At 71.2% G+C, this 57671-nt stretch carries 48 protein-coding genes and 2 pseudogenes (2 of these 50 only partly in view); 18 read left to right on the top strand and 32 right to left on the bottom strand.

All coding sequences use genetic code 11. From position 1 onward, the window contains the following. Positions 1-22: the 5' end (the start) of an NAD-dependent epimerase/dehydratase family protein gene (locus AC068D_RS15720; protein ID WP_478823568.1), read on the bottom strand. 977 nt of this gene lie to the left of the window's left edge; 22 of the gene's 999 nt are visible here — the first part of the coding sequence; the start codon lies at positions 20-22; the stop codon falls past the left edge of the window. Between the two features lie 205 nt (positions 23-227). On the opposite strand from AC068D_RS15720, the gene AC068D_RS15715 reads away from it, so the two are divergent. Beyond that, positions 228-791 (top strand): hypothetical protein, encoded by a 564-nt coding sequence (locus tag AC068D_RS15715; protein ID WP_478823567.1) that lies wholly within the window; start codon positions 228-230, stop codon positions 789-791. A 50-nt stretch (positions 792-841) separates the two neighbouring features. Beyond that, positions 842-2275, top strand: coding sequence for a PepSY-associated TM helix domain-containing protein (locus AC068D_RS15710; protein ID WP_478823566.1), 1434 nt, complete (start codon positions 842-844; stop codon positions 2273-2275). A gap of 185 nt (positions 2276-2460) precedes the next feature. On the opposite strand, the gene AC068D_RS15705 is transcribed toward AC068D_RS15710, so the two are convergent. The 4 genes from AC068D_RS15705 to AC068D_RS15690 form a co-directional block, all read right to left on the bottom strand. Then, on the bottom strand, positions 2461-3078 hold the full coding sequence (locus AC068D_RS15705) for a winged helix-turn-helix domain-containing protein (RefSeq protein WP_478823565.1): 618 nt from the start codon (positions 3076-3078) through the stop codon (positions 2461-2463). A gap of 501 nt (positions 3079-3579) precedes the next feature. Then, positions 3580-4617 carry a glutamine synthetase gene (gene glnII, locus AC068D_RS15700; protein WP_478823564.1) on the bottom strand — a complete coding sequence of 346 codons (1038 nt, stop codon included), beginning with the start codon at positions 4615-4617 and terminating at the stop codon, positions 3580-3582. 94 nt (positions 4618-4711) lie between these two features. Beyond that, positions 4712-5851: an ARPP-2 domain-containing protein gene (locus tag AC068D_RS15695; protein WP_478823563.1), complete on the bottom strand. Its 1140-nt coding sequence runs from the start codon at positions 5849-5851 to the stop codon at positions 4712-4714. Beyond that, entirely contained in the window at positions 5848-7344 is a 1497-nt protein-coding gene (locus tag AC068D_RS15690; RefSeq protein WP_478823562.1) for a hypothetical protein, read from the bottom strand. The genes AC068D_RS15695 and AC068D_RS15690 overlap by 4 nt, the downstream gene beginning before the upstream one ends. A gap of 187 nt (positions 7345-7531) precedes the next feature. On the opposite strand from AC068D_RS15690, the gene AC068D_RS15685 reads away from it, so the two are divergent. After that, positions 7532-8431, top strand: coding sequence for a Gfo/Idh/MocA family protein (locus AC068D_RS15685; protein ID WP_478823561.1), 900 nt, complete (start codon positions 7532-7534; stop codon positions 8429-8431). A 101-nt stretch (positions 8432-8532) separates the two neighbouring features. On the opposite strand, the pseudogene AC068D_RS15680 reads toward AC068D_RS15685, so the two are convergent. The 3 genes and pseudogenes from AC068D_RS15680 to AC068D_RS15670 form a co-directional block, all read right to left on the bottom strand. Further along, positions 8533-8874, bottom strand: a pseudogene (locus AC068D_RS15680) (hypothetical protein); the annotation flags it as partial. Between the two features lie 3 nt (positions 8875-8877). Then, positions 8878-9498: pseudogene (locus AC068D_RS15675) on the bottom strand (hypothetical protein); the annotation flags it as partial. Between the two features lie 388 nt (positions 9499-9886). Further along, entirely contained in the window at positions 9887-10246 is a 360-nt protein-coding gene (locus AC068D_RS15670) for an arsenate reductase family protein (protein ID WP_478823560.1), read from the bottom strand. A gap of 119 nt (positions 10247-10365) precedes the next feature. Between AC068D_RS15670 and AC068D_RS15665 the strand changes: the two genes are divergently transcribed. Further along, entirely contained in the window at positions 10366-10689 is a 324-nt protein-coding gene (locus AC068D_RS15665) for a hypothetical protein (RefSeq protein WP_478823559.1), read from the top strand. A 119-nt stretch (positions 10690-10808) separates the two neighbouring features. Here AC068D_RS15665 and AC068D_RS15660 read toward each other — a convergent pair whose 3' ends face one another. Continuing rightward, on the bottom strand, positions 10809-12164 hold the full coding sequence (locus AC068D_RS15660; RefSeq protein ID WP_478823558.1) for a DUF1254 domain-containing protein: 1356 nt from the start codon (positions 12162-12164) through the stop codon (positions 10809-10811). 487 nt (positions 12165-12651) lie between these two features. On the opposite strand from AC068D_RS15660, the gene AC068D_RS15655 reads away from it, so the two are divergent. The 3 genes from AC068D_RS15655 (at position 12652) to AC068D_RS15645 (ending at position 16276) form a co-directional block, all read left to right on the top strand. Next, a complete protein-coding gene (locus tag AC068D_RS15655; protein ID WP_478823557.1) occupies positions 12652-13521 on the top strand; it encodes a HalD/BesD family halogenase in 870 nt (289 codons plus the stop codon). A gap of 65 nt (positions 13522-13586) precedes the next feature. After that, complete coding sequence (locus tag AC068D_RS15650; RefSeq protein WP_478823556.1) at positions 13587-14450, top strand: class I SAM-dependent methyltransferase; 864 nt, start codon at positions 13587-13589, stop codon at positions 14448-14450. Further along, positions 14447-16276 carry a choline/carnitine O-acyltransferase gene (locus AC068D_RS15645; RefSeq protein WP_478823555.1) on the top strand — a complete coding sequence of 610 codons (1830 nt, stop codon included), beginning with the start codon at positions 14447-14449 and terminating at the stop codon, positions 16274-16276. Before AC068D_RS15650 ends, AC068D_RS15645 begins: the two co-directional genes overlap by 4 nt. A 644-nt stretch (positions 16277-16920) precedes the next feature. Here the strand turns inward: AC068D_RS15645 and glnA are convergent. Then, the gene (gene glnA, locus AC068D_RS15640) at positions 16921-18330 is read right to left on the bottom strand and encodes a type I glutamate--ammonia ligase (RefSeq protein ID WP_478823554.1); all 1410 of its coding nucleotides are present in this window, start codon (positions 18328-18330) and stop codon (positions 16921-16923) included. A 221-nt stretch (positions 18331-18551) separates the two neighbouring features. Between glnA and AC068D_RS15635 the strand changes: the two genes are divergently transcribed. Then, the gene (locus AC068D_RS15635; RefSeq protein WP_478823553.1) at positions 18552-19019 is read left to right on the top strand and encodes an RDD family protein; all 468 of its coding nucleotides are present in this window, start codon (positions 18552-18554) and stop codon (positions 19017-19019) included. A gap of 179 nt (positions 19020-19198) precedes the next feature. Here AC068D_RS15635 and AC068D_RS15630 read toward each other — a convergent pair whose 3' ends face one another. The 4 genes from AC068D_RS15630 to lipB form a co-directional block, all read right to left on the bottom strand. Further along, on the bottom strand, positions 19199-19903 hold the full coding sequence (locus AC068D_RS15630; protein WP_478823552.1) for a DUF4191 domain-containing protein: 705 nt from the start codon (positions 19901-19903) through the stop codon (positions 19199-19201). 19 nt (positions 19904-19922) lie between these two features. Beyond that, positions 19923-20126 carry an SCO2195 family GlnR-regulated protein gene (locus AC068D_RS15625; RefSeq protein ID WP_478823551.1) on the bottom strand — a complete coding sequence of 68 codons (204 nt, stop codon included), beginning with the start codon at positions 20124-20126 and terminating at the stop codon, positions 19923-19925. 230 nt (positions 20127-20356) lie between these two features. Next, positions 20357-21337, bottom strand: coding sequence for a lipoyl synthase (gene lipA, locus AC068D_RS15620; protein ID WP_478823550.1), 981 nt, complete (start codon positions 21335-21337; stop codon positions 20357-20359). 115 nt (positions 21338-21452) lie between these two features. Then, positions 21453-22271: a lipoyl(octanoyl) transferase LipB gene (gene lipB, locus AC068D_RS15615; RefSeq protein WP_478823549.1), complete on the bottom strand. Its 819-nt coding sequence runs from the start codon at positions 22269-22271 to the stop codon at positions 21453-21455. Between the two features lie 208 nt (positions 22272-22479). Here lipB and AC068D_RS15610 point away from each other — a divergent pair, with 208 nt between their 5' ends. Next, a complete protein-coding gene (locus AC068D_RS15610) occupies positions 22480-23931 on the top strand; it encodes a regulator (protein WP_478823548.1) in 1452 nt (483 codons plus the stop codon). Positions 23932-24098: 167 nt separating this feature from the next. Here the strand turns inward: AC068D_RS15610 and AC068D_RS15605 are convergent, their stop codons facing one another. Continuing rightward, positions 24099-25481, bottom strand: a complete 1383-nt coding sequence (locus AC068D_RS15605) for an NAD(P)/FAD-dependent oxidoreductase (protein ID WP_478823547.1) — start codon at positions 25479-25481, stop codon at positions 24099-24101. 157 nt (positions 25482-25638) lie between these two features. Next, positions 25639-26538 carry a TIGR01777 family oxidoreductase gene (locus AC068D_RS15600; RefSeq protein WP_478823546.1) on the bottom strand — a complete coding sequence of 300 codons (900 nt, stop codon included), beginning with the start codon at positions 26536-26538 and terminating at the stop codon, positions 25639-25641. A gap of 25 nt (positions 26539-26563) precedes the next feature. Between AC068D_RS15600 and AC068D_RS15595 the strand changes: the two genes are divergently transcribed. Continuing rightward, complete coding sequence (locus AC068D_RS15595; RefSeq protein ID WP_478823545.1) at positions 26564-27088, top strand: GNAT family N-acetyltransferase; 525 nt, start codon at positions 26564-26566, stop codon at positions 27086-27088. Between the two features lie 56 nt (positions 27089-27144). Here AC068D_RS15595 and AC068D_RS15590 read toward each other — a convergent pair whose 3' ends face one another. Further along, positions 27145-27663 carry a DUF4240 domain-containing protein gene (locus AC068D_RS15590; RefSeq protein WP_478823598.1) on the bottom strand — a complete coding sequence of 173 codons (519 nt, stop codon included), beginning with the start codon at positions 27661-27663 and terminating at the stop codon, positions 27145-27147. 110 nt (positions 27664-27773) lie between these two features. Between AC068D_RS15590 and AC068D_RS15585 the strand changes: the two genes are divergently transcribed. Further along, complete coding sequence (locus AC068D_RS15585; RefSeq protein WP_478823544.1) at positions 27774-28694, top strand: SDR family oxidoreductase; 921 nt, start codon at positions 27774-27776, stop codon at positions 28692-28694. Here the strand turns inward: AC068D_RS15585 and AC068D_RS15580 are convergent. The 6 genes from AC068D_RS15580 to AC068D_RS15555 form a co-directional block, all read right to left on the bottom strand. After that, positions 28685-29665 (bottom strand): helix-turn-helix transcriptional regulator, encoded by a 981-nt coding sequence (locus tag AC068D_RS15580; RefSeq protein ID WP_478823543.1) that lies wholly within the window; start codon positions 29663-29665, stop codon positions 28685-28687. The genes AC068D_RS15585 and AC068D_RS15580 overlap by 10 nt on opposite strands. Positions 29666-30000: 335 nt before the next feature. Further along, positions 30001-32685, bottom strand: coding sequence for a pyruvate dehydrogenase (acetyl-transferring), homodimeric type (gene aceE, locus AC068D_RS15575; protein ID WP_478823542.1), 2685 nt, complete (start codon positions 32683-32685; stop codon positions 30001-30003). 976 nt (positions 32686-33661) lie between these two features. Further along, the gene (locus AC068D_RS15570; RefSeq protein WP_478823541.1) at positions 33662-34285 is read right to left on the bottom strand and encodes a GntR family transcriptional regulator; all 624 of its coding nucleotides are present in this window, start codon (positions 34283-34285) and stop codon (positions 33662-33664) included. A gap of 108 nt (positions 34286-34393) precedes the next feature. Further along, complete coding sequence (sucB, locus tag AC068D_RS15565; protein WP_478823540.1) at positions 34394-36145, bottom strand: 2-oxoglutarate dehydrogenase, E2 component, dihydrolipoamide succinyltransferase; 1752 nt, start codon at positions 36143-36145, stop codon at positions 34394-34396. A 96-nt stretch (positions 36146-36241) separates the two neighbouring features. Next, entirely contained in the window at positions 36242-37630 is a 1389-nt protein-coding gene (gene lpdA, locus AC068D_RS15560) for a dihydrolipoyl dehydrogenase (RefSeq protein WP_478823539.1), read from the bottom strand. Between the two features lie 444 nt (positions 37631-38074). After that, entirely contained in the window at positions 38075-39619 is a 1545-nt protein-coding gene (locus AC068D_RS15555; protein ID WP_478823538.1) for a leucyl aminopeptidase, read from the bottom strand. A gap of 302 nt (positions 39620-39921) precedes the next feature. On the opposite strand from AC068D_RS15555, the gene AC068D_RS15550 reads away from it, so the two are divergent. Continuing rightward, positions 39922-42090 carry a hypothetical protein gene (locus AC068D_RS15550; RefSeq protein WP_478823537.1) on the top strand — a complete coding sequence of 723 codons (2169 nt, stop codon included), beginning with the start codon at positions 39922-39924 and terminating at the stop codon, positions 42088-42090. 153 nt (positions 42091-42243) lie between these two features. On the opposite strand, the gene cobS is transcribed toward AC068D_RS15550, so the two are convergent. Next, positions 42244-43020: an adenosylcobinamide-GDP ribazoletransferase gene (gene cobS, locus AC068D_RS15545; protein ID WP_478823536.1), complete on the bottom strand. Its 777-nt coding sequence runs from the start codon at positions 43018-43020 to the stop codon at positions 42244-42246. Positions 43021-43115: 95 nt separating this feature from the next. Between cobS and AC068D_RS15540 the strand changes: the two genes are divergently transcribed. Continuing rightward, complete coding sequence (locus tag AC068D_RS15540; RefSeq protein ID WP_478823535.1) at positions 43116-43886, top strand: hypothetical protein; 771 nt, start codon at positions 43116-43118, stop codon at positions 43884-43886. Here AC068D_RS15540 and AC068D_RS15535 read toward each other — a convergent pair. The 4 genes from AC068D_RS15535 to AC068D_RS15520 form a co-directional block, all read right to left on the bottom strand. Then, a complete protein-coding gene (locus AC068D_RS15535) occupies positions 43823-44524 on the bottom strand; it encodes a hypothetical protein (protein ID WP_478823534.1) in 702 nt (233 codons plus the stop codon). The two genes, AC068D_RS15540 and AC068D_RS15535, sit on opposite strands and share 64 nt — an antisense overlap. Then, complete coding sequence (locus AC068D_RS15530) at positions 44521-46257, bottom strand: phosphatidylglycerol lysyltransferase domain-containing protein (protein ID WP_478823533.1); 1737 nt, start codon at positions 46255-46257, stop codon at positions 44521-44523. Before AC068D_RS15530 ends, AC068D_RS15535 begins: the two co-directional genes overlap by 4 nt. A 79-nt stretch (positions 46258-46336) precedes the next feature. Continuing rightward, positions 46337-47428 carry a nicotinate-nucleotide--dimethylbenzimidazole phosphoribosyltransferase gene (gene cobT, locus AC068D_RS15525; protein WP_478823532.1) on the bottom strand — a complete coding sequence of 364 codons (1092 nt, stop codon included), beginning with the start codon at positions 47426-47428 and terminating at the stop codon, positions 46337-46339. Between the two features lie 227 nt (positions 47429-47655). After that, positions 47656-48858, bottom strand: coding sequence for a bifunctional adenosylcobinamide kinase/adenosylcobinamide-phosphate guanylyltransferase (locus AC068D_RS15520; RefSeq protein ID WP_478823531.1), 1203 nt, complete (start codon positions 48856-48858; stop codon positions 47656-47658). A 97-nt stretch (positions 48859-48955) separates the two neighbouring features. Here AC068D_RS15520 and AC068D_RS15515 point away from each other — a divergent pair, with 97 nt between their 5' ends. Further along, positions 48956-49165 (top strand): hypothetical protein, encoded by a 210-nt coding sequence (locus AC068D_RS15515; protein WP_478823530.1) that lies wholly within the window; start codon positions 48956-48958, stop codon positions 49163-49165. A gap of 467 nt (positions 49166-49632) precedes the next feature. Here the strand turns inward: AC068D_RS15515 and AC068D_RS15510 are convergent, their stop codons facing one another. The 4 genes from AC068D_RS15510 to AC068D_RS15495 all read right to left on the bottom strand — a co-directional run bounded on the left by AC068D_RS15510 (position 49633) and on the right by AC068D_RS15495 (position 54282). Then, positions 49633-50694 (bottom strand): S1C family serine protease, encoded by a 1062-nt coding sequence (locus tag AC068D_RS15510; protein ID WP_478823529.1) that lies wholly within the window; start codon positions 50692-50694, stop codon positions 49633-49635. Positions 50695-50856: 162 nt separating this feature from the next. Beyond that, entirely contained in the window at positions 50857-52704 is a 1848-nt protein-coding gene (locus AC068D_RS15505) for an ABC transporter ATP-binding protein (protein WP_478823528.1), read from the bottom strand. A 187-nt stretch (positions 52705-52891) separates the two neighbouring features. Continuing rightward, positions 52892-53635 carry a class I SAM-dependent methyltransferase gene (locus AC068D_RS15500; RefSeq protein WP_478823597.1) on the bottom strand — a complete coding sequence of 248 codons (744 nt, stop codon included), beginning with the start codon at positions 53633-53635 and terminating at the stop codon, positions 52892-52894. 50 nt (positions 53636-53685) lie between these two features. Continuing rightward, on the bottom strand, positions 53686-54282 hold the full coding sequence (locus AC068D_RS15495) for a DUF3043 domain-containing protein (RefSeq protein WP_478823527.1): 597 nt from the start codon (positions 54280-54282) through the stop codon (positions 53686-53688). 312 nt (positions 54283-54594) lie between these two features. Here AC068D_RS15495 and AC068D_RS15490 point away from each other — a divergent pair, with 312 nt between their 5' ends. The 4 genes from AC068D_RS15490 to AC068D_RS15475 all read left to right on the top strand — a co-directional run. Then, positions 54595-55377: a PspA/IM30 family protein gene (locus tag AC068D_RS15490; RefSeq protein ID WP_478823526.1), complete on the top strand. Its 783-nt coding sequence runs from the start codon at positions 54595-54597 to the stop codon at positions 55375-55377. A 12-nt stretch (positions 55378-55389) separates the two neighbouring features. Further along, positions 55390-55668 carry a PspA-associated protein PspAA gene (pspAA, locus tag AC068D_RS15485; protein ID WP_478823525.1) on the top strand — a complete coding sequence of 93 codons (279 nt, stop codon included), beginning with the start codon at positions 55390-55392 and terminating at the stop codon, positions 55666-55668. Between the two features lie 270 nt (positions 55669-55938). Then, a complete protein-coding gene (locus AC068D_RS15480) occupies positions 55939-57189 on the top strand; it encodes a sensor histidine kinase (RefSeq protein WP_478823524.1) in 1251 nt (416 codons plus the stop codon). Continuing rightward, positions 57186-57671: the 5' portion of a response regulator gene (locus AC068D_RS15475; RefSeq protein WP_478823523.1), read on the top strand. The gene runs 201 nt beyond the window's last position; 486 of the gene's 687 nt are visible here — the first part of the coding sequence; it begins with the start codon at positions 57186-57188; the stop codon falls past the right edge of the window. Before AC068D_RS15480 ends, AC068D_RS15475 begins: the two co-directional genes overlap by 4 nt.

Raw genomic sequence — 57671 nt, 5'->3', positions numbered from 1 at the left:
CGCCCAATACCAGAAGTTTCATGATCAGGACTCTGCCGTTCCGACGGTCCTGACGACAGCTTTTCCGCTCCCGGAAGAATCCGGCGGGTGCACCCGTCTGCCGTTCCGGGCGGACGGGATGGCACGATGTCCCGGACATGACGGATACCCGGTCGCCGATACGCGCCCTGCGAGCCGCACTATTCGCGGCGGTATGCACGGCGTTGGCTGCCATGGGGCATTCGTCCATGTCCGGGCATGACCTCCCGGCCCTGGTTCTCGTCGGCGCGTTCGGCGTGAGCGGGATCGCCGCCTGGCTCGCAGGGACGAGGCGCAGGGGCGCAGCCTGTATCGGCACGGCACTTGTGGCCGTGCAGGGTGGGCTGCATCTGCTGTTCTCGGGCTCCGATGAACGCACCACTCAGTCACACGGCCTCGAGGCTCACAACATGGGCGCCGGCACCATCGACGGGGACCCCATGGCGGCCGAAGCCATGGCGAGTGTCACCACTGGTCCTGCCCCTTCCACCAGCATGCTCGCTGTGCATGTCATCGGCGCTGCCGTGTGCGCGCTCTGGCTGGCGCACGGCGAGGCAGCCTTCTTCCGGCTCGCCCGCACGGTGGGCACCCTCGCTTTCGCACCACTGCGCCTTCTGCTCACGGCCGTACGAGTGCCGGAACTCCCGCACCCGGTACGCCCGCGTCCGCGCACCCGGCGCCTCCACGCCGTCGTCCCCGCCCATGCGCTCTCGCGGCGAGGGCCTCCCGCGCTTTCCGTCCCCCATGCCACGGCCCCCGGAGCGAACGTCTGACCCGGGGACCGCCCTCCCCATGTCAACGTGCACAGACTCCTAGGACAGCCATGGCCATTGACGACTCCGTCAAGCCGGAAGAGCCGACGACCGGTTCGAGAACCGACACCACTGCCACCCCCACCTCCCTGTGGAGCGCGCTGCGCCCGCTCGTGCTGCGCATCCACTTCTACGCGGGCGTTCTCGTCGCCCCGCTCCTTCTCCTCGCCGCCGCCAGCGGACTGCTGTACGCGCTCTCCCTGCCGGCCGAGAAGATCCTTTACAGTCATGAACTGACCACCGACGTCGGCGAGCGCACCATCCCGCTCGACACCCAGGTCGCCGCCGCCCGCGAGGCCCATCCGCAGGGCACGGTGACCGCCGTGTGGCCCTCGTACGAGGACGGCGCGACCACCCGGGTCCTGATGCAGAGCCCCCGGGTCGCCGAGGAGAAGAACCTCACGGTCTTCGTCGACCCCTACACAGGCAAGGTGCGCGGCGAACTGGAGACCTCGGGCGACGCGCTGCCGATACGCACCTGGCTGTCGGGACTCCACTCGAACCTCCAGCTCGGTGAGACCGGCCGGCTCTACAGCGAGATGGCCGCGAGCTGGATGTGGGTCGTCGCCCTCGGCGGCCTGCTCCTGTGGATCGGGCGCAAGCGGGCGGCGCGCAAGGCGCTGTTCGTGCCCGACCGCGCCGCCACCGGCCGCCGCAGGACCCTGTCCTGGCACGGTTCCATCGGTCTCTGGGCCGTCATCGGTCTCGTTGTGCTCTCCGCCACCGGCCTGACCTGGTCGACGTACGCGGGTGCCAACATCGACAAGATCCAGACCCAGCTCGGCGGAGCCACCCCGAACGTCTCCGCCTCCCTCGACGGCACCGGCGAGGGAGGTGGCCACGAGGGGCATGGCGCCGGCCACGACAAGCCCGGGCCCGCTGCCGGCCCGGACGTCGGTCTCGACAAGGTGGTCGAGGCCGCCCGCGCCGAGGGAGTCGACGACCAGATCCAGATCACCATGCCCGCCGAGGGCCAGGGATACGTCGTCAAGGAGCGCGACCGGGAGTTCCCGGTGCACCTCGACTCCGTCGCCGTCGACCCGGCCGACGGACAGGTCATGGACACGCTGCGCTTCGCGGACTACCCGCTGCTCGCCAAGCTGACCCGCTTCGGCATCGACGTCCACATGGGATACACCTTCGGCCTCGCCAACCAGCTCGCCCTCGCGGCCCTCGCCGTCGCTCTCGTCCTCCTCATCGTCTGGGGCTACCGCATGTGGTGGCTGCGCAGGCCGACGAAGGAACGGAAGCTGAGCGCGGGCCGGCCGATGCCCCGGGGCGCGTGGCGGAAGGCGCCGGTGACGGCGCTGCTGCCGCTGGCCGCGGTGACCACCGTGGTGGGCTGGTTCATCCCCCTGCTGGGCATCAGCCTGCTGGTGTTCCTGGTGGCCGACATCGCGCTGGGCTTCGTGGCGAGGACCAGGGCGCGGTCCCGGGAGGCATAGGGCCTCTCGTTCGGATCCCGGCAAACCGATCCGGTCACAGCACTGGCCGGGCTCGCGTGCCCCGGTACGCACGCACCGGACCCCGCTCACCGATCCAGCCCGATCCAAACGAAAGACCCTGGTCATCGCACCGGCAGGAATCCCGGGACCGCCGGGCAACGGCGGTCCCGGGCAGGGCGGTCATGTCACGGGGCGTACTTGTAGCCGACCCGCCGCACGGTCTGGATCGTGTGGCGGTGCTCGGCGCCCAGCTTGCGGCGCAGCCGCGCCACATGCACGTCCACGGTGCGGCCGTCGCCCACATGCCCGTAGCCCCACACGGTCGTCACCAACTGGTCGCGGGTGTGCACCCGGTGCGGATGCGACACCAGATGGGTGAGCAGCTCGAACTCCAGGTAGGTGAGATCGAGCTCACGGCCGTCGACGAGCGCGGTCCGCCGGGAGGAGTCGATCCGAACCGGCCCCGTGCCGTCCGCCCGGGGACTCTCCTCCTCGAGGGCCTTGGGGGGCACGCCGAGGAGGGACGGTCCCGTGAAGGGCGGCTGCTGGTCGGCCGGTACGAGGACCAGATACCCGACCATCGGCGGGCGGCCGGGCAGGGTGGGCAGGGTGTGCTGGGGCGCGGGCAGCCAAGTGGCGCCCGGCGGAAGGAAGTCCGCGACATGCACGACCTCGTCGGGGTCGACGGCTCGCAGCCGATGCCGGGTCGGGCCGGCGGTCGCCGTGGATGCGGTGGTGGTGCCGGAGGGCGCGGTCGCGGTGTTCGCAGCCGTCGCAGCGGAGAAGGAACGGGTGTTCGCCATGGGAGGTCAGCTCTTTCGCGCGGAGAGGTCGTCGAGTCGTTGGTGACGAGACGTACGTCGTGCGCGTCGGCCGAAGGCCTGAACCCCGGAAAGGGACGGGGGCTTTAGAGGGCCGACGCGTTCCTCGCGCGGCAACACACCCGGTCGAAGTCATGGTGCTGACGGGAAGGCCAGAACGGCTCGAGGTCGCTGCGACCTGTCGCGATGTCCTGAAGTCTGGCCATTCCCCCATTCAAGCAGACGAAGGGAAGCGGCAGCAGACCCCTCTCACAGGTCGGACCGTACTTGGCCGGATCGTGACGGCCCCGGACCGCCCCGCCGCTCACCGGTGCGAACTCCACCCCCCAGCAGCTTCCGCCGGGCCGGCTGCGTCTCCGTGACGGCCCGGCCGGGTGTTCACGTCGATCGCAGGCGTGTGCGTCACTGTGCCAGTGCTCACCGACAACGCAGGGGGCGCCCGCCGGTTCCGGCGGGCGCCCCCTCAAGAGCGGGTGGGACCGATCAGACCTGGCCGGCCTTCTCGAGTGCGGCGCAGCAGGTGTCCACCAGCAGGCGGGTCACCACGTACGGGTCGACGTTGGCGTTCGGGCGGCGGTCCTCGATGTAGCCCTTGCCGTCCTTCTCGACCTGCCACGGGATACGGACCGACGCGCCGCGGTCGGAGACCCCGTAGCTGTACTCGTTCCACGGGGCGGTCTCGTGCAGGCCGGTCAGCCGGTCGTCGATGCCCGCGCCGTAGTTCTTGACGTGGTCCATCGGCTTGGAGCCCTCGCCGAGCGACTCGCAGGCGGTGATGATCGCGGCGTACCCCTCGGACTCGCGCATCGCCTTCGTCGAGAAGTTGGTGTGCGCACCCGCCCCGTTCCAGTCGCCCTTCACCGGCTTCGGGTCGAGCGTCGCGGCGACGTCGAAGTCCTCCGCGGTGCGGTAGAGCAGCCAGCGGGCCACCCACAGCTGGTCGGAGACCTCGAGCGGCGAGAGCGGACCGACCTGGAACTCCCACTGCCCCGGCATGACCTCGGCGTTGATGCCCGAGAGGCCCAGACCGGCCTTCAGACAGTTCTCCAGGTGCGCCTCGACGACGTCACGGCCGTGGATCTCGTCGACGCCGACACCGCAGTAGTAGCCGCCCTGGGGGGCCGGGAAGCCGCCGACCGGGAAGCCCAGCGGGCGGTCGCCGTCGAAGAAGGTGTACTCCTGCTCGATGCCGAAGATCGGCTCCTGGGCGGCGAACCTCTCCGCGACCTCGACCAGCTGCGCCCGGGTGTTGGACGGGTGCGGGGTCATGTCCGTGTTCAGGACCTCGCACAGGACCAGTACGTCGTTGCCGCCGCGGATCGGGTCCGGGCAGGAGAAGACCGGCTTCAGCACGCAGTCGGAGGCGTGGCCCTCGGCCTGGTTGGTGCTGGACCCGTCGAAGCCCCAGATCGGGAGGTCGTCGACGCCTGCGGCGGTACCCGTCAGTATCTTCGTCTTCGAGCGAAGCTTCGCGGTCGGCTCTGTGCCGTCGATCCAGATGTACTCAGCCTTGAAGGTCACGGGGCCTCATCCTTTGCGGGTGCAGCGGGGTATGAGGCGCAGCTTCGCAACACGGGATTTCCCGTCGGTTGCTCGATTGTGAACCCCGTGTTACTCAGGTTTCCTTCGTCTGCCGTGAGCCCTGTGCGACCGCGTGAGCATGGAGCAGCGAGCCGAATCCAGCATTCCGGATCCGTCGTACGAGCTCGGAGAAGCTGCTGCCCAGCGCCTCGGCGGTGCGTCCCGGATGCCAGTCGTGGGCAGCCAGCACACGCAGCAGATGACCCCGCCGGATCTGGTTCTCGGAGAGCCGGAAAGTCTTCAGATAGGCCGTGCGCCCCTTGTGGGCAGTGATCAGTTCACCGATGTGCTGCTCGCTCTGAGCCCGGTGGAACGGCGGCAGGAAGCGGTGCAGGGTGAACGGCCCCATGCGGTGGACCCGCTCGAAGGCGTACGGGGTCTCCAGCAGATCCCGGGCGAACAGCTCCGTGTGCGCCTCCTCCCAGGCACGCTCCAGGTCATGGGCCGCGGCCCGCAGATCCGCGAGCGTCTCCGTACGACGGCCGTCCCCGATCCGGGCGGTGAATTCCGGCACGGGGCCGCCGTAGTAGGCGTATTGATGGACGAGCTCGCCGTAGAGGTCCTCCAGCAGGGAGGGGTGCAGCGCGCGGTAGTCGTCCGGGTGCGGCACCACGAACGCCGCGGCGAGCGCGTCCGCCGTGTACACCATGACCCCGCACTGCCCCGGATGGATCTCGAAGACACGCAGGGCCTCCGCCAGTCCGCGGACCTGACGGCCCGTGTAGGCGTCCTCGGCGCGCGGCGACAGCCCCTGCCGCACCGCCTGCCGGGACCACTCGTCCCAGACGACCGACGGGCCGCCGAAATGCAGCGCCAGATAGCCCTCCAGGGCGAGGTGCAGGGGCAGGAAGCGCAGCCGGTTCTCCCCGTGACGGCGCTTGGCCATGCGGTGGTGACGGCGCACGGGGATCCGGTCCGGGGCATCGTCGCCCAGCCGGGTCCCGTACGCAGCCGTCTGCGAGCCGTCACCGGACCAGTCCGCGACGAACCCGTGAGGGACGTAGGAGATGTACTGCGTCCGCGGGACGACGTCCACGACTCCGAGGCCGCCGTACATCTCCGCGCGCAGCCGCAGCCCCTCCACCGGCTCATCGCGCACCAGCGGGACCAGCCGGATGCCGCCCCACACCTGGGCCGGGCGGGCCGTCAGCCCAGCGAGATCGATCCTCGTCATCGCGGGGCCTCCTGGAGCGGGCTCCCGTGGGACGCCGTCCGCTCCGACGGTCCCTCGGGACACGGGTCCGCGGGGAAGGCGCCGTTGCGGGAGGCGTCCTCCAGGAAGCGGGCGACACGGCGGTCCAGGTACGCCCGCAGCTCGGCGAGGCCCGTACGCCCCTCGGCGAACTGCGCGATCTCCACCAGTGCGGGCAGATCCTCCGCGTCACGGATCCCGGCGGTCGGTACGCTCGGTGCCAGCCGCCGTACGTCGAAGGCGTCCGCGTCGTATACGGGGTTGAGATGCACCACCCCGGTCCGCCGGTCCGGATCGATCCGTGTGCGCCACACCCGCAGCACCTCTCCCGCCAGCCCCGGCGGTGCGTTGTCCCAGCCGTCCGACACGATCACCAGACGCTCGGGGGAGGTCTCCAGGGCGTCGATGATGCGTGTACCCAGCGGAGTCGGCCCCCACGGGCGCACCAGCAGCGGATCGCCCCCGCCCGACGTCCACAGGGCGGTGTACGTCCCCGAGAGCGCCTCCAGCAGAAAGTGCGCGCCGAGGGCCACCGCCAGCGGGCGCCGGCGCTTCACACCCGAGCCGGAGGCGGAATAGCTGTCGTCGAGCACGGCCGCGACCCGCCCCCATGTCCCGGCGTAAGGACCTGCCGCCCGCCGCGCCGCGGCCCGGAGCGCTCCGGTCAGCTCCGGGCGCCGCGCCGCACGCTCCTCGAAGCCCAGCGACAGGACGTACAGGGCGAGGCGGGTCAGCGGCATGGTGGTGAGATCGCTGCCCGGGCCGCTCCGCTCGGTGCGCAACCGCTCCAGACGTGTCATCCGGGGCGCGATCCGCTCCAGGAACACCCCGCGCGGGATGCCGTGCCGGGCGGCGAAGCCCTCGGCGACGGTGAACGGCAGCTCGTACACCGCGGACTGCTCGTAGTGGGCGCGGCGATGGGCGTCCAGATACGGGTGCCCGTACTTCGGCCGGCGGCCGGGCGCGAAGAGGAAGTCGCCCAACTCGTCCTGCTCGAAGGAGAAATGAGCGTGGCGAACGGCGGTCTTCACCCCTGCGCGGTACTTCACCGCGTCATGTGCCAGGTCGGGGCGGGCCGCCAGCCAGTCACGCATGACGGCCCGGGTGCGGCGGTTGCCGACACCGGCGTTCCGCAGCGTCCCGAACAGCCGGTACACCCGTTGCGGCGGCAGCACGGCGAGCCGGGCCGCGATCAGCCGGCCCTCCACGGCCTTCTCCGGTACGTCCGCCTCCGCCGTCGTGCGCAGCAGCCACTCGATGATCCGAGCGGCATTGTGGTGGTTGATGTCCAGCGCGAGCGCCGCCGCGTACACCGGCCGGTAGTTGACCCGCACGTACTCGTGCAGAAAGCCCAGCGAGAGCTGCTGCTCATGAGCCGTGGACCGGAACTCACGCTGCTCGGTCGCCGTGATCGCGGCGTTCACGAAGAGCAGCACGTCCTCGGCCGCGATGAGATCGGCGTGCGTGTCCGCCATGGCGCACCCCCGTGCATCCCCGTAGGCAACCGAAGGCCGGCCGGGGAATGGGGGCGTGAGCGGCGAAATCATTGCGTCAGAAGCAGGTCTCGGAAGTCACGCCGGAGTCCCGCGGCCGGCCTGTGCAACCTAGCACCCGTCACCCTCCGTTGTGCCACCCGATTTCACCGGGTGCACACTGGGCGGCATGACGAAGCCCACGAAGCTGCGCATCGGACTTCTCGGCACCGGCCCCTGGGCGGAGCGCACGCAGGCCCCGGCGCTCGCCGCCCATCCGGACGCGGTCTTCAGCGGGGTGTGGGGCCGGCGCGCCGAGGCGGCCTCGGCCCTGGCGGCCGCTCACGGCGTCACGGCGTACGAGGACGTGGACGCCCTCATCGAGGCGAGTGACGCCCTCGCTTTCGCCCTGCCCCCCGATGTCCAGGCGCCGCTGGCGGCTCGTGCGGCAGCGGCAGGGAGGCATCTGGTGCTGGACAAGCCGGTGGCCACGACGGTGGCCGGGGCGCGTGAGGTCGTGACGGCGGCGCAGGACACAGGTGTCGCGTCCGTGGTCTTCTGCACGCTGCGCTTCGCAGGGGAGACGGGGCCCTGGATCGCCGAACAGGCTGCGGCGGGAGGCTGGTTCACGGCCCGGGCCCAGTGGCTCAGCTCGCTCCATGCGGACGGTCCGACGCGCAGCCCGTACGCGAACTCGCCATGGCGGCGCGAGAAGGGCGGACTGTGGGACCTGGGCCCGCATGTGCTGTCCGTGCTGCTGCCCGTGCTCGGGGACGTCACGGGGATGACGGCGCTGCGCGGCCGGGCCGGCACCGTTCATCTCGCGCTGCGGCACACGACCGGCGCGTCGACCACCGTGACGCTGGGCCTGGGCGCGCCGCCGGAGGCGTCGGGAGCGAGCGTCGAGCTCTTCGGGGAGCGGGGGCCTGTGGCCATGCCGTCGTGGAGCGATGCGGCCGGCTCGTTCCGTTCGGCGGTCGATGCGCTGCTGGAGGCGGCGCGCACCGGTGAAGCGCACGCGTGCGACGTGCGGTTCGGACTGCGGCTCACGGAGATCCTTGCGGAGGCGGAGACCCTGGCCGGGCACTGACCGGTGGCGGCGCGCCGGCCCATGGCGGAGGGGCGGCTGTGGCAGCCGCCCCTCCGTTCACTCGGCGCTTCGCCCGCTCAGCGCACGATCGCCCGAGGGGATCAGCCGACGCGCTCGATGCGCGCCTTGCGGATCAGGTTCTTGCCGGGTTCGCGTACCTGCTCGAAGGCGGCGTTGTTCAGCAGGGCGCAGCTGCCGGAGGGGGAGGTGACCTCGACGGTGGTGGACTTGTTGTTGTCGAGGTTGGTGACCTTGAGCTTGGTGCCGATGGGGAACTGGCCGCTGGAGGCGGCGGGGGCGCCGCCTTCGCCGGAGAGGGTCACGGTCGATCCGGGGCAGACGACCTCGCCGGCGGCTCCGCCCTGGTCCCCGCCGTTTCCGGCGTCACCGGCATTGTCGGCGGGCGGCTGCTCGGCCGGGGGCGCCTCGCCGGCCGGAGGCTGGCCGCCGACGCGCTCGATGCGGGCGTTGCGGATCAGGTTCTTGCCGGGTTCGCGTACCTGCTCGAAGGCGGCGTTGTTCAGCAGGGCGCAGCTGCCGGAGGGGGAGGTGACCTCGACGGTGGTGGACTTGTTGTTGTCGAGGTTGGTGACCTTGAGCTTGGTGCCGATGGGGAACTGGCCGCTGGAGGCGGCGGGGGCGCCGCCTTCGCCGGAGAGGGTCACGGTCGATCCGGCGCAGACGACCTCGCCGGCGGCTCCGCCCTGGTCCCCGCCGCCTCCGGCATTGCCGGCGGGCGGCTGCTCGGCCGGGGGCTGGGCCGGAGCCGCTGCCTGGTCGCCGCCGTCTCCCGCACCCTCCGCACAGCCTGCCGCCTTCTGCTGGACCTTGATCTGCTTGATCACCGCTTCGCGGTTGGCGATCCGGGCTGTCGACTGGGCGTCGGGGTTGGCCCGTTGACCGGCGATGAAGTTCTCGTTGTTGCGAACAGCCTGAGCGAGACCGTCGCAGGCCACAGAGGCCTGACTTGTCCCGGTCATGACAATCGCAGTGCCGCCGACCAGCGCCGCGGCGCCGGCGAGCAGGGCGATCTTCTTCTTACCGGTGAGGGTCTTCTTGCGCGACACGTGGGTGCTCCTGTCCCCGGCCGTGAACGGCGGCCGGATCGGTTCCGTGTGCCGTTACGTACGAGTAGGCCCCGTGGGTCCACTCAACCGCCGGAGGATCATTTCCTTAACTGAGACTTAAGTTTTTGCAGGTGGGGGCCTACCTGCTCTTTTACGGCCGCCCGGCGGAAGCGACTCGGGGCTCCAGGGGTGAACGCCTCGGGCGCACAGGAGGGAACGGCGCGCGCCCTTCCTCCCGGTCCTGCGACGGAGGTCCTGTTCCCCTTCCTGCGACGGAGGTCCTGCCGGGCGCCACGCACCGCACCCGTCCGCCTGCCGTGCCGGAAGCGATGGACGGCGAATCGCCGCCGGGCACCTCGGCGACTGACGGGGCGGTGCCGGGAGCGGCTCAGCGCCCGAGCGCGTCCCGGACAGCTTCCTCGGTGCGGCCCACGACGGCCGTGCCGTCATCGGCGGTGATGATCGGACGCTGGATCAGCTTCGGGTGCTCGACGAGGGCCGCGATCCACCGGTCCCGGGAGGACTCGTCGCGCGGCCAGTCCTTCAGGCCGAGCTCCTTCGCCGCGGCCTCCTGGGTCCGTGTGATGTCCCAGGGCTCGAGCCCCAGCCGACCGAGCACCTCGCCGATCTCGTCCCGGGAAGGCACGTCCTCCAGGTACCGGCGCACCGTGTACGAGGCCCCCTCCTCGTCCAGCAGATGCAGTGCGCTGCGGCACTTCGAGCACGCGGGATTGATCCAGATCTCCATCCCGCCACAGTACTCCCACGTGCCCCTCAAATGCCCTCTGGCCAGCAGCGATTGTCAGTGGTCGGCGGTAAAATCGAACTAGTTCGTGAGGGTCCAACCACCGCGCCAGGAGGTCGCCGATGGCCGTTGCCGCAATCACGACGGTGCCGCAGCAGAAGCAGAGGTCGAAGCAGAGCCCGAGGTCCGTCCCGGCGTCGGCGAAGTCGCCGGCGAAACTGAAGAAGAAGCCCCTTCCCGCCGGGCTCCCGCGTGAGTGGTACGAGTCGCACAACCGCCGGCTCAAGGCCATGCGCCTCGCCATCGCCCTGCTCGACACGGGCGTCTACCACCCCGCGAACGCCAGCAACCGGCGGATACGCACGACCGCCGAACGCATTGGCATCCATCCGCCGTCCAACACCACCTGCAGCATGGTCCGGTCCCTGATCCACTACGCCGACTGACGCCGTGGCTCCTTAGCTGCGTGGCTCCGTAGCCCCGGAACCGGGCAACGCCGCCACTTCGTGGCAGCCGCCCGTGCGCCGGGCCCGGCCCGGGACGACGACGTCCCGGGCCGATGGCGTCACCCACGGTGCGGCTGCCGCGGTTCGATCCGCGGCAGCCGGTAACTCCCCTCCAGTACGGCCGGCTCGGGGCGGTACAGACGCGCCACGGGCCGGAAGTCACCGGGCGGGGCGGGCAGCCAGTTGGCGGCCTCGTCCGGGTCGGCCGGCTGCTCGCACTGGATGTACAGCGTCAGAGATCCGTCGTCTCCGTACACGAGGCCGGGGGTCCGGTCGCCGATCGAATACCGCCCCAGCGGGTTGGCCACCAGGTAGTGGTCCGGCGCGTCGTACATGGTGATCGACCAGAAGGACCCGACGGGCGGCGGCTGTTCGAAGCGCAGGGTGTACGTCCTGGAGCCGTGCAGCCGCTCACCCCAGGAGTCCGTGTCGACCGATGCGTACACGGATTCGTAGCCGTGGGCTCCCCACAGCATGGTGCGCGCCGTCACGGCCCGTACGAGATACGACTCCTCGCGGTCCTCCACCTTCCACTGCGGCGAGTCCAGCGTGCCGACCCCGAAGTGGTCCAGGTTGTAGTCGAGCGCATGCGGGTCGAGCAGCCACTCCCCGGGTCCGGCGTCCCGCCGCTCCCGGGCGGCCTCCTCGATCAGCGCGCGGCCCTCGGTGAACCCCTCCCTGAGTGCCTGCGCCAGCCCGGGTTCGGGGTTCACATAGGGCGACGGTCCCTCCTCCATCAGACCGAGCGGCTGGAAGCGCTCCTGGTACCCGGCGTCCGCCGGCGAGGGCGGGAAGTCGCCCAGCCACACCCGCAGTTTCTCGAAGAACCCCAATGCCTCGGGAACGCCCGGCTCCGGGGTCGGCAGCCCCGTCGGATGCACGGCTGCGTCGAGCTGCTCGAGCGTCAGCCCGTCCTGCAGGGCCGTGACCCGGGGCAGGTCCCCGGGCCCGTCGCAGGCCCACCGTCCGATGACCGACACGACCGCCGTCGGTGCGTCGAGGACCCCGCGCACACCTTCGGGGACACGGCCCGCCCAGCCGGGCTGCGCGATCAGCCACCGGCCCTCGTCGGTGCCGGTCGCACGGGTGCCGACGTAGGCGAAGTTGTTGGTCCATGCGTCCACGAACTGCAGGGCGTAGTACGCACCGCCGGTATCCGGCACATGCAGCACCAGGGGGCCGCCGGAGAGATCGAGCTGTGCGACCGAGGACACGACGTCGTTGTTGGCCGACACCACACTGTCGTGGTGGTCCGCGAGCTTCCTGGCGTGCGCGAAGGTGTTGAACGGTGACGGTGGCAGCCCCCTGACGCCCTTGCGGACACCGGCCCCGGCCATCGTGAGCTCGTACACCAGCGGATATCCGTACACATACGCCTCGGCGGCGAGTGCACCCGTCACCGGCACTTCGGTCATCGAGCAGCCCCTCCGGACTGGGGCCCATGCCCCGGTATGAGTGATTGATCCGCATCCGGAGTCTAGATTGCGCCCGCCTGTTCCCACGGCTCACGGCGCCGTCACCGGGAGCCGGAGCGCGGCAGGGACGACTGCACGCTCCCCGCGCCGGCTCCCGGAGCCGGTGAGGACGCGGAGCTCCCGAGGGCGGGGCCGGCGGCACGGGGCGGCCGCTCCTTGGGCACGGCCCGATGGCGGAATCACCCAGGCGCCGGGCGGCCCGCCCCGGTCACACAGCCCTCGAGGGTGCAGTGCGACGGGTCACAGACAGGGCGGGCACCACCGTGGGAGCTTCAACTGTGTTATTCCTCAGTGGAGTTGCTGGACAGCCGACGGTGACGTCCGGACGGCGGGCGGATCGAGGCGATCCGCTCGGGACCGCCTGCGTCACGGTCAGCCCGCGCGGCCGTCCGGTCGGAACGATCTGCCCGCACGTGGAGAGGATCGAATGAGCGCTCTGGAAACCATGACGCTTGACCAGGTGGTCGACACAGACCGCTATCCCCTGTCCGAACCGGATAGCGCCGAGGGGCGGGCCGTGCTCTCCCGCGCCCGGCAGGAGCTGCTGACCGTCGGCTGCACCGTGCTGGCCGACTTCATCCGGCCCGCGTTCCGCGATGTCCTGCAGCAGGAGTGCTCGGCCATTGCCCCCGGGGCGCACTTCGACGTGGAGACGGTGAACGTCTACAACATCGCCCTGGACACGGACCTGCCCGAGGAACACCCCGGCCGGAAGACCTTCCAACGGGGCAACGCCTTCGTCGCGCGCGACCGTATTCCCGTCAACTCCCTGATCAGCCGGCTCTACACCGACGGAGGGTTCCAGCGCTTCGTCGCCCGCTGCTTCGGGTTGCCGAAGCTGCACGAGCTGGCCGATCCGCTCTCCGGGTTGGTGCTCAACGTCGTCGCGCCCGGAATGGAGCACCCCTGGCACTTCGACACCAATGAGTTCACCGTGAGCATGCTCACCCGGCAGCCGCAGCTCGGTGGCGACTTCGAGTACTGCCCGAACATCAGAACCGCGCACGACGAGCACTTCGACGACGTCCGGGACGTCCTGGAGGGCCACGGCGAGCGGCTGATCCACCGGCTCCCGCTGCAGCCCGGCGACCTGCAGCTGTTCAAGGGCCGCTATTCGCTGCACCGGGTGAGCCCCGTGCGGGGCGAGGCCGCCCGGCAGTCCGCGATCTTCGCCTACAGCGAGCACCCCGGCGTCATCGGGAGCGTGGCACGGACCCGGCAGCTCTTCGGCCGGGTACGGCCCGAGCACCTGGCAGCCGAGGGCCGGGCCGTCCGGGGCGACCGACTGCTGGACTAGCGGGCGCCGAGGGCGTGCAGCGTAGGCGGTTTTCCCACGATGCGATCCACGGAGGAGTAAGCCCTGTGCGTTTCGACGCAACCGGAAAAGTCTCGCTCGACGACATCTACAGCCAGCCCGATCCGCGCACGTATTTCAGCGTGCTGCGACCGCTCGGCTACTGCGTGCCGCAGCAGGCCAAGCCCTACTTCGCGAAACTCGTCAAGGAATACCGGGAGGCCCGGCAGGTCGCCGAGCCGACCGTGCTCGACATCGGCTGCTCGTACGGGATCAATGCCGCCCTGGTGAAGTACGACGCGACCCTGGACGAGCTGTACGCGCGTTACGCGGACACGGAAGGCACAGGAGACACGGGACACGAACGGATGAGCCGCGCCGACCTGGTGGCGCGGGACCGGGAGTTGTCCCGGTCCCGCCGGCCCGCCCAGCCCATCCGTTTCATCGGTCTGGACGCCTCGTCCAGTGCCCTGTCCTATGCGCTCGAGGCAGGCTTCCTCGACGACGCGGTGCACGCCGACCTGGAGAACCACGAGCCCACAGCCCGGCAGCGGGACCAGCTCTCGGGCGTGGACCTGGTGATCTCGACGGGCTGCCTCGGTTACGTCACCGAGCGGACCCTGACCCGGGTCGTCCAGGCCCGGGGCGGCCGCAGGCCATGGATGGCGCACTTCGTGCTGCGGATGTTCCCCTTCGATCCCGTCGAGCAGGCCCTGGCCGCGCTGGGCTACCGGACCGTCCGTGTCGACGAGCTGTTCAGACAGCGGCGGTTCGCCTCTCCGCAGGAGCAGGCCCGTGTCCTCGACACGATGGCGGCAGCCGGAGTGGATCCGCGGGGCCTGGAAGCGGAAGGCTGGCTCTACGCACAGCTCCACCTGTCCCGGCCCTATGACACCCCGGATTCCAACGAGCCGAATCGAGAGCGGAATTGAACAACAGTCAGGGTGCACCAGACAGCACCACCTTCTCGCTGGAAGAGGCCCTTCCACGCGTGCCGCTGCCCACACTGGAGGCGAGCTGCGAGAGGTTTCTCGCCTGGTGCGCACCGCTGCTGACCCGAGCCGAGCGGGCCGAGACCGAGGCGGAGATCGCCGCCTTCCTCGGACCCGACGGCCCCGGACGGGTCCTTCACGCGGCGCTGGAGGAGTACGACGCCTCGGAGGGCGTGCACAGCTGGCTCGACACCTTCTGGCCGTACCGATATCTGGGCCGCAGGGACCGGATCGCGCTCAACGCCAACTTCTTCTTCCTGTTCCAGGACTCCGGCCAGGCACAGGTGGAGCGGGCGGCCGGGCTCATCGCCGGAGCCCTCGACTACAAGCGGCAGCTCGATCACGAACTCATTCCGCCCGTGGTGCAGCGCGGAGTGCCGCAGTCGATGGTGCAGAACACCTACCTGTTCTCCACCACCCGGATTCCCGGCGCGCGTCAGGACACCGTCCGAGCCCCCTACAGCGAGGGATGGCCGGGTCCGTCGACGGCCCGGCACATCGTGGTGTTCTTCAAGGGCGCGATGTTCCGGATGGACGTGCTCGGCGCGGACGGCGTCCCGCACAGCCTCGACGACCTCGAAGCCGGGCTGTGCGCCGTGATGAAGGCCGGTACGGACCCGTCCGCGGCGGAGAGCTCGGTGGGCCATCTCACCACCATGGCCCGCGCGGAGTGGGCCGCTGCCCGGGAATCCCTCCTCGCCTGTCACCCGGGCAACGCCGGCGCGCTCGACGACGTAGAGACCGCGCTGTTCTGCGTCTGCCTGGAGGACTTCGCGCCCGAGGGTGTCCAGGACGCCTGCGACGAGCTGCTCCACGGCGACCGCGGCAACCGGTGGTTCGACAAGGCGCTGACCCTGATCGTGTTCGCCGACGGCCGTGCGGGCATCAATGTGGAGCACTGCGAGCTTGACGGGACCACCATTCTCGGCTTCACCGACGCCCTGCTCAGCACCCCTGCCGCGGAGCACTCCCTTCGCTCCGGGGCACGCTCCCAGGGGCTGCCGGCGCTGGAGCCGATCGTGTTCGAGCTGGACGACGCGCTGCGCTCCCAGGTGCGCACCGCCGCCGAGGAGTTCGCCGCGTACGGGGAGAACACCGCGACCAGCACCATGTCGTTCGCGGACTTCGGCAGCAACACGGCCAAGGAGCTGGGCATGTCGCCGGACGCGTTCGTCCAGGCCGCCTACCAGCTCGCCCATCAGCGTGCCAAGGGGCTGCTGGGCGCCACGTACGAGTCGATCGCCACACGGCAGTACCGGAACGGGCGGACCGAGGCGATGCGCGTGGTCACGCCCGAGATGCAGCAGTTCGTGGCGGCGATGGAGGACCCGTCGGCGGACGCGGACACCCGCAGGGCCGCGTTCCGGGCCGCTGCCGCGAAGCACGTGGCCCGTGCCAAGGAGTGCCAGGCCGGTCAGGCGCCCGAGCAGCATCTGTGGGAGCTCGAGCTCATCCAGCGGCGGCGCGGGGCGGAACTGGGGGTGACCGAACAGCCCGCGCTCTACCGGACGCCGGGCTGGCTGACCATGCGGGACGACTATCTGAGCACCAGCTCGGCACCCTCCCACCACATCCAGTACTTCGGCTTCGGCTCGACCAGCAGCCGTTGCATCGGCGTCGCCTACGTGCTGCTGCCGGAGCGCTTCAACCTCTACCTGAGCACGCCGCTCGCGGTGGCGGACCAGATGTGGACCTTCGCCGACCGGCTCCGGGAGGCGATCGGCGAGCTGCGGGAGCTGCTGGCGACCGAGAGGCCGCAGGACTGAGACCGGAAGGGCCGCCGCTCTCCCAGGGGCGGCGGCCGTCCACACCCCGGGCCGCCGCGCCCGGCCGGCGAATGAGGCGGGGGGCGGGGCGTGCCGGGCCCGTCGGCCGGACTCCGTGCCCGGATGCCCGGCCGGAGCGCAGCGACGTCCACGACGTCGACCTGGAACGGGTGGCCGACCACGGGCGGGACGAACCCTGCGTCGACGGTCAGCAGGAAGAGATCCCGGGTTCCGTCCTTGACGGTCCACTGGCCGGCCCTGGCTGTGGCCGGCCCGCCTCCGCCGCCTCGTGATCGCAGGACGCACTGCCGTCGTCCGGGCCGTGTCCCCACCCGTCGGTACGGTTGCCCGGCTTCCTGCGCATCGGGCTCTCGAGTGACAGCGGCGGGCGGCGGCTGCTTCTGCGAAGGGGGCGCCGCCCGTGCGCCCGGCCGGCGAATGAGGCGGGGGGCGGGGCGTGCCGGGCCCGTCGGCCGGACTCCGTGCCCGGATGCCCGGCCGGAGCGCAGCGACGTCCACGACGTCGCGGTACGGGCGCAGCGCGCAGAGGGCCGTCGGTCGTCGCCTTCCGCTGACGGAAGGCGACGACCGACGGCCCGTGACCGGTCCAGGTGCGCGGAAACCCGCTCTGACCTGCTGCGTTCTTAGATGTCGAAGTACAGCTCGAACTCGTGCGGGTGCGGACGCAGCTGGATCGGCGCGATCTCGTTGGTCCGCTTGTAGTCGATCCACGTCTCGATCAGGTCGGCCGTGAAGACGCCACCCGCCTGCAGGTACTCGTTGTCCGCCTCGAGGGCGTCGAGGACCGCCGGGAGGGAGGTCGGGACCTGCGGGACGCCCGCGTGCTCCTCGGGCGCGAGCTCGTAGAGGTCCTTGTCGATCGGCTCGGCCGGCTCGATCTTGTTCTTGACGCCGTCGAGGCCCGCGAGGAGCAGCGCCGAGAACGCGAGGTACGGGTTCGAGGACGGGTCCGGGGCGCGGAACTCGACGCGCTTGGCCTTCGGGTTGGAGCCCGTGATCGGGATACGCATCGCGGCCGAGCGGTTGCGCTGCGAGTACACCAGGTTGACCGGCGCCTCGAAGCCCGGGACCAGGCGGTGGTAGGAGTTCACCGTCGGGTTGGTGAAGGCCAGCAGCGACGGGGCGTGCTTCAGGATGCCGCCGATGTAGTAGCGGGCGGTGTCCGAGAGGCCCGCGTAACCCTGCTCGTCGTAGAAGAGCGGCGAGCCGCCCTGCCACAGCGACTGGTGGACGTGCATGCCGGAGCCGTTGTCGCCGAAGATCGGCTTGGGCATGAAGGTCGCGGTCTTGCCGTTGCGCCAGGCGACGTTCTTCACGATGTACTTGAAGAGCATCAGGTCGTCGGCCGCGGCGAGCAGCGTGTTGAACTTGTAGTTGATCTCGGCCTGGCCCGCGGTGCCGACCTCGTGGTGCTGGCGCTCGACCTGGAGGCCGACGTTCTCCAGCTCCAGGGAGATCTCGGCGCGCAGGTCCGCGAAGTGGTCGACCGGCGGGGCGGGGAAGTAGCCGCCCTTGTAGCGGACCTTGTAACCGCGGTTGTCCTCGAGCGCGCCGGTGTTCCAGGCGCCGGCCTCGGAGTCGATGTGGTAGAAGCCCTCGTTGGCGCTGGTCTGGAAGCGCACGCTGTCGAAGACGTAGAACTCGGCCTCGGGACCGAAGTAGGCCGTGTCCGCGATGCCGGTGGAGGCGAGGTAGGCCTCGGCCTTCTTGGCGATGTTCCGCGGGTCACGGCTGTACTGCTCGCCCGTGATCGGGTCGTGGATGAAGAAGTTGATGTTCAGGGTCTTGTCACGGCGGAACGGGTCCAGGCGCGCCGTCGAGAGGTCCGCGCGCAGCGCCATGTCGGACTCGTGGATCGCCTGGAAGCCGCGGATCGACGAGCCGTCGAAGGCAAGCTCATCAGACGGGTCGAACGCCGTGGCCGGAATCGTGAAGTGCTGCATCACGCCCGGAAGGTCGCAGAACCGGACGTCGATCATCTTCACGTCGTTGTCCGCGATGTACTTCTTGGCGTCGTCGGCGTTCTGGAACATCCAACTCCTCCTACTCCCGACCCGGGGAAGGGCGGGGTTGTCACTCGGTCGTGCAGCCAGTGCGGTGGCACACGCTGCACACGACCCTAGGCAGACGGGATTTCTCCAGCATGACTCATTTGTTTCGCGGAAGTTAACCGGAGCGGGGCAGTCGTGTCATGGACGCGGCGGCGCAGGACCCGGCCGGGGGTGATCAAAAGCGTGCACAGTACCGTGGGCGGGTGGACAACAGGCAAGCAATCGGTTCATGGCTCTCCGGCCCCCGAGCGGCGGCCGAGGAGATGGGCGCCGACTTCGGACACCGGGGCAAGCGGCTCGGGCTGCCGGAAGCGGGGCCGGGAGCCATCGCCCCGCTGGGACGGCGTTTCGGGGCCATATTCATCGACTGGGCCCTGTGCATGCTGATCGCATACGGGCTGCTCGCGAACGGCGACCAGAAGACCGCGGGCAACTGGGCGCTGCTGGTCTTCTTCGTGCTGAGCGTGCTCACCGTCGGCATCCTGGGCAGCACGCCGGGTAAGCGGATTCTCGGCATCCGGGTCGTCGCCGAGGGCGGCGGCCGGCTGGGCGCGGGGTGGGCCGTCGTACGCAGCGTGCTGCTCTGCCTCGCCATCCCCGCCCTCGTCTGGGACCGCGACGGTCGGGGGCTGCACGACCGGCTGTCCCGCGCCGTGCAGGTGCGGATCTGACCCCTCCGCAGCATCGGGACACGAGCGCGGTACGGGTGCGAGTGCCCGTGCAGAGGAGGCGCCCGGCAGTGATGTCCGGAAGCAGTCGCATGTCGGAGCGAGGACACGTGCGGAAGTGACGAGAAGGGCGCCCCGGTCCGGCCGGGGCGCCCTTCTCGTACTCGTAGAGACGGGGAAGGTCAGCGCATCTTTCCGCCGCGCGGCATCCGCATGCCCTTCGGCATCGGCCCCTTGGGCAGTGGCATGTTGCTCATCAGGTCGCCCATGGCACGCAGCCGGTCGTTCGTCTGCGTCACCTGGGGACCGCTCAGGACCCGGGGGAGCTTCACCATCGTGGCGCGCAGCTTCTTCAGCGGCACCTGGCCCTCGTCGGTGCCGACGATGATGTCGTGCACCGGGACGTCCACGACGATCCGGTTCATCTTCTTCTTCTCGGCCGCCAGCAGCGTCCTCAGCCGGTTCGGGTTGCCCTCGGCCACCAGCACGATGCCGGCCTTGCCGACGGCCCGGTGGACGACGTCCTGGCTCCGGTTCATCGCGACCGCAGGGGTCGTGGTCCAGCCGCGTCCGATGTTCTGCAGGACCGCGGCCGCCGCACCCGGCTGTCCCTCCATCTGCCCGAAGGCAGCTCGCTCGGCGCGGCGTCCGAAGACGATCGCCATCGCGAGGAAGGCCAGCAGGAAGCCCAGAATGCCCAGATAGATCGGGTAGTCGATCAGGAAGCCGATCGCGAGGAAGACACCGAAGGTGACGATTCCCACAGCGGCGATGACAAGACCGATTTTCGGGTCGGCTCGCCGGGTCATCTTGTACGTCAGGGCGATCTGCTTGAGTCGCCCGGGATTCGCAGAGGCAGCAGTCTCTGCCTGTTCCTTCCTCGCCATGCTGTGAAGTTTACGTTGCTCAGGAGGAGCGGGTCAGCGTGGCCTCCAGCACGTGCTGTGCCTCGACCCGGTCCTTGGCGCGGCGCCGGTCCTCGAGCACCGCCGTCCAGGCGTTGCGGCGGGCGGTGCGTTGACCGCCGCGCAGGAGTACGGACTCCACGGCGCGGAGGGTCTGGGTGAGGGACGGGAAGGCGTTGGCGCGTACGGAGGTCGCGGCCTGCATGGTGTGGGTCTCCCTCGGGGGCGGGGTGGGAAACGGAAGTGCGCTGCGGTGCGTGAAGACAGCGTCACTGATTGGTGTTACCAGTGCGTGACTGGCTGGTCAAACACTGATGAAACCTTTATTCGGAGTTGCGGAATGCCGACGCGGCCCGTAAGCGCCTCCGACCTGCGAAGGGCGTACGGGCCGCGCCGATTCGGCCATTACTGGCCAGTAATATCTTGTGCGGGAATTCACACGGAGCTGGGGGCCGCCTGGGTGGCCGCCGCGGCCTCGCCGCGCTTCTCCATGGCCTGCTGGAACAGCCGTCCCGCCCGGTACGAGGAACGGACCAGAGGGCCGGACATCACACCGGAGAAGCCGATCTCCTCGGCCTCCTCCTTCAGCTCCACGAACTCATGCGGCTTCACCCAGCGCTCGACGGGGTGGTGCCGGACCGATGGGCGCAGGTACTGCGTGATCGTGATCAGCTCGCAGCCCGCCTCGTGCAGATGCCGAAGCGCTTCGCTGACCTCCTCGCGGGTCTCGCCCATGCCGAGGATGAGGTTCGACTTGGTGACGAGCCCGGCGGCACGGGCTTCCGTGATCACCTTCAGTGAGCGCTCGTAGCGGAAGCCGGGGCGGATGCGCTTGAAGATCCGCGGCACGGTCTCGACGTTGTGTGCCAGCACCTCGGGGCGGGAGGAGAAGACCTCGGCCAGCTGGTCCGGCTCCGCATTGAAGTCGGGGATCAGCAGCTCGACCTTGGTCCGCCCGGCCTCGCGGGCCGCCGTCTGCGCGTGGATCTGGCGCACGGTCTCCGCGTACAGCCAGGCGCCGCCGTCCTCCAGGTCGTCGCGCGCGACGCCGGTGATGGTGGCGTAGTTCAGGTCCATCGCGACGACGGACTCGCCGACACGGCGCGGCTCGTCACGGTCGAGGGCCTGCGGCTTGCCCGTGTCGATCTGACAGAAGTCACAGCGCCGGGTGCACTGGTCACCGCCGATGAGGAAGGTCGCCTCGCGGTCCTCCCAGCACTCGAAGATGTTCGGGCAGCCGGCCTCCTGGCACACCGTGTGCAGACCCTCGCTCTTCACGAGCTTCTGCAGCTGGTTGTACTCGGGGCCCATCTTCGCCCGGGTCTTGATCCACTCGGGCTTGCGCTCGATGGGGGTCTGGCTGTTCCGGACCTCCAGTCGCAGCATCTTGCGTCCGTCGGGTGCGACAGCGGACACGACCGGCTCCCTACTTCGATTCCTCGGCGCACACCAGGGTACGCCCGATGTTCTGATGCCCTTACCCGTGGCCAACCTCTGGCCAGAGGGAGGCATTCCTCAGGCGAGGCATTCCTCAGACGGCGGGCACGGGGTCCGGCCCGTTCTCGCGCTCGACGGAGCGCGGCTTCAGGTCCGCTTTCTCCAGTACGTCACGCAGATGCTTCTCGACGACCGGGAGGACCTCCGCGATCGTCACGTCCCGGCCCAGCTCGTTCGCGAGCGAGGCGACGCCGGCGTCACGGATGCCGCACGGCACGATCCGGTCGAACCAGGTGTTGTCCGGGTTCACGTTAAGGGCGAAACCGTGCATCGTCACGCCCTTGGCGACGCGGATGCCGATGGCGGCCAGCTTGCGGTCCTCGCGGCGCTGGCCGGCGTTGGAGGGGGCGTACTCGGGTCCGCTGAGCCGTGGGTCGAACTCCTCGTCGTGCAGACGCGGGTCGAAGTCGAGGGACAGCCCTCCGACCTGCGGACGCTGCTCGACGGGGTCGCCCAGGACCCAGACGCCGCTGCGGCCCTCGACCCGGCTGGTCTCCACACCGAACTCCGCGCAGGTGCGGATCAGTGCCTCCTCGAGCCGCCGCACATGGGCCACCACGTCCACGGGGCGGGGCAGCTGCATGATCGGGTAGCCGACGAGCTGGCCCGGGCCGTGCCAGGTGATCTTGCCGCCGCGGTCGACGTCGACGACCGGGGTGCCGTCCAGGGGGCGCTCGCTGTCCTCCGTGCGCCGTCCAGCCGTGTAGACGGGCGGGTGCTCCAGCAGCAGACACGTGTCGGCGATCTCATCGGCGAACCGGGCCGCGTGCACGCGGCGCTGCTCGTCCCAGGCCGCCTGGTACTCGACGGCGTCGCCACCGAAGCCCAGATGGACAAATCGCAGCTCGCTCACCGTTGGCCCTCCTCAAGCTTGCACGGTGCACTCATCGCGCCCGGTCACTCTACGACTCACGCCGCACCCGTCAGCGCCGCCCTCAATCCTCACACGATCGGATGAATGCGGTGTCAAGGTCGCGGATGGGTCGGTTAGGCCCGCTAAATTCGCGCCGTTCCATATGGGCTGCACCCGCGGGCCCGGAAGGCAGGAGACCGCACAGCTGATGACGGAACGACCCCCGCAGCGAACCCCCAACCGCCAGCTCGCCGCGCTCATCGCCGAGGCCGGGTTCTCCAACGCGGGGCTCGCCCGCCGGGTGGACCAGCTCGGCCTGGAGCACGGCCTCGACCTGCGGTACGACAAGACGTCGGTGACCCGGTGGCTGCGCGGGCAGCAGCCCCGCGGCACGACGCCGGCCCTGATCGCCGAGGTCTTCACCCGGCGGCTCGGAAGGCGGCTGTCCGCACAGGACCTGGGGCTCGACGCATGCGCGCCGGTCTACGCCGGGCTGGAGTTCGCGGCCACGCCCGAGGAGGCCGTGGACATCGTCGGCGGGTTGTGGCGCAAGGACTCGGGCAGCCACGCCGAGCTCCGGAAGATCGCATTCACCCCGGCCGGGCTGGTCGTACCGAGCCGGGACTGGCTGATCGGACGGGCGGACGAGCGGGTCGGCCGACCGGACCCGGCCGCCGCCCAGCAGGGACCGGGACGGGTGCCCTCGCAGGGCCGGGCCTCCCTGCCGCGCCAGCGGGGGACGGACCGGACACCCGGTCAGAGGGTCTCCTCCGGGGACATCTCGGCGCTGCGCTCGGTCGGTGAACTCTTCCGCACGCTCGACCAGGCCTACGGTGGCGGCCATGCGCGCCAGGCCCTGGTCCGCTACCTGGAGCACGAGGCCGAACCGATGCTGCGGGGCAGCTACGGGGAGACGACGGGACGTCGGCTGTTCGCGGCCGTCGCCGACCTGACCCGGCTCGCCGGATGGACGTCGTACGACATCGCCGCGCACGGCCTCGCCCAGCGGTACTTCGTCCAGGCGCTGCGGCTGGCCCAGGCCGCGGGGGACCGGACGTACGGGGCGTACGTCCTGGTCACGATGGCGCGGCAGGCGGTCTATCTGGGCCACGGGCGGGAGGCGGTGCAGCTGACCCGAGTCGCCCAGCAGGGCGTCGGGGCCTCCGCCCCACCGGTCGTCCAGGCACTGCTCCACGCGGTCGAGGCCAGGGGGCACGGCGTGCTCGGCGAGGTCCGGGCCTGTACGACCTCGCTCGTGCGCGCCGAAAGGGCGACGGAGGCGGCCCGGCCCGGTGACGATGTGCCGCACTGGGCCCGCTTCTTCGACGAGGCACAGCTGGCGGACGAGTTCGGGCACTGCCACCGCGACCTCCAGCAGTACCGCGCGGCGGTACAGCACGCGGAGCGCTCCCTCCAGCTCCGTTCACCCGGGTACGCCCGCAGCCGGCTCTTCTGCCGCGTGGTGCTCGCCTCGGCGCGCCTGGGGCTCGGCGAACTCGACCAGGCATGCGCCCTTGGTGCCGAGGCCGCCCAGCAGGCCTCGGAGATGCGCTCGGCCCGAGCTGCCGACTACATCCGCGATTTCGAACGCCGCCTGGAGCCCTACCGCGACGCGGCGGCGGTGCGGGGGTACCGCGACCGGGTGACGGCGATCGGCTGACGCGGGCTGCCGTCCGGCGCCGCACCGGGTCCGGACGGCGCAGCGTCCACCCCCCACCCGGGTCCGGGTCCGGGTGCTCGTGCTCGGCGGCGTGAGGCGACCCGTCCCGGCTCCGTCATCGGCCGCCGGACGGCCGGGGCCGCCCCGCCCGGGCGTGTGGCGGGGCTTCAGGCGGCCGCGGTGGTGAGTGGAGCGGTCGCGTACCCCGGCTGGATGCCGAAGTCGCGCAGGATCGCGTGAGCCGCCCGGCGGCCCGAGAACAGGGCGCCCTGGACGGTGCTCGTGTCGCGATGGTCGCCGCAGACGTAGAGCCCGTCGAGCAGTCGTACCGCACGGCGGGCATCGTGCGGCGCGGGCATCGCGGGCACGGCTTCCGGCTCGTGATGGAGGGCCAGCAGCTCCCAGTCGTCCGTGGGGGAGCCGTAGAGGGCGGCGAGATGGCTGCGCACCCGGCGGTCCGCGTCGGCGGGCGGGCGGCCCAGGACGGTGGAGGTGATCAATGCACGGCCGTGCGGGGCACGGGAAGGGTCGACCTCGCTCATCACCGTGGTGTGCGAGACGGGACCGGTGCGGTCGGCGTCCAGGATCAGCGCCGGCTCACGCAACGGCGGGACGGGCGCGGTGTGGTGGAGGACCGTCACCGGATGGTGGGCGGGGACGCGGAGGCCGGGCAGCAGGGCGGCGGCACTGCGCGCACCGGTGGCGAGGAGCAGCGAGCGGCAGCTGAGGCGGCCGGTCTCCTTGGTGGTCACGGAGCTTGTCGAAGCGTCGGTGACGCGTACCCCCGTGTGGACCGTTCCGGGGGGCAGGGCGTCCGCCAGGCGCTCGGGCAGTGCGGCGGCGCCACCCGCCGGAACGCACAGCCGGCCGCGGGTGAATCCGCGCAGTGCCAGGTCGGCGCACCGGCTGGAGCCGGTGAGCTCCGGGTCGAGAAGCAGGGCGGAGAGCAGGGGGTGCAGAAAGCCGCTGACGCTACGGGCGGGGAATCCGCGGGCGTACAGGGCATCCAGAGCCGGGAGTTCCGGGCGTGCGAGAAGACGACGGGGCGGGGTGGCGGCGAGGCGGCCGAGTGCCGCCGCGAGGCGAGCCTGGTCGAAGGCCTCACCGAGGGGCGTGCGGGGGGCGCTTGCGAGGGCGCGCGCAGCGGTGAGTGCTCCCCCGACGCTCCGCGGGGAGTGGGCGGACCCCCGGCGCGCGCTGTGCCGTACGCCTGCCCTCTGGTGACGGCCCTCACTGTGCACGAGCACCCCGGGCGAGAACGGCCGCAGTTCGAGATCCCCCAGCCCGGGGGTGCGGCGCAGCTCGGGATACGAAGTGCTGAGCAACTGCCCGATCCGGTCGAGCAGAAACCCGTCGACCTGTTCCGTGGCCATCCGGCCGCCGACCCTGGACTCTGCCTCCAGAACGGTGACCGTGACCCCTGCACTGGTCAACAGATGAGCCGCCGACAGGCCGGCAAGACCGGCCCCGACGATGACGACGTCCGCGTGGCGTGCGCTGCTGAGCACGTGCCCCTCCCCGAGGTCGGCGCGGCTGGTGTGGGGCCTCATGCCCGGAACCGGCCTGCGTAATGCGGAAGTTCGGGTGGAGAGTAGAAACCCTGCCGCCAGGCGCCCGCCAGCCGCGCACATCGGTCGCCCGGCAGCACGGAGTCGCACGTGTGTGCGCCTCCTTCTCCCCGGCAGGGGCCTGCGCGGCGCGCAGCGGTCAGCGAAGTGCCGCGCGGATCGCTCCGTCGATCGACGGGAATTCGAAGGTGAACCCGGAATCGAGAAGCTTCCTGGGGAGCACGCGCTGACTGCCGAGGACGTCCTCGGCGAAGTCGCCGAGGGCGACACGGAGAGCGGCCGGCGGAACCGTGAAGAGCGTGGGGCGATGGAGCACGCGGCCCATGGCGGCCGTCACCTCGCGGTTGGTGAGCGGCGTCGGGGCGGTGAGATTGACCGGGCCCGCGAGGCCGTCGGTGTCGACGATATGGCGGAATGCGGCGATCTCGTCATGGAGCGAGATGTAGCTCCAGTACTGGCGGCCATTGCCGAGACGGCCGCCCAGACCCGCCCGGAACAGGGGGAAGAGCCTGCCCCATGCGCCGCCCTCGCGGGCCACGACCAGCCCGGTACGGGCGAAGGCCACCCGGATGCCCGCCTCTGCCGCCGGGGCGGCCGCCGCCTCCCATTCCTCGCACACCGATGCGAGGAAGCCGGCACCGGGCGGCGCGCTCTCGTCGACGGCCCGGTCGCCCGTGTCGCCGTAGTAGCCGACGGCGGTGCCGCAGACCAGCACCCTCGGGGGCACCTCCATCGAGGCCACGGCCTCCGCGATGGTGGCCGTGCCGAGCACCCTGCTGTCCCGGATCTCCTTCTTGTACGCCTCCGTCCAGCGGCGATCTCCGACCCCCGCGCCCGCCAGATGGACGACCGCCTCGCAGCCGATGAGGCCCACCGCGTCCACATGCTGTCGGACCGGGTCCCACTGCACCTCGTCCGGGGCCTGCGCCGGCCGCCGCACCAGTCGCACCACCTCGTGCCCGTCCGTCAGCAGGGAACGCACAAGTGCCTTACCGATGAGTCCGGACGAGCCGGTGACCGCAAATCGCATGCGTCCCATCCTGCCCGGATGACACAGTGCCGTCATGTCCGAAGCCGGTGCGCCCTACGCGATACGTCCCGCACGCCTCTCCGATGACGCCGCCCTGCGCGAGCTGTGCAACGCCACCTGGTCCACCCTGCACTCCGTGCAGCCGCGGCCGATGCCGCCGTACGGCCCGTACTTCGACGCGTCCGACCGCCCCGACCACTATCTCGTCGCAGAGTCCGGTGGCGCCGGTGCGGCCGAGGGCGGGATCGCCGGATACATCTGCCTGCGCATCCCCACGCCGCTCGCCTGCAATCAGCACGTCCGTCAGATCCAGGGCCTCGCCGTGGCGGGCGGGGTGCGCGGACAGGGACTGGGGCGCTCACTGGTGCGGGCCGCCGGCGACGAGGCGCGACGCCAGGGCGCGACCCGTATCACCCTGCGCGTGCTCGGCCACAACACTCCGGCCCGCCGGCTGTACGAGTCCGAGGGGTACACCGTCGAAGGCGTTCTCCCCGGCGAGTTCTTCCTGGCCGGGCGGTACGTGGACGATGTACTGATGGGCCGTTCGCTCACCCGGTAGCGGGGATTCCTGCCGTCAGGGAGCGCATGCGCCACGTCAGTTCCCGCAGGGGACCGTCAGACCCCGAAACGCTCCCACAGCGAGGGGAAGCGCTCCGCCAGCGCCCGGTCGTTCTCGAAGTCGAACGGCGTACCCTCCGGCTCCGCCGTCTGTGACGGAATCCCCAGATCCGGTGCGACCGCGCCGGTGAGCTGCTCGTACGCCTCGTCCGCTGCGTACCCGAGCTCCTCCCCGTCCCCGTCGATCTCCTCGTCGAAGTCGTCCAGCAGACCGGCGAGCGAGTCGGGGTCATGCACGGCTCCCTCGAAGACCTCCCGCCCCTGGCCGATGAGCCAGCACCGGAAGTAGTCGAAGGCGTCGTCGCTCGCACCGCCGAGCAACACGGCCGCCGCGCCCCACAGATCCCAGCGGTACGCCCGGTTGTAGCGCGCCTCGAAGTGCCGGGCGAAGTCCAGGACGGAATCGGGATCGAGCTGCAGGAGCCGCTCCACGAGCAGCTCGGCATGGTCCTCGGGGTCGCCCTCGGCGGCCTCGCGGGTGCTGTCGATGATCTCCCAGAACTCCGTCTCGTCCATCACGGGACAAGCATCGGGGCTGGCGCCGGGCCGCGCACGTGGAGCGGCCGAAATGCTGCCTTTCGGAAATGTGGACAGAGGGTGTCGGATTTCCGTGCGACCGTCGCACCATGACGACCAACACACCACTGCAGGGGAAGATCGCGCTGGTGGCGGGCGCGACCCGGGGCGCCGGGCGCGCCATCGCCGTACAGCTGGGTGCCGCGGGCGCGACCGTCTATGTGACAGGACGAACGACCAGGGAACACACCAGCGAGGTCGGCCGGACCACCGAAACCATCGAGGAGACCGCGGAACTGGTCACCGGAGCGGGCGGCGAGGGCATCGCCGTACCCACCGACCATCTCGAGGTGGACCGCGTCAGGGAGCTCGTCGCACGCATCGACCGTGAGCAGGGCAGGCTGGACATCCTCGTCAACGACCTCTGGGGCGGCGACCACCTCCTCGACTGGAACGTCAAGATGTGGGACACCGACCTCGACCGTGGGCTGCGCCTGCTGGAGCTGGGCGTCCGCAGCCATGTCATCACCAGCAGCTGCGCCCTGCCGCTGCTGGTGCGCAACCCAGGCGGACTGCTCGTCGAGATCACCGACGGCACGGCCGAGTACAACCGCCGCTTCAGGGAGAACTTCTACTACGACCTGGCGAAGAACGCACCGATCCGGATGGCCTTCACGCTCGGCGAGGACCTGAAGGACGTCGGCTGCACCGCGGTCTGCGTCACCCCCGGCTTCCTGCGCTCCGAGCAGATGCTGGACAGCTTCGGGGTGCGCGAGGAGAACTGGCGCGATGCCGTCGCCAAGGAGCCGCACTTCGCCGTGGCCGAGTCGCCCGTCTATGTGGGCCGGGCGGTGGCGGCCGTCGCCGCCGACCCCGACCGGGCGCGCTGGAACGGCCAGTCGCTCTCCAGCGGACAGCTCGCCAAGGTGTACGGCTTCACGGACTCCGACGGCAGCCGGCCGGACGCCTGGGGGTACTTCCTGGACGTCGTCCACGGCGGAAAGGAGGGGTCGGTGGACGACTACCGCTGAGCGTCGTCACCGGCCGCCGAGTACCGGTCGTGCATACGGGCCGCTGCCTCCGCGAACCGCTCGCGGAGGTCCGCCGGCTCCAGCACTTCCAACTCGGGGCCGAGGGAGAGGAGCTGGCCGAATGCCACCTCCTGCGACTCGACGGGCAGGGTCACGGTGACGCGGCCCTGCCCGTCCGGCGGCCCCGCGGACTCCAGGGCCTCACGGGCGGCGGCGCGGTCCGTGGCGTAGGGGAGGAGTCGGACACCGTCGGGAGAGAGCCGGACGACGACCGCGGCGCGCAGGATCGAGCGGGCGAACTGCGCGGCACGCGCCTCCCAGAACGCGGGCAGGTCGAACGACTCGTCCCGTTCGAAGCGGGCCTCGCACAGTGCGGCCGAGGTGAAACGGTCGATGCGGTAGACCCGGAAGTTCGTGCCGTCGGCCCGGGCGCACAGGTACCAGACACCGGCCTTCAGGACGAGCCCGTACGGCTCCAGCTGCCGGTCCGCGTCCCGGTAGCGCGCGGCCACCACCCGGTCGTCCCAGACCGCCTCCGCGATGACCGGAAGGAGATCCGGGGTCTCCGGTTCCTGGTACCAGCCGGGCGCGTCCAGATGGAACCGCTGCGCCGCCGACCGTGAGGCGTCCTTCAGGGACGGCAGCAGCGCGGCGGACACCTTGAGCTGTGCGGCGGAGGCCACGTCCTCCAGACCCATCTCCCGCAGCGCTTCCGGCACCCCGGACAGGAACAGCGCCTCCGCCTCGCTTCTGGCCAGACCGGTCAACCGCGTCCGGTACCCGCCGACCAGCCGGTAGCCGCCCGCCCGACCCCGGTCCGCATAGACGGGGACGCCCGCCTCCGACAGCGCCAGCGCATCCCGGGTGATGGTCCGCTCGGAGACCTCGAGTTCCCGGGCGAGCTCGGCCGCGGTCATGGCGGGCCGCGACTGGAGCAGCAGGACCATCTTGATGAGCCGGGCAGCACGCATGGTGGCCATTGTCGCGGGTCCGGCCGCGCACGCCCCCGGCTGCGCCCTGCCCCCGGCTGTGCCCTGCGGAGCCGTGCGCTGCGGTGTGCCCGGTACGGCTCGCGTGCCCCGGCTGCGCCCTGCGGGCGGGCCCGTGCTGCGTGCGCCCGTGTCCGGCGGTTCCTCGCCCCTCCCCTTCCCCTGACGCCGGCCGGGCGCGGGGCCCGACGGGCCGGATGTGTGCCGGCCGGACCAAGCGGCCGGTCGGACGGTACCGGCGGTGACCGGCCCGGCAAGCACGACACCCCGGCCGCCCGAGGGGGCGGCCGGGGTGTCACGCAGTCGGTGCCGGGGCCTCAGAAGCCGTAGCGCTCGCGGGCCTCCTTGACCGCGGACGCGGGGACCTCACCACGCCGGGCGAGCTGGGCCAGCGCCGCGACCACGATCGACTGTGCGTCCACACCGAAGTGGCGCCGGGCCGCCTCACGCGTGTCGGACAGACCGAAACCGTCCGCGCCGAGCGAGGACCAGTCCTGCTCCACCCACTGGGCGATCTGGTCCGGTACCTGGCGCATGTAGTCGCTGACCGCGAGGACCGGTCCCTCGACACCCTCCAGTGCCTGGCGGACGTACGGGACACGGGACTCGCCGCGCAGTAGCGCCGCGTCCGCCTCCAGCGCATCGCGCCGCAGTTCGGTCCAGGAGGTCGCGGACCAGACGTCGGCAGTGACGTTCCAGTCGGCGGCGAGCAGCTTCTGCGCCTCCAGGGCCCAGTGGATCGCCGTACCCGAGGCGAGCAGCTGGATACGCGGGTCGCCCGTCTCGCCCTCGCCCTCGTTGAAGCGGTACAGACCGCGGACGATGCCCTCGTCGACGCCCTGCGGCTTCGCGGGCTGCGGCATCGGCTCGTTGTAGACGGTCAGGTAGTAGAAGACGTCCGCGTCCTCGCCGGGGCGGGCCCCGCCGTACATACGGCGCAGACCGTCCTTGACGATCGCCGCGACCTCGTAGGCGAACGCCGGGTCGTACGTCAGCGCCGCCGGGTTGGTCGCTGCGATCACCGGGGAGTGGCCGTCGGCGTGCTGAAGACCCTCACCGGTCAGCGTCGTACGGCCGGCCGTGGCTCCCACCAGGAAGCCCTTGCCGAGCTGGTCGGCGAGCTGCCACATCTGGTCCGCGGTCCGCTGCCAGCCGAACATCGAGTAGAAGATGTAGAAGGGGATCATCGTCTCGCCGTGCGTGGAGTACGCGGTGGCGGCGGCGATGAAGTCCGCCATGGAGCCGGCCTCGGTGATGCCCTCGTTGAGGATCTGGCCGTTCTTCGCCTCGCGGTAGTACATCAGCTGGTCGCGGTCGACCGGCTCGTACGTCTGCCCCTTGGGCGAGTAGATGCCGAGCGACGGGAACAGCGACTCCATACCGAAGGTACGGGCCTCGTCGGGGACGATCGGCACCCAGCGCTTGCCGGTCTCCTTGTCCCGGATCAGGTCCTTCACCAGCCGGACGAAGGCCATGGTCGTCGCCACCGACTGGTTGCCGGAGCCCTTGTCGAAGGCGGCGAAGGACTTCTCGGCGGGAGCGGGCAGCGGGGCGACCGGGTGCACACGGCGGGCCGGTGCCGGGCCGCCGAGGGCTGCGCGGCGCTCCTGGAGGTAACGGACCTCGGGGGAGTCCGCACCCGGGTGGCCGTACGGCACCTGGCCGTCGGCGAACCGAGCGTCGGGGATCGGCAGGCCGAGCAGATCGCGCATCGCCTTGAACTCGTCCACCGTCAGCTTCTTCATCTGGTGGTTGGCGTTCTTGGACGCGAAGCCCTCGCCGAGCGTGAAGCCCTTGACCGTCTGGGCCAGGATCACGGTCGGGGTGCCCTTGTGCTCCACGGCCGCCTTGTACGCCGCGTACACCTTGCGCGGCTCGTGGCCGCCGCGGGAGAGGTGGAAGCACTCCAGGATCTTGTCGTCGCTCAGCAGCTTCGCCATTTCGACGAGTGCCGGGTCGGAGCCGAAGAAGTCCTGGCGGATGTAGGCGGCGTCGCGGGTCTGGTACGTCTGCACCTGCGCGTCCGGTACCTCGCGGAGGCGACGGACCAGCGCGCCGGTGGTGTCGAGCTGGAAGAGCTCGTCCCAGGCGTTGCCCCAGAGGCTCTTGACGACATTCCAGCCGGCGCCGCGGAACTGGGCCTCCAGCTCCTGCACGATCTTGAAGTTCGCACGCACAGGGCCGTCGAGGCGCTGCAGATTGCAGTTGATGACGAAGGTCAGATTGTCCAGGCCTTCGCGGGCGGCGAGTGCGAGGGCCGCGGTCGACTCGGGCTCGTCCATCTCGCCGTCGCCGAGGAACGCCCAGACGTGGGACGCGGAGACGTCCTTGATACCACGGTTGGTCAGATAGCGGTTGAAGCGCGCCTGGTAGATCGCGGACAGCGGGCCGAGGCCCATCGACACCGTCGGGAACTCCCACAGCCAGGGGAGGCGCCGCGGGTGCGGGTAGGACGGCAGACCGTCGCCGCCGGACTCCTGGCGGAACTTGTCCAGGTGGGCCTCGGTGAGACGGCCGTCGAGGAAGGCACGGGCGTAGATGCCGGGGGAGGCGTGGCCCTGGATGTACAGCTGGTCGCCCGAGCCGTCGGCCTCCTTCCCGCGGAAGAAGTGGTTGAAGCCGGTCTCGTAGAGCCACGCGGCGGAGGCGAAGGTGGCGATGTGGCCGCCCACGCCGTACTTGGAGCCGCGAGTGACCATCGCGGCGGCGTTCCACCGGTTCCAGGCGGTGATCCGGCGCTCCATCTCCTCGTCACCGGCCGGTGCGGGCTCGACGGCCGTGGGGATGGTGTTGACGTAGTCCGTCTCCAGGAGCTTGGGCAGCTCGAGCCCCGTCACACCCTCGGCGTGCTGGAGGGTGCGGCGCATCAGGTACGCGGCGCGCTGTGGGCCGGCGGCCTTGGTGACGGCGTCGAGGGAGGCCGCCCATTCGGCGGTCTCCTCGGTGTCACGGTCCGGGAGCTGGTCGAGCTCGCTCGGAAGCTTGCCTACGGGGTCGGTCATGACGCCGCCTTCCGGAGAGGAGGGGGGGTGGAGAAAGGGGCCTGTCTGGCAGGACGGGGCCGTCGGACTGGTGAGTCCGCGTGAACTGTAAGCCAACGATCGATGATCGATCAAAGCGTTGAGCCAAGAACTTCTTCAGATCGAGAAAGTCGGCACAGGGTGCCGCGAATCCGGGCACGCGGTGCCGGAATCCTGGGGGTCGGGGTTGCCCTCTGTCGCCGCACGCTCGCGCTGCGGGGCGGGACCTCCGGTTGTCCGGGGTGCGGTGGGCTTGGCCGTACCGCCCGGCGGTCCGGGGTGCGAGTGGGCTCCGGTTGTCCGGGTGCGGTGGGCTTGGCCGGTACCGCCCGGCGGTCCGGGGGCGGGGCCTCCGGTCGTGCGGGGTGCGGTGGGCTTGGCCGGTACCGCCCGGCGGTCCGGGGGCGGGGCCTCCGGTCGTGCGGGGTGCGGTGGGCTTGGCCGTACCGCCCGGCGGTCCGCGGTGTCCGTCCTCGAACGCCGGACGGGCTGGGTGTGGGTGCCCGGTACAGGGGGGCGGTTCTGTGGGTGGGGCGGGGCGGTGCCCCTCCGGGCTCGGCTCCTCGGGGCCGGCGGCGTACCGCCCACCTCACGGGTAACCGGTGATCCCGTCGGCCCCTGCGGGGCCGACCCTGCACGGCCCCGCCCCAGGAGCGTTGCCGACTGCGGCCCGGTGGGCGGGTTGGCCAACCGCGGCGATCGGCCTCGCCGCCGGCCACGAGGGGTCCGTGGAGGGGTCGTGTCCGGGACGCTGAAGCGTGATGTGTGGCGCGGGCGCTGCCTTTGAGGTGACGGTCGCGCGCCGCAGATCATGCCGTCGCGGATGCGAGCCCCGGAACGGCCCCGACGTCACCGACCCGGTCCGCGACCCCGTGCACCCGGGCCGTCCGGCGTTCGAGGACGGACACCCCGGCCGAACCGACCGGCACCGCCCACGACGGAACGCGCCCCCGCAGGCTTACGCCCTCGGTGCGCAACCCAGGACGTGCGCCTTCACCAGCGCCCCGATCTGCGGGTCGCGCCGCCGGAACGCCGCGACCAGTTCCTCGTGCTCCTCCGCGTAGGACTTCTGCTTGGTGCCCAGCCAGCGGATGGACAGCGCCGTGAAGACCTCGATGCCCAGGCCCTCCCAGGTGTGCAGGAGGACGCCGTTGCCCGCCGCCTTCACCAGTTCCCGGTGGAAGGCCACCGTGTGCCGTACCTGCGCAGTCCCGTCCGCGGCACGGTCCGCCTCGTACAGCGCCGCCACATGCGGCTCCAGGGCCGAGCAGTCGTCGGCCAGGCGTCCGGCCGCCAGCTCGGCCGCGATCTGCTCCAGGCCGGCCCGGACCGGGTAGCTCTCCTCCAGGTCCGCGGCTGTCAGATTGCGTACCCGGACGCCCTTGTTGGGGGCCGACTCGATCAGCCGGAGCGACTCCAGTTCGCGCAGTGCCTCCCGCACGGGGGTCTGGCTCACGGCCAGTTCCGTGGCGATGCGACGCTCGACGATCCGCTCGCCCGGCTTCCAGCGGCCGCTGACGATGCCCTCCACGATGTGCTCGCGGATCTGATCGCGCAGCGAGTGGACGACGGGGATGGTCATGGACCGCTCCTTCAGAAGAGAAGACCCCTAGACAATACGGCGGCGCCCCCGCCGGGAAGTACTCCCGGGCGGGGGCGCCGCTGGTGAGGCTGGTTACAGCCGAGCAGCTCAGAGGCCGAGCTCGACCTCGAACTCGCCGGCCTCGAGGATCGCCTTGACCGCCGTGAGGTAGCGGGCGGCGTCGGCGCCGTCCACCAGACGGTGGTCGTACGAGAGCGTCAGGTACGTCATGTCGCGGACGCCGATGACCGTGCCCTCGGCGGTCTCGATGACGGCCGGACGCTTCACCGTGGCACCGATGCCCAGGATCGCGACCTGGTTCGGCGGCACGATGATCGTGTCGAACAGCGCACCGCGCGAGCCGGTGTTGCTGATGGTGAAGGTCGCACCGGCCAGCTCGTCCGGCGTGATCTTGTTGCCGCGGACCTTGTTCGCCAGGTCGGCGGTGGCCTTGGCGATACCGGCGAGGTTCAGGTTCCCGGCACCCTTGATGACCGGCGTCATCAGACCCTTCTCGGAGTCCACGGCGATGCCGATGTTCTCCGAGTCGAAGTAGGTGATGGTGCCCTCGTCCTCGTTGATCCGGGCGTTGATGACCGGGTGGGCCTTCAGCGCCTGGGCCGCCGCCTTCACGAAGAACGGCATCGGGGACAGCTTGACGCCCTCGCGGGCGGCGAAGGAGTCCTTGGCCAGGGCGCGCAGCTTCATCAGCTTGGTGATGTCGACCTCGACGACCGAGGACAGCTGGGCCTGGCCGTGCAGCGCCTTCATCATGTTGTCGCCGATGACCTTGCGCATGCGGGTCATCTTGACCGTCTGACCGCGCAGCGGGGAGACCTCGAGGGCCGGGGTCCTCTTCGCGGCGGCAGGGGCGGCAGCCGGAGCCGGGGCGGCCTTCGCGGCCTCGGCGGCGGCGATGACGTCCTGCTTGCGGATACGGCCACCGACGCCGGTGCCCTTGACCGTGGACAGGTCCACGCCGCTCTCGGACGCGAGCTTGCGGACCAGCGGCGTGACGTACGCGCCCTCGTCCGCGACCGTGGTGGCACGGGCCGCGGGTGCGGCAGGTGCCACCGGTGCCGGTGCCGGAGCGGCCGGAGCCGGAGCGGCCGGTGCCTCGGCGGGCGGGGCCTCGACCGGAGCCGGGGCGGGTGCCGGGGCGGGCGCAGCCTCGGCGGGCGGGGCCTCGGCCGGCGCGGGAGCCGGGGTCTGGGCCGGGGCGGCCGGAGCGGCCGGAGCGGCACCGGGGGCACCGATCACGGCGAGCTTGGCGCCGACCTCGGCGGTCTCGTCCTCGCCGACCACGATCTCCAGCAGCACACCGGCGACCGGGGCGGGGATCTCGGTGTCGACCTTGTCGGTGGAGACCTCGAGCAGCGGCTCGTCCTCGCCGACCTCCTCGCCGACCTGCTTCAGCCAGCGGGTGACGGTGCCCTCGGTGACCGACTCGCCCAGCGCGGGCAGCACGACGTCGGTGCCGGAGGCGCCGCCGGCCGGAGCGGCGGCGGGGGCCGGAGCGGCAGGGGCCTCGGCCTCGGGGGCGGCTTCGGCGACGGGCGCCGGGGCGGCCGGCGCCTCGGCGGCAGCTGCGGCCGGAGCCGGGGCGGCGGCGGGCGCGCCCGTGCCGTCGTCGATGACGGCCAGCTCGGCGCCGACCTCGACGGTCTCGTCCTCGGCGACCTTGATGGAGGCCAGGACACCGGAGGCCGGAGCGGGAATTTCGGTGTCGACCTTGTCGGTCGACACCTCGAGCAGCGGCTCGTCGGCCTCGACGTGCTCGCCCTCGGCCTTCAGCCAGCGGGTGACGGTGCCCTCGGTGACGCTCTCGCCGAGCGCCGGAAGGGTTACGGAAACCGGCATGGTTTCGGTTTCTCCTTACGGTGGGGTCTCCCCGGCTCGCGCGAAGCGTCGAGCCGGGGGAAGTGCGGTAGTGGTCGTCGCGCCCGTTGACCGAGCTCAGTCGTGGGAGTGGAGGGGCTTGCCCGCGAGGGCCAGGTGGGCCTCGCCGAGCGCCTCGTTCTGCGTCGGGTGCGCGTGGATGAGCTGCGCGACCTCGGCCGGCAGAGCCTCCCAGTTGTAGATCAGCTGAGCCTCGCCGACCTGCTCGCCCATACGGTCACCGACCATGTGGACGCCGACCACGGCACCGTCCTTGACCTGGACGAGCTTGATCTCGCCCGCAGTCTTGAGGATCTTGCTCTTGCCGTTGCCCGCCAGGTTGTACTTCAGAGCGACGACCTTGTCCGCGCCGTAGACCTCCTTGGCCTTGGCCTCGGACAGGCCCACGGAGGCGACCTCGGGGTGGCAGTACGTCACCTTCGGCACACCGTCGTAGTCGATCGGGACGGTCTTCAGACCGGCCAGACGCTCCGCCACCAGGATGCCCTCGGCGAAGCCGACGTGCGCGAGCTGGAGCGTCGGCACGAGGTCACCGACGGCCGAGATGGTCGGCACGTTGGTCTGCATGTACTCGTTGACCAGGACGTAGCCGCGGTCCATCGCGACGCCCTGCTCCTCGTAGCCCAGGCCCTGCGAGACCGGGCCGCGGCCGACGGCGACCAGCAGCACCTCGGCCTCGAACGTCTTGCCGTCGGCGAGGGTGACCCGCACACCGTCCTCGGTGTACTCGGCCTTCTCGAAGAAGGTGCCGAGGTTGAACTTGATGCCGCGCTTGCGGAAGGCGCGCTCGAGAAGCTTCGAGCTGTTCTCGTCCTCGACCGGGACGAGGTGCTTCAGGGCCTCGACGATCGTGACGTCGGTGCCGAAGGACTTCCACGCCGAGGCGAACTCGACGCCGATCACACCGCCGCCCAGCACGATCGCGGACTTCGGAACACGGTCCAGGACCAGCGCGTGGTCGGAGGAGATGATGCGGTTGCCGTCGATGGTCAGACCCGGCAGCGACTTCGGCACGGAGCCGGTGGCGAGGAGGACGTGGCGGCCCTGGACGCGCTGGCCGTTGACGTCGACGGAGGTGGGGGAGGACAGCCGGCCCTCACCCTCGATGTAGGTGACCTTGCGGGAGGCGATCAGACCCTGCAGGCCCTTGTACAGCCCGGAGATCACCTCGTCCTTGTACTTGTGGACGGCCGGCACGTCGATGCCGTCGAAGGTGGCCTTGACACCGAACTGCTCGCTCTCGCGGGCCTGGTCGGCGATCTCGCCGGCGTGCAGCAGGGCCTTGGTGGGGATGCATCCACGGTGCAGACAGGTGCCGCCGACCTTGTCCTTCTCGATCAGGGCGACGTCCAGGCCCAGCTGCGCTCCGCGCAGTGCCGCGGCGTAGCCGCCGCTGCCACCGCCGAGGATCACTAGGTCGAAAACGGTGCTGGCGTCGTTCGCCACGTCACGTCCTCCATGCATGTGCGCCGGGCGCCGGTCGTCGCAGACCCACGCGGCGGCTGGTGTTCGGCCGCTTTTCTTCGGCCCTGTGGTGGGGGCCCTGTCCTGCCGAGAACCCATCTTCGCACTTGTCGACGGAAGGCGGGACGCGGGGCCGGGGTCTGAGACGACGGGGGCGCCGCCTCCGGCATTACTGGTCCGTATGCAGTTACGTACGGACCTGCGGATTTCGTCGATGGCGAACGGAGGGGCACCGCGCCTTATTCCCGTTGTCCCGGGCCCGGCCCGCCTCCGGGACGCCAGCCGCTGCCGACGGGCGACCGTGCCCGGTCCCCATGCCCTCGGGGCACGGGGAGTGCCCCCGTCCTGTTCGACGGGGGCGCGCCCCCGGCCCGGCCCGCCGGTGTCCGGGCCCTGGCGGAATCCCGGGCCCGGACGTGACGGACGTCAGCCCAGGTCGCCCGACGCGGTGCGCTCGGCGAGCTTCACCAGGGTGCGGACCGCGGAGCCGGTGCCGCCCTTGGGGGTGTAGCCGTACGGCGCGCCCTCGTGGAACGCCGGACCTGCGATGTCCAGGTGGGCCCAGGTGATGCCCTCGCCGACGAACTCCTTCAGGAACAGACCGGCGACCAGGCCGCCGCCCATCCGCTCGCCCATGTTCGCCATGTCGGCGGTCGGGGAGTCCATGCCCTTGCGCAGGTCGGCAGGGAGCGGCATCGGCCAGGAAGCCTCGCCGGCCTCCTCGGCGATCTCGTGGATCGACGTACGGAACGCGTCGTCGTTCGCCATGATCCCGAACGTACGGTTGCCCAGCGCCAGCACCATCGCGCCGGTCAGGGTGGCCACGTCCACGATCGCGTCGGGGTTCTCCTCCGACGCCTTGGTGAGCGCGTCGGCCAGCACGAGGCGGCCCTCGGCGTCGGTGTTGAGCACCTCCACCGTCTTGCCGCTGTACATGCGCAGGACGTCACCGGGGCGGGTGGCGGTGCCGGACGGCATGTTCTCGGCGAGCGCCAGCCAGCCGGTGACGTTCACCTCGAGGCCGAGACGGGCGGCGGTGACGACGGCGGCGAACACCGCGGCCGCGCCACTCATGTCGCACTTCATCGTCTCGTTGTGACCGGCCGGCTTCAGGGAGATGCCGCCCGAGTCGTACGTGATGCCCTTGCCGACGAAGGCGAGCGTCTTCTCGGCCTTGGGGTGCGTGTACCCGAGGCGCACCAGGCGCGGGCCGTTGGCCGAACCCTGGCCGACGCCGAGGATGCCGCCGAAACCGCCCTTGACGAGTGCCTTCTCGTCGAGGACCTGCACCTTGATGCCGTGCTCCTTGCCCGCGGCGGTGGCCACGGCGGCGAACGACTCGGGGAAGAGGTCGTTCGGCGGGGTGTTGATCAGGTCGCGGGCGCGGTTGACCTCCTCGGTCAGCGCGACGGCCCGCTCGGCCGCGGCCTTGTACGCCTTGTCGCGCGGCTTGGCACCCAGCAGTGCGACCTCGGCCAGCGGCTGCTTGCCGTTGCCCTTGGCGCCCTTGGCGTTCTCGCCGCTGCCGTTCTGGTAGGCGGTGAAGGCGTAAGCGCCCAGCAGCGCGCCCTCCGCGATGGCCTCGGCGTCCTCGGTGGCCTCGACGGGCAGCGCGAACGCCGCCTTCTTCGTACCGGCCAGCGCACGGGCCGCGGAGCCCGCGGCGCGCCTCAGCGACTCGGCCTCGTACGTCTCGTCCTTCCCGGGGGCCGTGCCGAGGCCGACGGCCACCACGACCGGGGCCTTGAGACCCGACGGTGCGGGCAGCTTGGTCACCTCGCCCTCGGCTCCGGAGGCGCCGAGGGTCTCGAGGACGGTGGCGAGCTTTCCGCCGAACGCCTTGTCCACGGCCTCGGCGCCGGCGGCGACGATGAGTCCACCGCCGCCCTTCGGGCTCTTCGCGACGCCCACGACGATCGCGTCGGCGCGCAGCGTCGCAGCGCCGGCAGTGCTGAGAGTGAGAGCAGTCACGGTGGTGATTTCTCGCTTCCGTTGAGTTCGATGGCCGAAAGAGGTGGGTCGGCCTTGCCCGGCGCATCGTAATTCGGGCGAGCCGGCATACCGGAACGAGCCTACGCGCGCCAGAGATGTTCGATCACGCCAGCGGTGATTCACCCGTCCGTGGTGTCTGTGACGCGTTTGTCGTGCGGAGAGTGAGTCCTGCGTCACACTCGGGCCGAATGCGCAAGGGAGCATGTCGCTGCTTTGCATGATTTCCACAGGTCCTCCCCGGATTCTCCGCAGGGGAGGCCTCCGAGGGGTGGGGGTGCGCAATGGCGTACGGATTCAGAACGGACAGGGCTGCGAACAGCCCTGCGAACAGTACGAACAGGGCGAACAGTCTGTTGCAGGGGCCCGGCGCCCCGGAAGGGGGCGGCGGGAGCAGCGCGGGCACGACCGGCCCGGGCGGGCTCGCCGGACGGGCGGCGGTCGCACTCACCACGTCCGCGCTCCTTGTCGCGGCGCTGCCCGCGTCGACCGCCGCGGCAGCAGATCCGGCGCCGCGGGTCGACCTCAAGGTCCTGGTCGTCGACGACGGGGGCGAAGCGGTCGCGGCGGTGACCTCGGAGCTGCGCAGCACGGGGATCCCCTACAGCGTCGTCGACCTCGACGACCCGGGCCGTCCGCAGATCAGCGCGGCGTTCCTGAGCGACACCGTGAGCGGCCGGCCGCGTGCCAAGTACCAGGGGGTGGTGCTCCCGAACGAGGCTCCGTTCGGGACGGACTCCACGGGCACCGCCGAGCAGGCCGCGCTCGTCGCGTACGAGAAGACCTTCGGCATCCGCCAGGTCGACGCCTACACCTGGGCTCATCCGGGTGTCGGGCTCGACTACACCAGCGAGGGCGGCTGGTCGGGCGTGCTCGACGGGACCGAGGCAGCCGTCACCGCAGCGGGCCGCTCGGGGCCCTTCGGCTATCTCGACGGCGCGCTCACCTTCGAGGACAACGCGGCGGACGTCAGCGAGAGCTACGGATACATGGCGCGTCCGCGCGAGGGCTTCACCAGCTATGTCGACGCCCCTGTCCCGGGCGGCAACGGCAACGCCAGCCTCCTCGGCGAGTACTCCCACGACGGGCGCCGCGAACTCGTCATGACGTTCGCCTACAACCAGCACCAGCGGCAGTTCAGGCTGCTGGCACGCGGCATCGTCGAGTGGCTCACCCAGGGCGTCCACCTCGGGCAGAGCCGCAACTACTTCTCCGTCCACGTCGACGACGTGTTCGCGTCCGACGCCCGCTGGGACACCGAGCGCAACTGCACGCCCGGCGACATCGACTGCGCCGGCGGAGCCGAGGGGACCACGCCCGACATCCGGATGACCGCCGCCGACGCGCAGTACGCCGCACAGTGGCAGCAGTCCAGCGGTTTCACGCTCGACATGGTCTACAACGCGGGCGCCGGCGAGGAGTGGAAGGCCGAGCACGGCGGCACGGACGCGCTCACCGCACAACTGCTCACCGACCGTGCCAAGTACCGCTGGGTCAACCACACCTACACGCATCCGTTCCTCGGCTGTGTCCAGAACGTCTCCGTCGTCCCTTGGGAGTGCGCGAAGAACGCGAACGGCACCACGCAGTACGTGAGCCGCGCGGAAATCTCCGCCCAGATCCGCGACAACCACAACTGGGCGGTGAACAAGGGCATCGCGATCGACCGCACCGAGCTGGTCACCGGTGAGCACTCGGGACTCAGGACGCTTCCGCAGCAACCGGTGGACAACCCCAACCTGGCGCCCGCGCTCGCCGACAACGGCGTCAGGTGGATCGCGAGCGACAACTCGCGCGAGCCGCAGCAGCGTGCCGTGGGCAGTGCCCTGACGGTGCCCCGTCACCCGATGAACGTGTACTACAACGTGGGCACGGCGGCCGAGATGGCCGACGAGTACAACTGGATCTACACCGCCCAGGCGGACGGGGGCAGCGGCATCTGCGAGAGCAACCCCGCCTCGACCTGTCTGGACGAGCCGCTGGACACCGCCACCGGCTACGCGTCGTACATCGTCCCGCAGGAGGCGCGGATCGCCCTCGGCCACATCGTCGCCAACGACCCGCGGCCGCACTACGTGCACCAGTCCAATCTGGCGGAGGGGCGCATCCTCTACCCGGTGCTCGACCGGATTCTGGCCGACTACCGCTCGCTCTTCGCCGACAATGCCCCTCTGGCAAACCTCCGTCAGCGTGACGCCGGTGCGGAGCTGAGCCGCCGCTCCGCCTGGCAGAAGGCCCTCGACGACGGCAGGGTCACGGCGTACCGGATCGGCACCACCGTCACCGTCCAGGCTCCGTCCGGGGTGGCCGTGCCCGTGACGGCGCCCGAGGGCACCCGTAAGCAACTCCTGCTCGGTACGACCGTCTTCGGCACCGCCTACGCGGGGCAGAGGTCGGCATGGACCGCACCGGACCTGCTCCAGTCCGCCGTCACCCTGCGGCTGCCCGCCTGATCCGCGAGTCCCCTCTGCACGGCGCGCACCCCGGCCTTCCGGCCGGGGTGCGTCGTTTCCGCTCCGGGCCGGGCACGCCGCGGCCGGGCCCGCAGCCGAAGGAACGCCGGCCGGGGGCGTCGGCGCAGCACCGGCGGGGGGCGAGCTCCGTCCTCACCCCAGCGTCAGCACGACCAGGGCCGCCGTCGCCGCCGTCTCCGCCACCCCGCCGAACACATCACCGGTCACCCCGCCGAAGCGCCGCACACAGTGCCGAAGCAGCAACTGGGCGGCGGCCGGTGCGATCAGCGCCGCCAGTGCGTGGTGCACCGCGGCGTCCCGGCCGAAGAGCAGCGCCCCCGCACCCGCGCATGCAGCCGTGACGAGGACGGTGGCCACTGCCGCGGACCGCAGCGACACGGTCTCGGCCACCGCCGCGCCCAGACCCTCCGGCCGGGCTGCGGGGACACCGGTGCGCGAGGCCAGGGTCAGGGACAGACGGGCGGTGACCGCTGCGAGGACGGCTGCGGCCGCGCCCCTGGCCCAGGACCCTTCCGCGCCTGCGTACAGCTCGTACAGCGCCGCGACCTGGGCCAGTAGGACCAGGACGAGCGTGATGACCCCGAATGGGCCGATGTCGGACTGCCTCATGATGCGCAGCGCGTCCTGGGCGGGCTTGCCGCTGCCGAGCCCGTCCGCGGTGTCGGCGAGTCCGTCCAGGTGCAGCCCCCGGGTGAGGACTGCGGGCACGGCGGCGGAGGCGACCGCGGCGAGCAGCGGGCCCGCGCCCAGCACCAGAAGCAGCAGGCCGGCGGCCGCCGAGCAGAGGCCCACGACCAGTCCGGCGAGCGGGGCGCACAGCATGCCCGCGCGTGCGGCGTCGCGGTCCCAGCGGGTGACCCTTACCGGCAGCACGGTGAGGGTGCCGAAGGCGAACCGTATGCCGGTCATTGGTCCGGCTGTCGTCATGGAGCTCACCGCGCGCAGGGTAGTCGGTGAGCTCCGGCGGTAAATTGCGCATTACGGACAAAACGGGAGCGGGTGGCATGGGTCACTGGTTTTACCGCAACATTGTCGAGCCGGGGAAGCTCCCGTTGCTGCTCGCGCTGGCCTCGTTCGTCCTGACCTTCCTGATCACCCGCACGGTCACCCGGATGATCCGGGCAGGAAAAGGACCGTTCCGGAACGTCAGCACCGGCGGGCTCCACATCCATCACGTGGTGCCCGGTGTCGTCCTCACCGTGATCGGTGGTTTCGGGTCGGTCGCCAGCAGTCAGCACACCGGGGCTGGCACGGTCGTCTTCGCCGTCATCTTCGGCATCGGTGCGGGGCTGGTCCTCGACGAGTTCGCACTGATCCTCCACCTCGACGACGTCTACTGGACCGAGGCGGGCCGCAAGAGCGTCGAGGTGGTCATCCTCACCGCGGCCCTGCTGCTGCTCACCCTGGGCGGCTTCGCACCGCTCGGCGTCAACGACCTGAGCGAGGACGAACGGGACGACCGCCGGGTCTTCCTCCTCACCCTCGCGGTCAACTTCTGCTTCGTCCTGATCACCCTCTTCAAGGGCAAACTGCGCATGGCGATCATCGGCACGCTGGTGCCCTTCGTCGCGCTCTTCGGCGCGCTGAGGCTGGCCCGCCCCGCCTCACCCTGGGCCAAGCGCCTCTACCGGCGCCGCCCGCGTTCCCGGGCGCGGTCGTTCCTGCGCGCCTTTCGCCATGACAGACGCTGGATCGGGCCGCGCCGGAAGTTTCAGGACCTGATCGGCGGGGCGCCCGACCGGCTGCCGACGGTACGCGGCCCGGACGCCCGGTGACGCCACGCGGTGACCGCACACACGACCAGCACCGCGGCAATGGCGGCCAGGTGCTCCTTGCCCGCCAGGTTGTTCTTGACGAAGATCTCGACGACCATCGCCCCGATCACCAGGCCCATCGTCAGCCGGGCCCGGTAGCGGTGGCAGACGAGGACCGCGATACCGACGACCGCCGCCGAAGGGCCGGTGTCCACCACGTGGGCGTCCGTGGCGGGCAGCCCCAGGGGGTTCTCCGGGCCGAGCGCGATCCCGATCCGGGCGTACATCGTCCCGGCGAGCGTGGCCGTGTACGCGATCACGAGCGTACGAGCCCTGCCCAGGCAGATCTCGGCGATCCCGAACACCACCAGGATCTGGGCGAGCGCACCCCACACCGGCAGATGCAGGGCCGGGACGAAGAGGGAGAGCGGCGTGCGCAGGAGAGTCAGCCACAAGGGGTCCTCGGCCCGCACCCAGCCGATGTCCTGTACCGGCTGATAGCCCCAGGGCTGGTTCTGGAGAAACTGGAAGAGCCCGGTGAGACAGACGCACACGAGGGTCATCGGGACGGCCCGCCACGTCTTGGCGACGAGCACGGCCCGGACGGCCGTGCACAGCGGCCCCCACTCACGCCGCGCGAACGTCCGTGCCCGGTTCACCGCCTGCCCTCCAGATGCTTGCGGTGCAGCCACTTGGGCAGGCCGGGGGCTTCGAGGAAGCCCTCGGCGCGGCCGGCGGCGAGGCCGATGCGCAGCAGGTCGGCGCTCTTTTCGAAGAGCATGAATCGCGGCTCCCAGATCGGTCGGTACTTGGCGTTGGCGCGGTACAGCGACTCGATCTGCCACCAGCGGGAGAAGAAGCTCAGCAGCGACCGCCACAGCCTGAGCACGGGGCCGGCCCCGAGCTTCGCGCCACGTTCGAAGACCGACCTGAACATCGCGAAGTTCAGTGACACCTGAGTGATCCCGATCTCGCCGGAGCGCCGCAGCAGCTGGATGACCATGAACTCCATCAGGCCGTTCTCGGAGTCCCGGTCGCGGCGCATCAGATCCAGGGAGAGCCCGGCGGGCCCCCATGGGGCGAAGCTGAGCAGCGCCCGCAACTCGCCCTGTGCGTCCGTGCATTCGAGCATCACGCAGCGTCCGTCGGCAGGGTCGCCGAGCCGGCCGAGCGCCATCGAGAAGCCGCGCTCGGTGGCGCCGTCGCGCCAGTCGTCGGCACGGCGCAGCAACTCGGCCATCTCGTCGGCCGGGATGTCCTCGTGGCGCCGGATCCTGGCCTCGTACCCGGCCCGCTGCACCCGGTTGTACGCCTGCCGCACGGTCCGCATGGCCCGGCCCTCGAGACTGAAGTCGGCCGTGTCGACGATCGCCTCGTCACCCAGCTCCAGGGCGTCCAGGCCGTGCCGGGCGTAGATCGTCCCGGCCTCCTCGCTCGCGCCCATCACCGCCGGGATCCAGCCGTGCTCACGCGCCTGCGCCAGCCAGGGCTCGATCGCGCCGGGCCAGGCCTCGGGGTCGCCGATCGGGTCGCCGGAGGCGAGCGAGACCCCGCCGACGACCCGGTAGGCGATGGCGGCCTTCTCACTGGGCGACCAGACCACGCTCTTCTCACGGCGCAGTGCGAAGTAGCCCAGTGAGTCACGGTCCCCGTGCCGGTCCAGGAGCGCGCGGAGCCGCTGCTCGTCGTCCTCGGTGATCGGATCGACGGCCCGGCGGGAGCGGAAGGCCGCGAAGAGCACGGCGACGAGAAGGAGGGTCGACAGGACATTGATGCCGACGTCCACCCAGCCCGGTGTGCTGATGCCGGGGGTGCGCCCGTCGTCGGCGGCGAGCGACACCAGCCGCATCGCTCCGTACCGCCAGCGCTCCAGGAAGGTGGAGTCCCCGTGGGCGGTGTTGGTCGCGGTGACGAGGAGCGCGGAGAGCACGGAGGTCACGAGAAGCCCGCCGACCGCGACGGCCGCGGCGAGCCGGGGGTTCGAACGGTCCCCCTTTGCGTAGAACTCGCTTCTGCCGAGGACGAGGGCGACGACGAAGGCGGCGGTCAGGCCGAGGGACACCCAGTTCTTCGGATGCCGCCGGATCTCCGGGAAGAGCATGGCGAACAGGAAGAGGGCCAGGAAGAGCCCTCCGAGCACCAGGTTGAGGATCCAGGCGGCGCGCTTGCGCCGGCGCATGGTGATCGCCAGGAAGAGGGCGAAAACGCCCGGGGCGAATCCCGCCGTGAGCAGATACGGGGTGAAGTGGTCGTCCGTGTTGTGGCGCCGCAGGTCCTGGCCGAGCGAGACCCAGACCGCGCTCAGGAAGTTGACGAACGTGACGGCACGCAGGTACCACACGGCGAATGCCGCGCTGCGGCGCGAACGGGCGGACAAACGGACCACTCCCATGACACGTGAGCCTGCGCGGCATCACGCGACACGGAGACGAGTGCGGCAAGGCGTCGTGGCCCTGCCGCACCCGGGCGCTTCAGTCCGTGACCGTACTTTCCGCGCTCTCCGCACCCTCCGCATCCTCCGCGTGCTCGGGCAGCTCGGCGGCGAGCGCCGATGCGGCCTGGACGAGGGGGAGTGCAAGCAATGCCCCGGTTCCTTCCCCGACAGTGACGCCGTGGTCGAGCAGGGGGTTGAGTGCCATCCGGTCCAGCGCCTTGGCCTGTGCCGGCTCCCCGCTGACCTGTCCGGCGAGCCACCAGTCCGGCGCGCGGAACGCGGCGCGCTGTGCGACGAGCGCGCAAGCCGCCGATACGACGCCGTCGAGGATCACCGGCATCCGGCGCACGGCGGCCTGCAGCAGAAAGCCCGTGGTCGCGGCGAGATCCGCGCCGCCCACCGCCGTCAGCAGCTGGAGCTGGTCGCCCAGCACGGGGCGGGCCCTGCGCAGCGAGTCGCGGATCGCCGCGCACTTGCGCATCCACGCGAGATCGTCGATCCCGGCGCCCCCGCGGCCGGTCACGACCGAGGCGTCCGTACCGCAGAGCGCGGCGACGAGAGCGGACGCGGGGGTGGTGCCGCCGACGCTCAGGTCGCCGAGGACCACCAGATCGGTGCCGGAGTCGGCTTCCTCGTCGGCGATCGCCATGCCGAGGCGTACGGCCTGCTCGGCCTCCTCGGCGGTGAGGGCGTCCTCGAGGTCGATGCGTCCGCTGCCCCGGCGCACACGGTGACGCCCGACCTCCGCCGGGAGCAGCCCCGGGTCGCAGTCGAGTCCCGCGTCGACGATCCGGACGGGGACATTCATCCGCCGCGCGAGCACCGCGACGGGGCTGGCACCGTCGAGCACCGCCTGCACCAGCCGGTGAGCGGTGCCCGCAGGCCGCCCGGAAACGCCCAGCTCCGCGACACCGTGGTCCCCGGCGAACAGCACCACCCGCGGCTGCTCCACCGGCCGCACCGGCACGGCGCCCTGCGCGGCCGACAGCCACTCCCCGAGCTCGTCCAACCGCCCCAGCGCGCCGGGCGGAACGGCCAGCCGTTCCCGGCGTTCCTCGGCATCGCGCCGCATACCGCTGTCGGGGCGCTCGATCAGATCGGAGAAGTCGTCGAGATTCAGCGAGCTCATTCGCCGAACAGTACCGGCAGTCGGTGCCCTGACCGGTGCTGGGCCGTCCCCCGCCTGCGACGGAGCCGTCGGAGGGTGCCCACCCTTGCGCCGGTGGTCGGGTGCGGTCACCGCATCGGTGCAGGACGGGCGCAGGCCCTCCGTTCTCCGCGGGTGCGGCGCCCTGGCCCCGGCGGGAGGAGCGTGCCAAAAAACCGCGCGCCAAGGACCGCGCCCGAGGGCCTTCGTCAGCCCCGGAGCGGGAGCGCCTGCCCCGCGACGACCAGCAGCAGATGCTCGCACTCCGAGGCGAACGCCGCGTTCAGACGGCCCAGTTCGTCACGGAAACGACGGCCCGCGGCGGTCACGGGGACGATGCCCGAGCCGACCTCGTTGGTCACCGCGACGACGATGCGGCCTGAGGTGCGCAGCGCCGCGACGAGTTCCGCAATGCGTCGATGGACGGCTTCGCGGCCGGAGACCTCCCACACCTCGTCGTCCCACGCCCCCGCCCGGTCCATCGTGTCCGTCAGCCACAGCGCCAGACAGTCGATCAGCAACGGCGGCCCCTCCTCCGCCAGCAGCGGCACGAGCTCGCAGGTCTCGACCGTCCGCCAGGACCCCGGCCGGCGTTCACGATGTGCCGCGACGCGGGCCTTCCAGTCCGGGTCGTCGGCGCGGGTGCCGCTCGTCGCCACGTACAGCACGTCGGGAAAGGACTCCAGCCGCCTCTCCGCCTCCAGCGACTTGCCCGACCGTGCCCCGCCCGTGACCAGCGTGCGCCGCGGCACGTCCGGCACCGCGTGGTACTCGCCCACGTACAGCGTCGTACCGTCCGGCACCGCCCGAGCCCCCGCCGCCGCAAGCCGACGTTCCAGCTCCGCACCCGGCGGGATTTCGTGGTCGATGTGGACCGCGACGACGTCCGTTGCCGGACCGACTGCACCGGCCGCGCGCAGCCGCGCCAGTCCGTCGGGCCGTCCGACGACATCGGCGACGACCATGTCGTACGGCGGCGTCCCGCCCTCCGCCAGCCCCGCGGGGGCTCCACCCGGCGGCAGGTACAGCAGCCGTTCGCCGTCCGGCGAGGTCACCTCGTAGCCCGTGCCCGGCGCGTCCATCGCCACCGCGCGGACCCGGTGCCCGCTGATCAGCGTCAGCTCCTGGCCGTCCGGCACCCGCCCCGCCGTCGGAAGTCCGGCGGGCAGTTCCACCGCGGGTCCGTCGTGCGGATGGGTCAGCAGCACCTGACGTACGCCGACGAGCGAGTGTCCGGAACGGGCGGCGGCCAGCGCGGCCCCGGGGGTCAGATCGAGCAGCAGCGCCCCGTCGATCAGCAGAGCGGTCGCGGCACGTGTCTGCGAACCGCGTGAAGCGGCGCAGACGGCGCAGGGGCAGTCGGGGCGGGGCAGCCCGCTGGGGGCACCTGTGCCGAGCAGAGTCAGTTCCACAGCACGATCCTCCCGCGTCCCCGTCGGCGGTGCGCGCCCGGCTACGCTGCGGGCAGCAACTGATCAGCTGGTGGGACCCGACACCCGGGAGGCGCACATGGCGTGGACGTGGCGGTTCGAGAAGTCGGACGGGACGGAGGCCCAGCCGGCCGTGGAGCCGGAGGAGTTCAGCACGCAGGGAGACGCCGAGAGCTGGATCGGCGAGGTCTGGAAGGAACTGGTCGAAGGCGGCGCCGACCAGGTGTTCCTCTACGAGGACGGCACCCGGATCTACGGCCCGATGAGCCTGCACGCCGAAGAGGCCTGAGCCGGCGGGGACACGTACGGGCCGGGGGAGCCGTTTCCCCGGCCCGTTCCGCGGTTCGTTCCCCCGGCTCGTGCGGGGACCGGAACGACCCACCGGCTCGCGACGAGTCCTCACGGCGCCGCCCGGGCCACCGCTGGTGAGGTCTCCCCGCGTTGCGTTGTCGCACCACCCGAGTACGTCCGGTACGAGCACCGCCTGTGCGATGCTTCCCCTCGGCCCGGCGGGCGCGGGGACACCCCCGTGCACCGGACGCCGCGAGCTTCCCGGCGGGCCGTCCCGGCCACCGCACCGGGTCCTGTCCGGGTCTGGGGCCTCTCGTTTGGGTCTTGCCGGGCTCGCGTGCCCCGGCACGCACGCTCACCGCGTTGTCGTCGGTCGCCCACGCTCCGCGTGGACTCCCTCCTCCGCCTTGCGATCGCACGCACCGGACCCCCCTCACCGATCCAGCCCGATCCAGACGAAAGACCCTAGACCTTCCCGAGCGTGACCTGCGCCGTCAGCTTCTTTCCCGCCCGCTCGTACGTCACCGTCACCTTCTGCCCCGGCTTGTCCGACGCCAGTGCCTCGGCGAGCGAGGTGATGCTGGTGATCTCGGCGTCGCCCAGACCGGTGATGATGTCGCCGACGCGGATGCCCGCCCTGTCCGCGGGGCCGCCCTCCACCACCTCGACCACTGCGACACCGGTCGGCTCGTAGCCGCCGTCCAGGACCGTCCGGCCCCGGATGTTCAGCGCCGCCCGGCCCGAGTCCGTGACCTTGCCGCTCTTGATGATCTGGTCGGCGACGGTCCTGACCATCGACACCGGTATCGCAAATCCGATCCCGGGTACGGCGGCGTCGCCCAGCCCCGGATCCATCGCGGCGAGCGTCGGGATGCCGACGACCTCGCCGTCCAGGTTGACCAGCGCGCCCCCGCTGTTGCCCGGGTTGATCGCGGCCGACGTCTGCACCATGTTCCCGATGGTGGCCCCGACACTGCCGTCCTCGCGGCTCTCGCTCACCGTACGGCCGACCGCCGAGACGATTCCCTGGGTGACGCTGCCGGACAGGCCGAGCGGGGATCCCATCGCCAGCACGATGTGGCCGACGTCCACGGTGCCCGAGTCCCCGAATCGCGGCGGTTTGAGCCCGGCCGGCACACGGTCCAGTCTGATCACCGCGAGGTCCTGCTCCGGATAGGCAGCCACCAGGCGTGCGGCCAGCGGCTGTTCACCGGTGGCGACGGTGACGTCGAAGGTCTTCTCGTCGCCGATCACATGCGCGTTGGTGACGACATGGCCCTTGGTGTCGTACACGACACCGGAGCCCAGACGCTCGCCGGCCTCGATCTGGACGACCGACGGCAGCACGTTCCTGATCACTGTCCGGTAGTCGGTCTCCAGCTGGCTCTCGCGGCGGGCGACCGGAGCGGCGGCCTGCGTGGTCGAATCGGGCCCGGTGGGCGGGCCCCCGGAACAGCCACTGGTCAGCGCGACCGCGCAGCCCCCGGCCAGCACGAGCGCGAATCCACGGGCACGGGATATGTCCATGCTCGGAGTGTCCTTCCGCCCGGGTGGTGCGGCCTGTTATGGACCTCCGATCAGGGTGCTCTCCCCCTGCCGGGCCGTGCGGCTCGGCAGGGGCACGGACCCCGGCACCGCCGCGCCCCGACCGACGGGATCAGAGACGCCACCGGTCGATGCCGGAAACCCTCACCGGGCCGAGGCCAGGAACTGCGTCGCCGCCAGTTCCCCGTACAGCGGATCCTCCGCCACCAGCTCGGCGTGCGTGCCCACCGCACGCACCCGGCCCGCGTCCATCACCACGATCCGGTCCGCCATCATGACCGTCGAAAGCCGGTGCGCCACGACGAGGACGGTCACCTCTCGGGCCGCCTCCGCGACGGCGTCCCGGACCGCCATCTCATTGACGGCGTCCAGCTGGGACGTCGCCTCGTCGAGCAGCAGGAGCCGGGGGCGGCGCAGCAGTGCCCGCGCGATCGCCACCCGTTGCCGTTCGCCGCCCGACAGCTTGGAGCCGCGGTGCCCGACCACCGTCTCCAGTCCGTCGGGCAACCGGCCGACGAGGGCGTCCAGTCCCGCCCGCACCAGGACGTCCCGGACCTCGTCGTCCGTCGCCCCGGGCGCGGCGAAGACGAGGTTCTCCCGCAGCGTCCCGGCCAGCACCGGCGCGTCCTGCTCCACATAGCCGATGGAGGCCCGGAGTTCGGGCAGATCCCAGTCCCGTACGTCCCGGCCGTCCACCAGCACCCGGCCGCCGGTCGTCTCGTAGAACCTCTCGATCAGCCCGAACACCGTGGTCTTGCCCGCGCCCGAGGGGCCGACGAAAGCCGTCATCCCCGCCCCCGGCACCTCGAAGCTCACCCCCTGGTGGACGTACGGCAGATCCTCGCGGTACCGGAAGGCCACGTCCTCGAACCGTACGGACGCGGGCTCGGCGGTCACACCGGCCGGCACCGCCGGTACGGCGTCCGGCCGCCCCACCCCCGACGGCTCCTTCTCCGGCCGCTCCACCCCGTACGGCTCCGTGCCCAGCGGTTCCGTCTCCAGCCGCTCCGCCTCCGCGATCCGCGTGATCGCCGCCGAGCCGACCTGGTACTCCGACGCCGCGTCCACCAGCTTCGACACCGGCTCGATCAGGAAGAAGAGGTAGAGCAGGAACGCCATCAGCGTCGACACGGATATCGCGCCCGATGCGACCCGCGCGCCGCCGATCCCGAGGACGGCCAGGAACGACACCTGGACGGCCAGACCGACCGACGACGACGCCACCGACTGCCACTTCGCGGTCCGTACACCGTGCCGCCAGGCCCGCCGCGCCGCCTCTTCGACGATCGCGGCCTCCCGCGCCTCGGCGCCCGACGCCTTGACCGTACGGAACGCGCCGAACACCCGCTCCAGGACCGTCGAGATCTCCCCGACCGCTTCCTGGGAGCGCCGGGTGGCCCGGGCGATCCTCGGCATCACCAGGGCGACGGCGCCGCCGATCAGCACGATCACGCCCAGCGTGACACCGAGCAGCACCGCGTCCATCACCGCCATCATGACGATCGTTGCGGCGAATGAGACAGCGCCCGTGACCGCTGCCACGACCGAGCTGGTGGTGACCGCTCGCAGCAGTGTCGTGTCCGAGGTGACCCGGGACATCAGATCGCCCGGTTGGCTGCGTTCCACCTCCCGCAGCCGAAGCCGCAGCAGTCGCCCGATCAGTGTCCGTCGGGCGGCCAGCACCACCGACTCCGCGGTGCGTTCCAGGACGTACGCCCCGACCGCGTCGATCGCCGTGCCTAGCACCACCAGAGCGGTGAGCACCACCAGCACGTCGGTGATGGGCTCCGCCTGCCCCAGCCGGTCGACCAGGGCCTTGGCGGCCAGCGGCTGGAGCACCCCGCTCGCGGCGGCCGTCAGCGCGAAGAGCGCACCGAGTGCGACGGTCCACCGGTGCGGACGGAAATGCCGGTACAGCGCCCGGAACGTCGCGCGTGCGGGCAGGCGTGCTGGTGTGTCGTCCGTCGTGGACTCGTCCGATGCAGTTGTCACGCAGGAAGGGACGCGGGCGGGCGCACCCACGCCTGACCCGGTGGACGGGGATCACATCATCGGACCGTGCCGCGCCGGCACCGTGCCGTAGCGGACGCGTGCGGCGGCTCGGCAGAATCTCCGGTCCGGCCTCGGCGCGCCGAGGCCCGGCGGCGGCAGCGCCCCACCGGGGCGGTGCCGCGTTCCGTCAGCCCCGGACCCCGCACAGATGCAGCAGCGCGGCCACCGCGCGATACGGGTCCGTGCGCCCCGCCCGGTCCTCGGCCGCAAGCAGCCGCTCCAGCTCGTCGGCGGCGGGCAGCTCGGCCCCGTTGGGAGCGTTGTCCGTGAAGACCCGCACCCCGTACCACGCGTGCAGCGGCGCCGCGATCCCCGCGAGCGTCGCCGTGAGGGAGGCCAGCCGGTCGGCGCGGACGGACAGACCGAGCCGATTCGTGTACACGTCCGTGTCGAAGGCCGACAGCGCCGCGGGCCAGTCCCCGGCAAGCCCCGGCCGTAGGGCGAGGGCGTCCGCATTCCGTACCAGCAGCGAGAGCAGACCGCCCGGCGCCAGCATCCGCGCCAGCCCCGCGAGCATGGCGTCGCGGTCCTCGACGTACATCAGCACACCGTGGCACAGCACGACGTCGAACGAGCCCGGCAGGAAGTGCACACCGGTGTCCCGGCCGTCCCCCTCGATCATCCGGAAGCGCTCCCGGATGCCCGCCGGTTCGGTCTCCAGTGCCTCCCGGGCCACCTTCAGCATCGCGGGGTCGGACTCGAGGCCCGTCACCGTGTGCCCGGCCCGGGCGAGGCGCAGGGCCTGAGTGCCCTGCCCCATGCCGACGTCGAGGATCCGCAGGCGCCGTCCCACCGGGAAACGGCCGGCTATCTGCTCGTCGAGCTGGCGCGCGACGAGCTCCTGCCGGACGGTGTTGCGCAGCCCGCCCAGGCCCTCCAGCCAGGCCGCCGCGCCACCGTCGAAACCGGAGACGTCCGCGCTCAGGGCCGCTCTCCGCGCTTGACCTGGGGCTTCGGCAGACGCAGTCGGCGCATCTGGAGCGTCCGCATCAGGCCGTAGGCCAGGGCGCCGCGCTTCGGCTCGTCCGGGAAGCGCTCGTTCAGCTGCTTCCGCAGACGGAACCAGATGCCGATCGAGTCGATCACGATCATGACGATGACACCGAGCCACAGGAGCAGGGCGATGTTCTGCAGCTGCGGCACGCGGATCATGGACAGAACCAGGATCACCACGGCGAGCGGCAGGAAGAACTCCGCGATGCAGAAGCGCGAGTCGACATAGTCACGAACGAACCGGCGCACCGGGCCCTTGTCACGGGCCGGCAGATAACGCTCGTCGCCACCGGCCAGCGCCTCGCGCTGCTTGGCCAGGTCGGCACGGCGCGCCTCACGCTGACGGCGCATCGCGTCCTTGCGGTCGGCGGGTGCCGACTGCGCACGGCGGCGCTGGTTCTGGGCCTCACTCCGCTTCGGGGTGGGGCGACCCTTGGGGGCCTCGGGGTCGCGGGGCTGCTTGGAGAGGTCCGCCGTCACCTTGTCGGTGGGGGCCTTCTCTTCCTTGGAACGGCTACGGAACACAAAACCCAAGGGTACGGGGTGCCACGGACGGACCCCAGCCCCCGGGGGAACGATCTGGCAACGGCGAGCGTCTGTACGAGTCAGAAGCAGGCACAACCGACCGCAGAACAGACGAAGCACGACCCGGCCCCCGGCATCCCTGACAGCCGTCTACTCCTTGCGCCGGATCGGAGCCGTCAGCAGGTCGTTCTTGGGGAGGAGCGCATCCGCGCCCGAACGGTGCGGTAATGGATGCAGGGCCCGTACTGTGGGTTCTGGAGTAGCTGGAGCCAGTCCGTCAGAAGGGGGCGCGCGAAGCCCATGAGCGGTGTCATGAAGCGTATGGGGATGATCTTCCGCGCGAAGGCAAACAAGGCCCTTGACCGGGCCGAGGATCCGCGCGAAACCCTCGATTACTCGTACCAGAAGCAGCTGGAGCTGTTGCAGAAGGTGCGCCGAGGCGTCGCCGATGTGGCGACCTCCCGCAAGCGCCTCGAGTTGCAGCTGAACCAGCTCCAGGGCCAGTCCGCCAAGCTGGAGGACCAGGGCCGCAAGGCGCTGGCGCTCGGCCGCGAGGACCTGGCGCGTGAGGCGCTCTCCCGCCGCGCCGCTCTCCAGCAGCAGGTCACGGACCTGGAGACACAGCACCAGACGCTGCAGGGCGAGGAGGAGAAGCTCACTCTCGCCGCCCAGCGGTTGCAGGCCAAGGTGGACGCCTTCCGTACCAAGAAGGAGACCATCAAGGCCACGTACACGGCGGCCCAGGCGCAGACCCGGATCGGTGAGGCCTTTTCCGGCATCTCCGAGGAGATGGGCGACGTCGGCCTGGCGATCCAGCGCGCCGAGGACAAGACCGCGCAGCTGCAGGCCCGCGCGGGCGCGATCGACGAGCTGCTCGCCTCCGGTGCCCTGGACGACCCCACCGGCATGGCGAAGGACGACATCGCGGCCGAGCTGGACCGGATCTCCGGCGGAACGGACGTCGAGCTGGAGCTGCAGCGGATGAAGGCCGAACTGGCCGGCGGCAGCGGAGCCCAGCAGCAGGCCATCGAGGGCGGCACCGGCGCGCAGGACCAGACGGGGGACCGCACCCAGCACAAGTTCGACAAGCAGTAGGGACGGCGCGTCATGATCGTACGGATCATGGGGGAGGGCCAGTGGAAGGTCGACGACGATCACTTCGGCGAGCTGAACAAGCTGGACGACGAGCTGCTCGCCGAAATGGAGTCGGGTGACGAGGACGGCTTCCGGCGCACCCTGCGCGGGCTGCTCGATGCGGTCCGCCGGGTCGGCAGCCCGCTCCCGGACGACTCCCTGGAACCGTCCGAGCTGATCCTCCCCTCGCCGGACGCGACGCTCGAGGAGGTCCGGGAGATGCTCAGCGACGACGGCCTCATCCCTGGCTGACGCCCGGCCCGCTCCTCTCTCCCCGCACGCACGGCGGCCCGCGCCCCGGAACACCTCCGGACGCGGGCCGTTCTGCTGCCGGGCGCCGCGCACCGGTGCCGTGGTGCCCGGCCCGTCCGGTCGGTGGCCCGCCGGGAGGTCCGCAGGCGCCCTCGAGCCGGGGCGACTGTCGCTCCGTGCGCCGGCTCCGGGCGCCGCGTCGCCGGTCCCGTCGCCCTCCGGGGCCGGGGCGGAGCCCCCGACCCGGTCGCCCCGTTACCGTTGCATGTCGTGACCGCACCTCTGACCGGCTTCCACGGACTCGCGCACACCCGCTGCTGGCTGCGCGCGCATCCGCTCGCCTTCGACGCCGCCATCGCGTTCGGTGTGCTCGTCTGCATGGTCTGCGCCTCGTTCGTCGATCCGCACGGGCCGAACGGGCCGACCTTCGGCACCCGCACCCCTGCGCTGCCGAGCGTGCTGCTGATGCTGCTCTCGGCGGGGACCCTGGTCCTGCGGCGGCGCCGGCCGATGCCGGTGCTCGCCGTCACCGGGGCACTGTCCGTCGCGGAGCTGGTCACGAGCGATCCGCCCGCGCCGGTGGTGATGTCCGCGGTCATCGCCCTCTACACGGTCGCCTCCCGCACCGACCGCCCGACCACCTGGCGGGTCGGTCTGCTGACGATGACCGTGCTGACCGCCTCCGCGATGCTGTTCGGCTCGGCTCCCTGGTACAGCCAGGAGAACGTGGGCGTGTTCGCGTGGACCGGAATGGCGGCCGCCGCCGGCGACGCCGTGCGCAGCCGCCGGGCGTTCATCGACGCCATACGGGAGCGCGCGGAGAGGGCCGAGCGGAGCCGGGACGAGGAGGCGCGCCGCCGGGTCGCCGAGGAGAGGCTGCGCATCGCGCGGGATCTGCACGATGTCGTCGCCCATCACATCGCCCTGGTCAATGTGCAGGCAGGGGTCGCCGCACATGTCATGGACAAGCGCCCCGACCAGGCCAAGGAGGCCCTCGCGCATGTACGGGAGGCGAGCCGCTCGGCCCTGAACGAGCTGCGGGCGACCGTCGGCCTGCTGCGGCAGTCCGACGACCCCGAGGCGCCGACGGAGCCGGCACCCGGTCTCGCCGTGCTCGACCAGCTGCTCGAGACGTTCCGGCATGCCGGGCTGCCGGTGGAGCTGGCCCGCACCGACGAGGCCACCGAGCTGCCCGCCGCCGTCGACCTCGCGTCGTACCGGATCATCCAGGAGGCGCTGACCAATGTGCAGAAGCACGCGGGGACCGCGGCCAAGGCGGAGGTCAGCGTGGTCCGGGTGGGCCGGACGGTCGAGGTCACGGTGCTCGACAACGGCGCACCCGATGCAAGCCCGCCCGAAGGGAGCACACCGGTGCGTGACGGCGGTGGTCACGGCCTGATCGGCATGCGCGAGCGCGTCACGGCGCTCGGCGGCTCCCTCACGGCGGGTCCCCGCTACGGCGGGGGTTTTCGCGTACAGGCGATACTGCCGCTCAAGGCTCACGCGGAGGGGGAGGCATGACCATCAAGGTGTTGCTCGCCGACGATCAGGCGCTGCTGCGGAGCGCGTTCAAGGTACTGGTGGACTCCGAGCCCGACATGGAGGTGGTGGGGGAGGCGGCGGACGGGGCGGAGGCCGTCGCCCTCGCCCGTTCGGAGCAGGCCGACGTCGTTCTCATGGACATCCGGATGCCCGGTACGGATGGACTCGCCGCCACCCGCATGATCAGCGCGGACCCGGCGCTTGCGGCCGTGCGGGTGGTGATGCTGACGACGTTCGAGGTGGACGAGTACGTCATCCAGTCCCTGCGGGCCGGGGCGTCCGGCTTCCTCGGCAAGGGGGCGGAACCGGATGAACTGCTCAACGCCATCCGTATCGCCGCTGCCGGTGATGCGCTGTTGTCACCGGCAGCCACCAAGGGCCTGATCGCCAAGTTCCTTGCGCAGGGCGGCAGTTCGGACAGCGGTGAGGACCCGGGGGTGCACTCGGAGCGGCTTGACGCC

Source organism: Streptomyces sp. NPDC043861, from assembly GCF_056435905.1.
This window is presented reverse-complemented; position numbering and strand designations above follow the sequence as displayed.

Excerpts from the sequence above, each read along its gene's own strand:
- AC068D_RS15510 (WP_478823529.1), bottom strand. The coding sequence starts at position 50,694 with ATGGACATATCCCGTGCCCGTGGATTCGCGCTCGTGCTGGCCGGGGGC.
- AC068D_RS15660 (WP_478823558.1), bottom strand. The coding sequence starts at position 12,164 with ATGACCGAAGTGCCGGTGACGGGTGCACTCGCCGCCGAGGCGTATGTG.
- AC068D_RS15580 (WP_478823543.1), bottom strand. The coding sequence starts at position 29,665 with ATGCGTGCTGCCCGGCTCATCAAGATGGTCCTGCTGCTCCAGTCGCGG.
- cobS (WP_478823536.1), bottom strand. The coding sequence starts at position 43,020 with ATGACCGGCATACGGTTCGCCTTCGGCACCCTCACCGTGCTGCCGGTA.
- AC068D_RS15605 (WP_478823547.1), bottom strand. The coding sequence starts at position 25,481 with ATGAGGCCCCACACCAGCCGCGCCGACCTCGGGGAGGGGCACGTGCTC.
- AC068D_RS15630 (WP_478823552.1), bottom strand. The coding sequence starts at position 19,903 with ATGGCGAGGAAGGAACAGGCAGAGACTGCTGCCTCTGCGAATCCCGGG.
- AC068D_RS15715 (WP_478823567.1), top strand. The coding sequence starts at position 228 with ATGTCCGGGCATGACCTCCCGGCCCTGGTTCTCGTCGGCGCGTTCGGC.
- AC068D_RS15670 (WP_478823560.1), bottom strand. The coding sequence starts at position 10,246 with ATGGAGATCTGGATCAATCCCGCGTGCTCGAAGTGCCGCAGCGCACTG.
- AC068D_RS15690 (WP_478823562.1), bottom strand. The coding sequence starts at position 7,344 with ATGGCGGACACGCACGCCGATCTCATCGCGGCCGAGGACGTGCTGCTC.
- AC068D_RS15655 (WP_478823557.1), top strand. The coding sequence starts at position 12,652 with ATGAGCGCTCTGGAAACCATGACGCTTGACCAGGTGGTCGACACAGAC.
- sucB (WP_478823540.1), bottom strand. The coding sequence starts at position 36,145 with ATGCCGGTTTCCGTAACCCTTCCGGCGCTCGGCGAGAGCGTCACCGAG.
- AC068D_RS15610 (WP_478823548.1), top strand. The coding sequence starts at position 22,480 with ATGACGGAACGACCCCCGCAGCGAACCCCCAACCGCCAGCTCGCCGCG.
- pspAA (WP_478823525.1), top strand. The coding sequence starts at position 55,390 with ATGATCGTACGGATCATGGGGGAGGGCCAGTGGAAGGTCGACGACGAT.
- AC068D_RS15570 (WP_478823541.1), bottom strand. The coding sequence starts at position 34,285 with ATGACCATCCCCGTCGTCCACTCGCTGCGCGATCAGATCCGCGAGCAC.
- AC068D_RS15540 (WP_478823535.1), top strand. The coding sequence starts at position 43,116 with ATGGGTCACTGGTTTTACCGCAACATTGTCGAGCCGGGGAAGCTCCCG.
- AC068D_RS15590 (WP_478823598.1), bottom strand. The coding sequence starts at position 27,663 with ATGGACGAGACGGAGTTCTGGGAGATCATCGACAGCACCCGCGAGGCC.
- AC068D_RS15710 (WP_478823566.1), top strand. The coding sequence starts at position 842 with ATGGCCATTGACGACTCCGTCAAGCCGGAAGAGCCGACGACCGGTTCG.
- aceE (WP_478823542.1), bottom strand. The coding sequence starts at position 32,685 with ATGACCGACCCCGTAGGCAAGCTTCCGAGCGAGCTCGACCAGCTCCCG.
- AC068D_RS15625 (WP_478823551.1), bottom strand. The coding sequence starts at position 20,126 with ATGCAGGCCGCGACCTCCGTACGCGCCAACGCCTTCCCGTCCCTCACC.
- AC068D_RS15600 (WP_478823546.1), bottom strand. The coding sequence starts at position 26,538 with ATGGGACGCATGCGATTTGCGGTCACCGGCTCGTCCGGACTCATCGGT.
- AC068D_RS15585 (WP_478823544.1), top strand. The coding sequence starts at position 27,774 with ATGACGACCAACACACCACTGCAGGGGAAGATCGCGCTGGTGGCGGGC.
- AC068D_RS15550 (WP_478823537.1), top strand. The coding sequence starts at position 39,922 with ATGGCGTACGGATTCAGAACGGACAGGGCTGCGAACAGCCCTGCGAAC.
- AC068D_RS15490 (WP_478823526.1), top strand. The coding sequence starts at position 54,595 with ATGAAGCGTATGGGGATGATCTTCCGCGCGAAGGCAAACAAGGCCCTT.
- AC068D_RS15685 (WP_478823561.1), top strand. The coding sequence starts at position 7,532 with ATGACGAAGCCCACGAAGCTGCGCATCGGACTTCTCGGCACCGGCCCC.
- AC068D_RS15515 (WP_478823530.1), top strand. The coding sequence starts at position 48,956 with ATGGCGTGGACGTGGCGGTTCGAGAAGTCGGACGGGACGGAGGCCCAG.
- AC068D_RS15695 (WP_478823563.1), bottom strand. The coding sequence starts at position 5,851 with ATGACGAGGATCGATCTCGCTGGGCTGACGGCCCGCCCGGCCCAGGTG.
- cobT (WP_478823532.1), bottom strand. The coding sequence starts at position 47,428 with ATGAGCTCGCTGAATCTCGACGACTTCTCCGATCTGATCGAGCGCCCC.
- AC068D_RS15595 (WP_478823545.1), top strand. The coding sequence starts at position 26,564 with ATGTCCGAAGCCGGTGCGCCCTACGCGATACGTCCCGCACGCCTCTCC.
- AC068D_RS15530 (WP_478823533.1), bottom strand. The coding sequence starts at position 46,257 with ATGGGAGTGGTCCGTTTGTCCGCCCGTTCGCGCCGCAGCGCGGCATTC.
- glnA (WP_478823554.1), bottom strand. The coding sequence starts at position 18,330 with ATGTTCCAGAACGCCGACGACGCCAAGAAGTACATCGCGGACAACGAC.
- AC068D_RS15705 (WP_478823565.1), bottom strand. The coding sequence starts at position 3,078 with ATGGCGAACACCCGTTCCTTCTCCGCTGCGACGGCTGCGAACACCGCG.
- AC068D_RS15665 (WP_478823559.1), top strand. The coding sequence starts at position 10,366 with ATGGCCGTTGCCGCAATCACGACGGTGCCGCAGCAGAAGCAGAGGTCG.